The following is a 57,671-nucleotide window of genomic DNA, read 5'->3' as shown; positions in this document are numbered from 1 at the left end:
TCAAGAACTATGCGTCTGTGACCTGTGTGAACACCTGGGAACCACTCAGTCTAAACTGTCTTTTCACCTTAAAACCCTGAAAGAAGCGGGTTTAGTTCGCGCTCGTCAAGAAGGGCGTTGGATTTACTACAGCCTCAATCTACCGCAGTTTGCTGTCTTAGAGCAGTATTTAGCAGAATTCCGCCGCTTTAGCCCAATATTACCTATTCGTCCTCCCTGCGAGACTTAAAAACATATCAATTTTTTTTGTAATATTTCGTTTAATTTTAGTTTTATAGGCATTAACAAATCAATTTTTTTTGAAATGATGGAGATATACTCTTGATATAACTCACGAATTTTAGATTTTCAATTTTGGATGTTGGATTGAATAATCTGAAATTCCTGCTCGAAGCTCCTGCATTCATGTATGGGGTTAATTGTAATGAACAAAAAGACTTCAAAACGCCTCTCCTTTATTGACCGCTTCCTAACCTTATGGATTTTTTTAGCAATGGCAATCGGTGTTGGTCTAGGCTATTTCTTTCCTGGAGTAGAAGCCTTTATCAACCAGTTCCAGGTGGGAGCAACCAATATACCGATCGCCATCGGGTTAATTCTGATGATGTATCCGCCCTTAGCCAAGGTGCGTTATGAAGAATTAGGGGATGTATTTCGCAACGGAAAAATTCTTGGTGTTTCACTAATTCAGAATTGGATCATTGGGCCAATTTTGATGTTTGCTCTGGCAGCTATCTTCTTACATAATTACCCAGAATACATGACGGGATTGATTTTGATTGGATTAGCCCGGTGTATTGCAATGGTAGTTGTGTGGAGTGACTTGGCACGAGGTAACACAGAGTATACGGCTGGCTTGGTTGCCTTTAACAGCATCTTTCAAGTGATCTTTTATAGTCCTTATGCCTGGTTTTTCATTACTGTACTGCCGCCACTGTTTGGCTTACAAGGCAGTGTTGTTAATGTCAGCATTGCCGAGATTGCTGAAAGTGTGTTTATCTATCTTGGTATTCCCTTTCTAGCTGGATTTTTCACTCGTTACTTTTTAGTAAAAGTGAAAAGTAAGCAGTGGTATCACGAGGAATTTGTACCTAAAATCAGCCCGATCACACTGATTGCTCTGTTATTTACAATCGTCGTTATGTTCAGCTTGAAAGGGAATTTGATTGTTCAGATCCCCTTAGATGTGGTGAAGATTGCAATTCCGTTGCTCGTCTACTTCATCATCATGTTTTTGGTCAGCTTTTACATGGCTTGGCGCGTTAAAACAGACTATTCTAGAGCCGCAAGTGTCGCGTTTACATCGGCAGGAAATAATTTTGAACTAGCGATCGCAGTTGCGATCGCAGTGTTTGGCATTAATTCGGGTGTTGCTTTTGCTGCCGTCGTCGGGCCTCTGGTGGAAGTGCCTGTATTGATTGGTCTGGTTAATGTGGCTTTCTGGTTTGAAAAACGTTATTTTTCGCCATCTGAATCGAGAACCTTTTAAATTTAGTCAAATTATTCGGAGGATTTGAACCATGAAACGTGTGATGTTTGTCTGCAAAAAGAATTCTGCCCGTTCCCAAATGGCGGAAGGTTTTGCTAAAACTCTCGGTAAAGGAAAGATTGCAGTGATTAGCTCTGGTTTAGAAGCAAGTCAAGTTAGACCAGAAGCGATCGCAACCATGAAAGAAATTGGTATCGACATTACCGATCAACACTCCAAACCCCTGAGTGATTTCCAAGCGAAAGACTTTGATATAGTGATTTCTTTGTGTGGCTGTGGGGTGAATTTACCGCCAGAGTGGGTTGTGCGAGAAGTATTTGAAGACTGGCAGTTAGACGATCCAGCAGAACAACCAGAAATTTTTCCGAGAGTCCGCGATGAGATTAAAGAACGGGTGACTCAATTGATTGAGTCTGTGAATCAAGAAATTACACCTGCTTGATAAGCATTACAAGGATGCTTTATTTCTTGGAAATCCCTAACCAATTATCATGACGACATTTGACCATCCCCCCAGAATTTTATTTTTGTATGGCTCCCTGCGCGAGCGTTCCTATAGCCGCCTTTTGGCAGAAGAAGCCGCACGCATCATTGAAGAATTTGGGGCAGAGGTAAAGTTTTTCGATCCCCGCGAACTGCCGATTTACGGCAGCGTACTTGACACCCACCCAAAGGTGCAGGAGTTGCGCCAATTAAGCCTGTGGTCAGAAGGCCAAGTCTGGTCTAGCCCAGAGTTGCACGGTCAGATTTCTGGAATTATGAAAAACCAAATTGATTGGATTCCGCTTAGTATTGGAGCCGTTCGCCCAACTCAAGGGAGAACCTTGGCTGTGATGCAAGTGAGTGGCGGATCTCAGTCTTTTAACGCCGTCAACACATTAAGAATTCTTGGACGCTGGATGCGGATGTTCGCGATCCCCAATCAATCGTCAGTCGCTAAAGCATATCAAGAGTTTAACGAAGACGGTACTATGAAGGATTCGCTATATCGCGATCGCGTTGTCGATGTGATGGAAGAACTTTACAAATTTACTTTGCTATTGCGTGACAAAGTTGATTATCTCACAGACCGCTATAGTGAACGTAAGGAAAAAGCTGCCAAAGAGACAATCATGATAGCCTCTCAATCTCTTGAAATTAACTCTAATAAAACAAATTGACTATTGAGCATCCAAAAAAAGATAACCTCCTGGCAGATTGAACCAGGAGATTTAAAAAAATTGATTCATTTTTACAAGCGTTGTAGCAGACTCAAACCGTGGCTATCAGTACCACAGGTATTGAAAAGAAAGTATTCATCAGCCAACTTTTGCACTTGTTCTGATTCCAATACGCTGGGTTGCCAGGGGTTAGGGTTATTGTAAGCGTAGAAAGTTTCCACGCCATCAATGCCCTTTTCGGATGCAGCTGGAATTAAGTCAAAAAGCGATCGCTTATAACGAGCTGGATGAGCTAGAACTGCCAATCCCCCAGCTTCATGAATAGCGGCAATCACGTTACTTGCCTGATATTCTTGCCCTGTAGTCGGCCTTCTTTGCAGATAGGGTTTCATACTAGGATGTTCTGTTGCAAAAGCGTAAGCCAAAATGTGAACTTCTATATTCAAAAGGTTGGCATTGATTTCCACGCCACTCCACAGGTGAGGAGTAGTTGCATGAGGATTATTCCACTTCCAATCTTCTAACCAAGCAAGGGCCGCTTGATAGCCGATAATACCATGATGATCGGTGATGGCTAATCCTTTTAGTCCAATTGCGATCGCCTGCTCCATCAATGCACTCGGCTGCAACTTGCCATCCGAGAAGACAGTGTGCATATGAAAGTTGAATAACTTTGGACAACTATGCGCATCAATGTTACGGAATACTTGCTTTAAAAGTTCTGCCGAAGTTGTAGTACGGGCCAAATTTACAACCATAACCCCCTCTGAAGAAAATATATATTCTTAACACACCAAAACGCTACATCTCTGGATGAGAAAGAACCAACACTAAAAATTAGTATCGGCTGCTACTTTCTCAGCTTTCTCAGCAAATTTTTCAATATGTTAAGACTACGTTAGCAAATCTTAATCTCAGTGGTCATGGGTGATTAGCACTACTTTATTTTTAAGTAGTAGTAAATATTACATCCAAAATTTTATAAATGTGCTTATAGCATCTGTGTTAAATGACTTAGATAATAAACGTTTAGTAGAGTAATTATCTCTAATAAGCCTGAAATTTAAATTGGTTTTGTGTGTAAAAAATATTATTTGCCTCAGTAATTACAGCTTTTTTATAAGCAATATGACTTTAGCGTAGGCGTAGCCCGCACTTCTCAACGTTCGCGCAGCGTGTCGCAGACAGACGCAGCGCGTAGCTTGCTTCCACGTTCGCGGAGCGTGCCGTAGGCAAGTGGAAGATATGGTTCGACTCCGGCTCCATCGAGCGACTTGTACTGAGCGTAGTCGAAGTAAGCCGAGATGCTCACCAGCCGCTCTGTTACCACCGCAGGCATCGAATAAGTGAGTCTACAATAACTTCAAGAAAACTAGCGATGTCTACAACGGGCTATGCCTACGCTTTGTTTGGATTATACCCCTCGCGCAATTCCAAAAGAATCTCCCTTCAAGGTGACTCCAAGGGGTTCTATCACTACCTCGCGGGAAACAGACGCTTCAACTCTTCCAGCAATCACAGCCGAAAGTTGATGTTCTCTTGCAAGTAGGACAATTCTCTCTGCATCCTGCTCCGACTCTGTATAGAATGCGAATCCTGCACCGTAATTGAACACCGAAAGCATCGTCTCGGCCCCGCCCTCAAGATGACTCTCAACAAATGTAAATATCTCTGGTACTGGGAGCATTGTTTCGATGACATATCTAAGCGGCTTCACCGATCGCATCAGCTTTTGCCAGCCATGACCAGTAATATTCTCCATCGCCGTGGGACGAATTCCTTCGCCAAGCACTGCCTGTACCAGTGGCGTGTAGAGATACGACGCAGCATTCATCGCTTCCCAGAATTCCTGCCCACTCGGAAGTTTTGTTCTATAGCCGTCAGGGAGCGACTCAGTAAGCTTTCTTAGTGGGGTAAAGCCGTTCTCATGGGGACCTGAACTTTCGACCAGAACAATAGTATTTCCGGCATCCAGACGCGAGCTATCAATGGGAGCGACACCAGCCGGCATAACCCCAAAAACCGAGCCGGCAATGTCGAGCCGCCCTGGAATCATCTTAGTTTTTAGTTGAGGAGTTTCCCCTGAGAGATACACACATCCCACTCGTTTGCAGCCCTCAACTACTCCATCCAGAAATCCATCAAGGAAAGCGGGGGTAAAGATTGTTTCAGGAGTACTCGACGGCAGATAAAGACCGAGAAGTATAGTCTGCATACCTGAAGTTGCGGCATCGTTCGTCAGACACGAGATGATTTTGATCCCAATATTCCACCAGAATCGTCGAAGTTCTTCTTCGGAAAGATCGTCAGGGCGGGTATCGTCTGCGGTGCCCAGTCCTTCCGGCACAAGTGTCATCGAAAGTTCTCTAGCCCCTGCTTCCAGAAACGGAGCGAGGTTGAACCTGAAAGCGTTAGCACTTGCTCCCAGACCCGATGCGGGGACGATGCCATAACCGCTTGCAAAGCCAAGTGTGCGTTTGGCGGCATCGATGAAGCGTCGTTTTGCAGCATCGAGAGTATCGTAATCGACTTGATCGAGAGCTTGAGCCATCAGGTTGTGTTTTAAGTTAGGAGTAGAGACGCGATTAATCGCGTCTGTGCAAGAGTTAGGAGTTAGGAAAACTCAGAACTCCTCACTTTAAAATACCTCAAAATACCTCATCTTCAATACCGCGCCACCATTCCCCTAAATTCATCAAGTCTTGGTAAATATCTTCTAATTCTTTGGTATAAACATCGTTTGTCAGGGTGGCTCGACGCTCTTGCAATTTTTTCAGGCGCAGTTGTACTAATACCCAAGGTTTAGAGATGCTATTCGTTGCTTCAATGTATTGCGCTAGTTCTTTGCTATCCATATATTTTGATTTATCCACCATCCCCCTCAACGCCTAACCAAAAACAGCCACGATACTAGTACAATGTCTAAGCTAGTTTTCCGGGTTTGTAGTAAGGACTTTAGTGCTTAGAAAATAAGGACTAAAGTCCTTACTACGAACTCGCTTACCCATCAATTTAAACTTGACTGACTACTGTCGTGACTGTTAGGGGCTTGAAACCCTCTTGGCAGAGGAAAAATAAATTCTTTCCTCCTGCCCTCTGCCTTTCTTTGGCCAAGTAATTAAGCTTTAGCCAAGTTTTCAGCAGCAAAGTCCCAGTTGACCAAGTTTTCTAGGAAATTCTTGATGAAGGCTGGACGAGCATTTTTATAGTCAATGTAGTAGGCGTGTTCCCAAACATCCAAGGTTAGGAGTGCCTTCTTACCATGAGCTAGGGGATTTTCTGCATTTGGTGTTTTGATCACCTTTAGCGTACCACCATCATCGATCAGCCAAGACCATCCACTGCCGAATTGAGTTGCAGCCGCGTTAGAGAACTCTTCCTTGAACTTGTCGAAGCTACCAAAATCTTTATCGATTTTGGCTGCGAGTTCACCTGTGGGTGTGCTACCACCTTGTGGTTTCAAAGAATTCCAGAAGAAAGTGTGGTTCCAAACTTGGGCAGCGTTGTTGAAGATTCCCACCTTAGAGGAGTCTTGGAAGGAAATTTTGATCACCTCTTCCAAAGACTTATCAGCAAGTTCTGTACCTTCAGTGAGCTTGTTGAGGTTGTCTACATAAGCTTTGTGATGCTTGCCATAGTGATACTCGAAAGTTTCAGCCTTCATGCCAAAAGGCTCTAGAGCATCCTTTTCAAAGGGTAGTGGGGGCTGTACAAATGCCATTGTGTCATCCTCTCTTTATCGGTTTCCAGTTTTAAGCTATTGCAAAAGTTGGGGAAATTAATAGCTTTTATTTGTAGGGGTTTTATGTCTTTGATTAGTGAAACATAAAACTTAACATCGTCATTTTACTACCAAAGTGTAGATCAAGTGAAGACGGAAACAAAGTACTTTGGTGATAAGTCAAATCAATAGTAATTCCTAACTATAAATAAAAATGACTAATATCTTATAGCGAAAGGCCAATAACTAACTAGCATTTAGCAATTAAAGCTTTAATACTTCTATCTTTAGTAAGATTAATTACGATTTGCAAAATCAGTCGAAAGCCAGATGATTTAATAATATTTAAATAAATGTAAAATCTATTTACACTTAATAAGTGTTAATTTTCAAATAGTTAATTTTCAAATAATATAGCCAATAGTAAAATTATCTATTTTCTTTTTAAATACAGTTTTAAGGATGGTAAGTAAATAATCATTCACCCACCACCCTTTGAAACTAGAAAACTAACAGCAAATAGCACTAATTAATACTGAGATAAACGCTGTTGGTAATAGTTAACAATCTGTGCCGTGACTTCAGACACGTCCAAACCATCAGTTTGAAGTTCGATCGCATCCACTGCTTTCTGCAAAGGAGAAACCTTGCGTGTACTATCTTTCCAGTCACGTTCGGCGATGTCGTGTTCCAACTGCTCTAAACTCACTTCCGGTTGACCTTGGGTGTTAAAGTCTTGCTGACGGCGACGGGCGCGTTCACCGACAGAAGCGGTTAAAAAGATTTTAACTTCGGCATCGGGAAATACGTGAGTACCAATATCCCGACCTTCAGCAACTAAACCACCTCTTTTACCCCAGCTTTGCTGTTGTTTAACCAGTGCTTGACGGACAGCGCTTTGTGCCGCGATCGCAGATACAAGAGATGTTACCTCAATGGTGCGAATTACCTGGGTAACATTAGTACTGTCAATCCAAACCTGCACGGACGATTGTAAATCCTCGGTGGGAGTAAGATCAATTTTACACTGATTAGCTAATTCGGCGATCGCACACTCATCGTCAATAGCAATTCCCTTTTGCAGTACTAACCAAGTGACAGCACGGTACATCGCTCCTGTATCTAAATACACTAAACTCAGATTTGCTGCCACTTGCCGCGCCACTGTGGATTTTCCAGCGCCGGCTGGGCCATCAATGGCGATAATGGGTTGACGATCGCGCAATATGATATTGTCAATCAAACGTGTAGCACCAAGACGAGCTGCGATCGCCAACATTCCTTCCTCCTCAACTTTTTCTAAAGACATTAACGTAGTCGGTTCAACCAATTCAATATATTCCACTGAGACCGTGCTGACCATTGCCACTTCTTGCTGTACCACTGCTATCAACTTGTTGCTATTGCGATCGCCTGCAATGAATGCAGCTTGGGCTCGTCGCAAACCCCGATATAACACCGCTACTTGCTCTTTTGTCGTTGCAGTCAAATATTGATTGCGAGAACTGAAGGCCAGACCCGACGCTTCCCGTACTGTTGGACAAGCAACAATTTCTACTGGCAAATTTAAGTCAGCCACTAAGCGTTTAATAATTGCTAGTTGCTGACCATCCTTTTGACCAAAGTAAGCACGGTCAGGCTGTACCAAATTGAAAAGTTTGGTAACAATCGTAGCGACACCCTGAAAGTGACCCAGCCGATAACGACCACACAAGCCTGTCATCATAGCAGATGGGGGGATAACTTGTGTAACCTTTGATTCTTGTATACTCTTCTGGGGAACTGCCATCTCTTCAGGACTCGGTGCAAAAATGGCATCTACCCCAGCTTGTTCGCAAAGTTGTTGGTCTTGCTCTAAAGTGCGGGGATAGCGTTGATAATCCTCATTAGGAGCAAATTGCAGGGGATTGACGAAAATACTCACAATCACCGTCGAATTTTCGTGCCGCGCCCGTTGGATTAAGCTTAAATGACCTTGATGCAAATTTCCCATCGTTGGCACCAGACCGACTGCCGTCTGATACCAGCCAGTCATCTCATCTAGTCTCAGATCCTCAGTAACCGCAATTAGCTTGTTTTCTGAGCAGCGTTTAGTTAAATAGCAGCGTAAAGCTGCGACTGTTGTCAGCAGGCGCACAAAAATACCCCTAGTTCTTATCGATCCCTCCCCCGTTAGTTTATATCTGAAATAGAGGGAAGAGTTGATTGAACTAGGGGAATTAAGTGATACGGAACTGGGATTGGGCTTAGGGGAAAGGTTATAGGTGACAGGTGATAGGGAATAATCTTTTCCCTGTAACCTGTAACCTGTAACCTACTCGATTATTTCCCCAAGACTTCAATATGCACTGGTGCAACACCACTGCCCATCATTCCCAAAATTCGAGCCGCGCCGGCAGACACGTCAATGATTCGACCTCGAATGTATGGGCCTCGGTCATTAATCCGCAACACTACAGAACGACCGTTGCGGGTGTTGGTTACACGCACTTGCGTACCAAAGGGTAAGCTACGATGGGCCGCAGTCATTTCTTCTGGATTGAATCTCTGACCGCTAGCAGTACGATTACCAGAACCGTCATAGCCGTAATAAGAAGCCATGCCTCTTAGGGTGGCTCGCACTACTCCGACTGCAATCTGTTGGGGTAGCTTTGGTATTGATATTTGTTGACGCACTGGTAAATTTGCAATCTCTTTTAGGGGAGATGCATTACCTAGTAGCCTCCGCAAGCGATTGGTTGCTTGCAATGCATCTTGCGCTAGATCGTTGGTACTACCTGCTAATCGCGTACCTTCGCTGATTTCGACCAACTCTTCGCCATTAATTTTAATTACATAGCGATCGCCATTTTGTTGGACAGGAACACTTTTGTTTTCCGCTTGATTGGCAGTAGATTTTTCCCCTGCTTTCCAACTAACGGTAATCTTACTCCCGTCCACGTTTTCCCGATTCAACTGGTTGATCTTAGCTGCTATTACACCAGCTATCTGAACCGGGTCATCGTCAGTGGAGCTAATCTGGTTACTCGCATCTGTGACGTTCCCAGTATTTAATGCATTTGATGAATTGCTAGCAATAAGGGCGTACGATTGTACGCCCCCAGTATTGCCAATTGCACCAACTTTTTTAGTCTCAAAATTTGTATTTGATACAGAACTCAAAAAGGTGAGAACAGGTATATTTTTGATAAAAAGGGTTGCCGCCTTACGTCCTTTAATGTTGTGAGGATGAATTTCTGTAATCACAGCATCCAAGGTTTGTTTCCCTGCTCTGGATTGGTACTCTCCCACCTTAACCACGTCAGGGGCAGGTGATTTTTGGGATGCTAGTGCATTTCCCTTAGTGGTTTGAGTGCAACCGACTGATGGTATTCCCAAAACAGTCAGAAACAGGGCAACAATAGTCCACAAATGTCTTTGATTCATGCGTCCGTTTTTGAAAGCGACTGTAGAACTTAAAGTTTTATAACTTGTGGGATTGATCGCTAATGAAAGTGATTTCCCTTTTGAAAAACTCGAACTCGTTCCGTTTTCACTTTGTTCTTTATAACTGCAACAGACTAACACGAACCTTTTGGCTTGGGGATCAGGGTTTTAGCGTAACTATCGGCCACTTTCTCAAATTCCCATTCCAATTTGAAGGGCGAAACCTTTCTCAAAAGCGGACTTTGGCTATGTAACGCTTTTTTCCGTAAGTCAAAAATTTATTAAAAAAACTTTACGCTTATTTCACATTAAAGTGGCGACACCCTATTTACATCAGTTCTAAAGGCTCGCAACTATTCGTGTATTCTAGATCACATCTAATTTGGCTATTCCCTATAAGAATTTAATATAACTTTAATTAAATAGCATCGGCATAAATGCTTAAAATCATTTATTTAATGAAATATTTAGATTTAACTATGAATAAGTGGTGATATGAGTTACATCTGAAATAATTATGCAAATTAGTTTGAGTTTAATATCTTTTTTCAAAGTTTTTTCTACTTGCATCAATCATTACTTTTATTCTCCACAACTAGACTATTATTGGTAATAAATATAACTTAGCCATTCAGTAATACTGAGTATAAAAAAAAGGATAATACTCAAATTAATATTTTTCAGGATTAATGACTTAAAAATTAAGAAAACTTTGCGATCGCCCGGATAACAGATGTTGCGTGTACTAAAAATAACAGCTTATCTTGTTTATCCTCAGTAATTGCTCAAGTATGATTTTTTATATCAAGCTATTTTTGACAAAATCTTTGTAACTGTAGGGATGTACAGCTGCACCTCTTCTATATATAGTAGTTATTTTGGGAAATGCCATCAGCCTAATGATAAACCAAGTGCATCAAGGAGATTTAGAAATAGAACCATCGCCATTATTAGCTTTTCTCAAAGAGTTACATTCCCAGTACAAGTCTCTGCGGGAGGGTGCTGTAGCGAAATACATTCCCGAACTGGCAAAGGCAAACCCAGATTTGTTCAGCATTTGCATTGTGACAGTAGATGGTCAGGTTTACAAAGTTGGGGACTACGAGCAACTCTTTACCATTCAGTCAATTTCTAAAGTATTTGCTTATGGACTTGCCTTAGAAGATCATGGGCTGGATTACGTTTTGACAAGAGTTGGCGTTGAACCGACGGGAGATGCATTCAACGCGATTGTTTTGGATGAGCAATCGAAGCGACCTTATAATCCAATGGTAAACGCTGGTGCGATCGCTACCACTAGCTTAATCAAAGGTTCCGGCCCAACCGAACGCCTCAACCGAATGCTAGATATGTTTCGCCGATATATTGGCCGTGACGTATTCGTTGACATTTCAGTTTTTACCTCAGAACGGAGTACCGGACATCGCAACCGCGCAATGGCGCATTTGATGCTCAACTTTGGCATGATTGACCGAAACATTGAAGAGGCGCTGGATCTTTATTTCCAGCAGTGTGCTGTGATGGTTAATTGCCAAGATTTAGCAGTGATGGCGGCTACCTTGGCTAACAAAGGTATGAACCCCATCACCAAAGAACAGGCGGTAGATAAGCGTTACATCAAAGATATTCTGAGTGTGATGTACACCTGTGGAATGTACAACTTTGCAGGTGAGTGGGCTTATAAAATTGGGATTCCGGCGAAAAGCGGTATTTGTGGTGGGATTATTGCCGTTGTACCCAATAAAATGGGTATTGGCGTTTTTTCCCCGTTGCTGGATGTGCGTGGTAATAGCGTGCGGGGGGTGAAGGTGTGTGAAGAACTTTCCCAACGGTTAGGTTTACATCTATTTGATTGTTCAGATTAAGGGCGAAATTTCATTGAAAGGTAGAGGAGACTGATTCTTGCTCTTCTTGGCTGGTCTACAATAGTGTACACAAGTCCAAAAAAGCTCGATTTACCTATTAGCTTAGGCGTAGCCCTTTATAAACAACTTTTTGGCTTACTATTTTAAGATAATATCTCAATCAAGCATCATCTAAACAAGATTAAATCAAGAGAGTCACAGATGGTTTCTTCCAACAGCAAGATAGGTATTATCGGCGCAGGGACATCAGGGGCTTATCTTGCAAGTTTACTTATTCAAGAAGGGTTTCAAGTTGACTTGTTTGAAAAAGCTCCCGTAGTGCGTACCGATGGATGTGGCATTCTTATTGTCCAATCAGGTATGAAAGCACTTGATCAAGGAAACCCTCAAATCAGCCAAAAAATTATTAACTCAGGCGATCGTGTCAAATTATTCGAGTTTCGCAACCTTAAAGGTGGATTTATCAATTCAGAAACCGTCACCTATGCTGAAGATGAACTACCAGGAATGCTCGTACACCGGAAAGCGATTTTAGAAGCAATCCTCGATACTTTACCCCCTAATAATATTCATTTTAACGCTCAATTAGCTTCGATAACGCAGACTGAGAATAGCGCGATCGCACACTTTAAAGATGGAAGTCACTGGGAAGGGGATTTGATAGTGGGTGCTGATGGCATTCTTTCTAAGGTTCGGCAGTTTGTGGTTCCGAATGTAGAACTATGCTATTTAGGCGATCTAGTTTGGCGAGGGATTGTGACAGATAATAGCTTTTGTCCAGAAGGAAACTTTTTTGTTTATGTACGCGGTCGAGGAATTTATGCAAATTTCTTTCATATTGGTGGAAATCTGACTCATTGGGGTTTCTTTATAGAAAAAGAGCAGACGGATTCTGAAATAGGCGCACTACAACCGACTGATATATCTATTCCTCCCCAAGAATTAGCAAAACTCCCAGAGGATGCACGAAACGTAATTCAGTCAACCCCTGTGGAAAATATTATCTGTCGTTATTCCTATGACATCGATCCCCTGCCTCAACTTTATGATGGTCGTGTTCTTTTAATTGGTGACGCGGCTCACGCAAAAAGTCCGACTCGCGCTAGAGGCATGACTTCAGGTTGGGAAGATGGTTTGTCTTTAACGCAACATCTCACGTCTAGTGGTAGTATTGCCGAAGCTCTGGAAAATTATCAGACGGAAAGATTACCCATTGTCCACGAATATCAACGCACGAGTCGGGAAATGAGCCAGAAAATTGGTCGTCGTTAGTCAAGTGAAACTCCAAGTAAAATTAGTTTTTATCTAAAATTAATGAGTAACGATCCTGTAATTAGCGAAGATATCATCACCCCTGCGACATCTCCCGATCTGGAGAAAGTTCCAGAAATTTTTACACGTCATATTGGCACTTGGAAAGGTGAGTTTATCAAAACTGATAAACGCGGACATTTTTCTGGCAGCTTTTTCGCTACTATTACCATCTTGATTGAGGGGAGTCAGTACCGACAAGTTAACAATTATGAATACTCAGATGGCTCTCATCTCCAGCTTAATTTTGAAGGATACTTTGAAGATAGGATTCTGAAATTGTTTTCTAGCAATTATTCTAATTTTTCTGGGATCGCTTTGGATGCAGGCCAACACACAATTCACTTTCGGATGACGAAAGCTCAAGATAACGCGCTAATTACATTTGTAGAAACAGTAACTTTACTCGATGAAAATCACCGAGTTCGTAGTGCACAAGCTTTGAAAGATGGTATTTTTGATAGTATCTCTTTTATTGAAGAAATTCGTTTTTCCTAAATAGATTAGATAGTACTAGATTTGAGCAACGAAGGTTCCAATTGAGCAAAGTTGGGTAATTTGACCTTTATTTTTAAGAAGGATTAAACTGGCTCAGAAAGTTCCTTATCCAGACGACGAAACAAAAACAGCCAAAGCGGTAGAGAACTATTAATCGCAATTAGTCGCACCAAATGGCCAGTTGTGACAATTTCAACATTATGATTCAATGTTAGGGAAACTAGGATCATTTCTGCCGATCCTCCTGGTGCTGTGACTAAAAGACAGGTTAACCAGTCCCAAGAGGTTAATTGCATCGCAAGTATAGCAGCGATCGCTCCGGCGATGAGGGTCATACCCACAGACATCAAGGCATAGGCGACAGTCCGCTTTCTAAAGTTGGGTTTGTCTCCCCAATATTCACCAATCGTAATTCCCAGGAGCATTTGGCCCAATAAGTTAATTAAAGGCGGCGGACTAAAGCTAATATCACCCACAAAAGTCAGCCAATGCAGCAAAGGATTAAATCCGATACCAATCAACAATGCCCCAAAGAAATCGCCGGCGGGAATTTTAAATAATATAGCTGGATAAACTACTAATCCAGTGATTAAAAGTACTAACAAGAGTAATTCTAGTTGAGATGGATCGAGATTGAGCCAAGCAGCTTTGATTGGGAGTGTTTGCGGATAGTAATTACCAGCTGATGTTCTAGCGATGAAGGGAATTAGAACAACTACACAGGTAACGCGAATCGCCTGTACTAGGGCAACCAAGCTAACATTTTTATTGTAATCGGCTGCGATCGCGGCCATAATTCCTACACCACCAGGAACTGTAGCCAGCATTGCTGTAAATAGGTTGGTTTTGCTGGCGCGAGAGTAAATGTAACCGATACAGCCTCCACTTAGCAGCAGAAATAAGGTAAGAAAAATAAATATAGGAATACCGGAAGCAATACTAGCTAGATTAGCGTGGGAATTGGAAGCGCCGACAGTTAAGCCGACAAGTGCCATTCCCACTTTTCTAGCAGTGCGGTTAGGTTGGGGGGAATATTGATAAAAAATTCGGCACCCTTGGAGAACCATTGTACCAGCCGCAATCCCGCCAAATATCCAGGCAATCCTGCCAATTTGGAACTTTGCGAGGAGTAATCCCAGAGGTAATGCCAAAAGCATTTCCAAGGTAAGGACAATTAGTTGCTTCCTAAATAGCTGTTGTTTCGTAGCAACAGGATTTTCATGAGTGTGTTCTTCCAGGCTGGGAGTAGCACTTAGACTTTGATTCATCGATACTAAGCTTTTTTTTAAGTCTAAGTTATAGGTGCAAAAGTGGATCTCCGGCGATGCGATCGCACATTACCATCAACAAGCAAAATGATACAGGTGAAGGGTCTTACTTCTAGTGGTGGGTTTATTTTAGATTTAGATTTAAGTCAGTTTTGGTAACTCACCTATTGCACCAAACAATTAAAATAGTGCCATATATATTCTATATCCACGGACAACATAAAATATATGAACACAACTCCCTCTAAAAGAGAAACAGATGAAATGTTCAAGTGGTTAAATCGTAACCGCCAGATGTTATTAGATTTATATAAAAATCAATACATCGCTTACAATGCAAATGGAATAATTGCCCACAGCGAAAATTTGCGCGAAGTTTTAGCATTAGGTAATGCTTCAAAACAGCCTTTTTTAATTTACCTAGTTCCCCGTCGCACTGCTTCTATAGAAATGAATTTTACCAATTCGCTTCCGCAGCATTGCTCGACATGATTGGCAACCAAATTATAGGGTTATTTTAAAACACGGAGATATAGAATCTAATACAACAATGTTAGTAGATTTTGGTGCTGAATTAAGTTTAATTTCATTAAAAGTTGGTCAAGATTTAGGCTATGCTTTGGCTGATTCCGAATCAACTTTGTTGGCAGAAACTATAGGTGGCAGAGTTGAGTAAGTTTTACGCAATGTCGAAATGACAATTGATGAACACAATTTTATTACTCCCGTAGCATGGTTACAAACCAATACAGGCGGAGAACAATTGCTTTTAGGGCGAGAAGTTGTATTTGATAAATTTAATATTGAATTTAGGCAAGCTGAGGAGCAAATTATTTTTACATGGCGTGAAGATTTGAAATCATAAAAAAGCGGAATAACGTTTACTTTGCCTGTAATTTTGCTCAAATTTCAGTGTTCAATCAACCCACGTTTGACAGCTTCGCTTAACGCAGTGGCTTTTCTTAAAAGTCCTTCTTGATAAACCTGCATCAAGGTTTGTAACTCTGAGCGATCGAGCAGTTCGCTTAACCGAGCATCCTGTTCCGATTGCATTTCCAGTTCAGTCAGCACTAGGACTTGTTCATCAGAAAGCACAGAGACAGGCTCAAGATTGCTAATGTCCCCATAGATGTAAGGTATAAGAGTATAATCTATTACTAACCAAACAGTGCATAGTAAAAGCAAAAATTATTGTTATGGATAATAATTACCCTTTTGATGAAGAACAAATTTGGTTTAATGATTATGCTGACGAAGAGGATGATTTTCAAATTGATGAATATGATTTAACCTCTACACCAAATGATTTTAATGTAATAACGATTTACAATTTTATGGAATCTGGTGCTGTTAAAATACCAGGATTTCAAAGAAATTATGTTTGGGATATAAACAGAGCATCTAAGCTGATTGAATCAATAATTTTAGGTTTACCAATTCCACAAATTTTTCTATATGAAGAAGCAAGAAATAAGTTTTTAATTATTGACGGACAGCAACGATTAATGTCTATATACTATTTCATTAAAGGTAGATTTCCTCTTAAGGAGAAACGTGTTGAACTAAGAAGAATATTTGAAAAAGATGGTTCTATTCCTGATAACATCTTGAGCAACGAAAATTATTTTAGTAAGTTTGATCTAAGTCTTACACAAAAGCTTCCCGAACAGCCTAATAAATTTAAAGGACTTAATTACCACACTTTAGGTGACTACAAAACACAGTTTGAGCTTAGACCTATTCGGAACGTAATAGTTAAACAAAACTTCCCTAAAGATGATAGTTCTTCAATATATGAAATATTTAATCGTTTAAATTCGGGTGGTGTTAATTTGTATCCGCAAGAGATTAGAGCCAGCTTATATCATTCTCCTTTTTACGAAATGCTTAATCGTCTAAATATGGAAGAAGGATGGCGAAAATTATTACAAATGAATGAGCCAGATATTCACATGAAAGATGTTGAGCTTTTACTTCGAGGTTTTGCTATGCTGATTGATGGAGAAGACTATGCTCCGTCACTACCAAAGTTTTTAAATAATTTTTCAAGAAGGAGTAGAAAAAACACTCAAGAGCAAAATGATTATCTTGAGAACTTGTTTAAATCATTTCTAAAGCAGTTTGAATCTTTACCTGAAGATCCATTTATTGGAAAACGTAACAAACGCTTTCATATAGCGCTTTTTGAAGCTGTATTTGCCAGTGTATGTAAACCAATATTTTTACAGCATGAGTTTTTAGATTCTCTTGTAGACATTAGTAAAATTAAGCAAATAGAAATCGATGGACAGTTTATAAAGGCTTCCTCAGAAGGCACAACCAAAAAGACAAATGTTGAAATTCGTTTAAAACGGGCTAAAGATATTTTAGGTATTCAAGGGTAAAAAAGTGCTAAAAGAAACAGGTGTTGATAGGCTCTATAAAGAGTTTAAAACTTTAATAGAATATATTGAACAAGGAAATGAAATATCACTCCGAAATACAGTAGATGAAAATTTTAGAAAAGCTTTACTTTTATCCGCAGCAAGTTATTTTGAACACCGTATAACTAATGACATTCTTGAATACATGGGTGAAATATCTAACAAAAACGAGCTTTTAGTTTCCTTTGTGAATAATAAGGCTATAAGCAGACAATATCATACGTATTTCAGTTGGAAAGATACAAATGCAAATAGTTTTTTTGGTTTATTTGGTGATATATTTTCAAATTTTATCAAACAAGAAGTTAGAAATAGCGAACAGCTGAGTTCATCTATTAAGGCATTTCTTGAAATAGGACGTGAAAGAAATAGATTAGTTCATCAAGATTTTGGTACATTCTCTCTAGAAAAAACATCTGATGAAATCTATCTACTTTACAAAGATGCTCTAGTATTTGTGAATGCTTTACCTGATAAACTTCGCCAATGTTTACAAAAAACTGAAGCCGAAAAAATAGGGACTGAGAAATAAATCTCAGTCCCGATAAAAAAGCGGGCTAACCGCTATTTATATGGTTAACCCGTGCAGCTTTGGGAACGCGCAGAGAAATTGTTATTGCAATACCAACTTCACATTGGCGTTTTGCAAACCGCGCTGTTTTACTTCAGCCAAAGTTTTGTTAACGGCATACTTTTGGTTGATTGAGTTGATCAACTCGGTTTGGTTGTGCTTCTTAGCAACGCCCCACAGGTCAGCGATTAGGTCAAAAGAACCATCGCTGTTGCGAGACCAGCCGAGGTCATATTCGCCATCCAACATAGCTACGATGTCAGAACGGACACGCTGACCGTTATAACCACGGACATCAGCTTCAGTCTTTACGCTGATACCGAGGTCGCGCAAGGAAGCCTTGAGGATTTCGGCATCGGTGATTTTGGTACGCAGGGTGCTAAAGTGAGACATTTGGGTTTCCTCCAATGAGAAGATTGAGAAAAACGACAACGGTTTGTTTTGGGCGAAGCCGCGCTTAACAGGATGCGGCTTTTGTTATAACTGCTAGCATTTTCAGCTAGCCTTTCCCCCTGGGATGGCAGAGGAAAGCTTTTAAAACTCCATTCGCTGATATTCAGCTACGGAGGATGCTGCGGGGCGTGCGCGCTGTCTGGCCCAATCTCTCAGAGCCGTTACTTGTTCTTGCATCGTTCGAGACAGCGGCAATGTTGCCTTCAGTGCAGCAATAATATCTAGTTGGGTGAACTCCCGATCTTGGGCAAAAGCTTCATACATTGCCGCAACGATCGCTTGCTCAACTTCTGCCCCAGAAAAGCCATCAGACATCTTGGCTAGTTGCTCAAGATCGAATCGAGAGATGTCTTCACGGCGTTTCGTCAGGTGAATATTGAAAATGTGTTGCCGTTCTTCCGGTGTTGGCAGATCGACAAAGAAAATTTCATCAAAGCGTCCTTTCCTTAAGAACTCGCCAGGTAAGCGTTCTACTCGGTTGGCAGTTGCCATCACGAACACTGGTGATTTCTTATCTTGCATCCATGTAAGGAAGGAGCCGAAGATTCTACTTGAAGTACCCCCATCAGAATCAGAGGAACCTCCACTACCAGCAAAGGATTTATCTAATTCATCGATAAACAAAATCGCTGGGGAAATAGATTCTGCTGTTTTCAGGGCGTTTCGCAGATTTGCCTCACTTCGTCCCACCATTGAGCCGTCGTAGACTCGCCCCATATCTAACCGCAACAGTGGTAAACCCCACAGCCGGGAAGTAGTTTTGGCTATTAGCGACTTACCACAACCTGGAACTCCTAAAATTAACATCCCCTTTGGTTGAGGCAAACCATACTCTCTCGCTCTTTCTGTAAAAGCGTTAGAGCGTTGCTTGAGCCATCTTTTTAACTCTTCTAAGCCACCTACAGCATCAATGGTTTCATCTTCTTCAATGTATTCTAAGATTCCATTGCGCCGAATTAGTTGCTTTTTCTCAGATAAAACGATATCTACTTCATCTTCCGTCAAACGTCCTGTAGTTACCTGTGCCTTACGGTAGACTTTTTCAGCTTCGTCTTTAGTTAGACCTAAAGCGGCTCTGAGAAGTTTTTCTCTGGCTTCTGTTGTCAGTCGGCGACCGCGATTTTGCTCTATATGGTGAGTTAAGACTTTATTTAACTCAGCCATATCTGGCAATGTAAAGTCGAGAACGACAACTTCTTTTTCCAGTTCTATAGGTACTTGTTGCATTGGAGACATCAAAATGATGTTCTTCTGCATACCTTTGAAACTAGCGATCGCATCACGTAACGATCTGTTAGTCGCAGGCGCATCTATAAAGGGGTGTAAATCTTTAAGAATAAATATACTTGGTTCTTTCTGCCGAATTATCCACTCAATCGCCGCCTCTGGAGACACGGTATTATGTTGGGTGACATTCCGGGGTTGACCATACTCGACAATCCCGTGTGTTACTGTCCAAATAAATACTCGGCGCTGGGGCTTTAACAACTGGGCGATTGTGGAAACTGCTAGCTCGGCCCGCTCTTCCTCGGAGGTCACAAGGTAGATTAAAGGGTATTGAGCTTGAATTAGGATATTGAGCTCTTCTTTCATACTTCGACCTACTTGAGACCTTATAGAGACAGTAGAGACATTGCTTCTGGTAAAGACCACCAAATCATGAATATCTATCTAGCAAGGAACTAACTCTTCCTCGCCCTTGGGATTGGTTTCATCTTCATCCATCTCATCAATAGAAAGATGCTCTTGACCAACTACTCCTGGTTGATTGCCTAAAGTAACCAGTTCCCCATCACGTAATACTAGTGAGCTATCACAAGTCGGACATGAATAAACTCTATGAGTCCGCCCATAACTAGAATCTTCTAACTCGTCAACTAATTCTTGATTAGACAGGTAAAAACCAAGGGCACGCTCGGCAAGTTCTGACATTGGCTCGGAATCGATTGCTGAACGAATCTTCAGTTTTCTGTGCAACTCTGACGATAAATACAAAGTGACCTTTTGCTTAGTTTGCGTTTGCATATAACTCTTTAACGGTCTTACCCGGGTATGTATATCAAGTTATCGGTTCTTTTCTTGCTTGTCAAGACAGTAAAACGTTTTAACGTCATTTTCGTTACATTTATTTATATTTGCGCTGCTTGCACCATAATATTTGATGGTTTATGGTTCATCACTAGTGGCTCTAGCCCTTGAAATTGAGCGATAAATCGCCCACTACGAATCTCTTAAAATTGATGTGGCAACTAGTTGGCTGATTGAGAATGGTGCAATATCGGAGTTTCTGGTATTTCTATAAAATCAGTAACTTTGGCAAAATGTGTAATGTAAATGGCTACTGCTAATAAAATCTGTAGTTTGGGGCGAAGAATTTATCGGTTTGCCGCCAGTGTTAGCGGAGTCATTGCCCTGCTAATAATCCTGTGGGGTTGTACTGCAAATGATTTTAACGCTGGAGCGATCGCTTGGAAAACTTATACTAACTCTCGTTATGGCTTTGAATTTCCATATCCGAGTAATTGGACTTCTTTAGTAGCCTCAGAAAATGGTGATGGAATTGCGTTCATTTCACCACAGGATAACTCAGTGGAAATTCGCGGGTGGGCAAGTCATCAGCTGCCATTCGATCCAGAGTCCATGAAAAAGATAAAATCCAACTTTCAGACCGCTCAAGGAGTAGCTGGGGTAATGCTTGTAGAAGTCGAACGAGGAGTAAGTTCGATGACACTGACGCTAACTCAGAGTCAAGTGAAATACCATTTACAGGGACGGAGTAAGAGCCAAGAATTTCAAAATTACTATCGTTTGTTTTATTACATTGCCCAGCAGTATCGGATTTCAAAGTTTTAATGGGGCATTGGGCGTTAGGAGTGCTGAGTGCTGTTAGCGGTAGCGGGGCGTTTAGCCCGTGCTGAGTTAGGAGTTAGGAGTTAAGAGTTAGGAGTTTTGTTTATCTCCTTCATCTCCCTCCAAAATCCACATCTCCTTCAGAATAATGATTAAGAGGGTACAGAAACCTGATAGATTTAGCTATCAGCGAGTAAAAACTGGTGAAGATGAAAGTCCTGGTTATTGGTGGTGATGGATATTGCGGTTGGGCAACTGCTCTTTACCTTTCCAATCGAGGTTATGAAGTTGGAATTCTAGATAGTTTGGTGCGGCGGCATTGGGATAATGAACTTGGTGTCGAAACTCTCACTCCGATCGCACTAATTCAACAACGTCTCCAGCGCTGGCAAGATTTGACAGGTAAATCGATCGACTTGTTCATCGGCGATATTACGAATTACGAATTTCTCCATAAAACATTACAGCAATTTCAGCCAAATGCTCTGGTGCATTTTGGCGAACAGCGTTCGGCCCCATTTTCCATGATTGACCGAGAACACGCAGTTCTCACCCAGGTCAATAATGTAGTTGGGACGTTGAACTTACTGTACGCCATGCGGGAAGATTTCCCCGACTGTCATTTGGTGAAGTTGGGAACGATGGGCGAATACGGTACACCCAACATTGATATCGAAGAAGGGTATATTACCATTGAACACAATGGACGCAAGGATACCCTACCTTATCCCAAGCAACCCGGTTCAATGTACCACTTAAGCAAAGTCCATGATAGTCATAACATCCACTTTGCTTGCCGGATTTGGGGATTGCGGGCAACTGATTTAAATCAAGGTGTAGTTTATGGCGTTTTAACCGAAGAAACGGGGATAGACGAACTATTGATTAATCGGCTGGATTACGATGGTGTGTTTGGTACTGCACTGAACCGCTTTTGTATTCAAGCAGCAATTGGACATCCGTTAACTGTCTACGGTAAAGGTGGACAAACTCGCGGATTTTTGGATATTCGCGATACAGTCAGATGTGTGGAATTAGCGATCGCTAACCCTGCCGAAGCTGGAGAATTCCGCGTATTTAACCAATTTACCGAACAATTCAGCGTCGGCGACTTGGCATTGATGGTAAAAAAAGCTAGTAATGCTATGGGATTGAAGGTAGAAATCAATCATTTAGATAATCCCAGAGTTGAGAAAGAAGAACATTACTTCAACGCTAAAAACACAAAATTGCTCGATTTAGGTTTACAGCCTCACTTACTCTCTGATTCTCTACTCGATTCTCTCTTAAACTTTGCCATCAAGTATCAGACACGAGTAGATCACAAACAAATTCTGCCTAAAGTCTCTTGGCACAGAAATTAAAATAAACCCCAGTAAATCGTGGGTCTAAAAATGGTCGTCATATTTTAGCACAATATGACGACCAACTATTTATTATTTATCAGGCGTATCTTCCAGCTACTACTAAATTTACTGTTTACTACAGTTATTTTGATTGTGCAGAATTGATTACAGGACGCGAGACAGTTTACTCTGTGTTTAATAGCAAAATGCACTCTTAAGTTGAGATTATCTGCCTAGACTGAATAGTTTTTTATGAGAATTGCCCTATTTACCGAAACCTTTTTACCCAAGGTTGACGGCATTGTAACGCGCCTGCGCCATACTGTCGATCATCTCCAGCGCAGTGGTAATCAGGTGTTGGTGATTGCCCCTGATGGAGGCATCACAGAACACAAAGGCGCTAAAGTTTACGGCGTTACTGGCTTTCCTCTGCCATTGTATCCAGAGTTGAAAATGGCATTACCCCGCCCAGCCATTGGTTATGTTTTAGAAAAATTTAAGCCAGATATTATTCATGTCGTGAATCCAGCAGTTTTGGGTTTATCTGGCATATTTTATAGCAAAATCCTCAAAATCCCTTTGGTGGCCTCTTATCATACCCATTTACCCCAATATCTCCAGCATTACGGCTTAGGGATGCTGGAAGGTTTTCTTTGGGAACTACTGAAAGGCGCTCATAATCAAGCAGCGTTGAATCTGTGTACTTCAACAGCAATGGTGGAGGAATTAACAGCACATGGTATTGAACGTGTAGATTTATGGCAGCGTGGGGTGGATACAGAATTATTTCACCCCGATTTAGCTAGTGTAGAGATGCGATCGCGCTTATCGCAAAATCATCCAGAAAGCTCATTGCTACTTTATGTTGGGCGACTTTCGGCTGAAAAAGAAATTGAGCGCATTAAACCAATTTTAGAAGCAATTCCCCAAGCACGGTTAGCATTGGTTGGCGATGGGCCGCACCGTCAAGCATTGCAAAAACACTTTGCTGGCACCAACACTTATTTTGTTGGCTATCTTATGGGGCAAGAGTTAGGTTCTGCCTTTGCGAGTGCTGATGCCTTCATCTTTCCTTCCCGCACAGAAACACTAGGCTTAGTGCTACTAGAAGCGATGGCTGCTGGCTGTCCTGTGGTAGCAGCCCGTTCGGGCGGGATTCCCGATATTGTGACAGATGGTGTAAACGGATATCTTTTTGAGCCAACAGCAGATATTCAAGGAGCATTAGCTGCTACTGTTCGACTCTTAGAACAAAAACAACAACGAGACATCATCCGTCAAAATGCCCGCCAGGAAGCAGAAAGTTGGGGTTGGGCAGCTGCCACCAGACAGCTACAAGATTACTATCAAAAGGTGATATTTTCTGAACAGTGGGCAAAATCGGGGAGTAGGGAGTAGAGAGTGGCATCTAGGGAGGAGAAGGGATGATGAGAAGGAAAACGAAAATAACCATGCCCAATGCCCAAGATTTAAAATTTAAAATCTAAAATCTAAAATCTAAAATTACCATGACACTCCCCAACTCTGGCAGCGTCTTGGCTACATTAACTGAACTGACTCAAGTTAATCGTGCTCACGCCCTACTGCGTCGCGTCAAAGACTTATCTGTTAATGAATTTGTTTGCTTACTCGACTTTATAACTGCTGAGTTCCAGCAATTTCTGAGAGCTATTGAACTAATCAATAATGAAGCTCTAGAAACTATGTTGGAGAAAGTACTAGAAGCTATCACACTCAAAATTGGTCAAATTCTCCAAGCAGAACATACAGCCATTTTTTTAGTTGACTATGACAAAGGTCAACTGTGGTCAAAAGTTCCTCAAGATAATACCCAAAAATTCTTAGAAATTCGTACTCCCATTACAGTGGGTATCCCCGGTCATGTTGCTACTACAGGTCAATATCTAAATATATCTGAAACTTATACTCACCCCCTATTTAGCCCAGAACTTGAAAAACAAATGGGCTATAAAATCCGTAATATTTTATGTATGCCCGTTATCAGTAGCAAAAACCAGACTGTAGCGGTAGTGCAACTAGCTAATAAAACCGGGAATGTTCCGTTTAATCATGATGATGAAGAACGTTTTCGAGACTTTGCGGCTTCAATTGGGATTATCCTGGAAAGCTGTCAATCTTTTTATGTAGCGGCTCGTAATCAAAGAGGTGCAACGGCTTTGTTGCGGGCAACTCAGACACTGGGGCAAAGTTTAGATTTAGAAGCAACTTTGCAGATAGTCATGGAACAAGCTCGAATTTTAATGCAAGCAGACCGCAGTACACTGTTTTTATATCGTAAAGAGCTAAACGAACTCTCGACGAAAGTTGCAGTGGCAGCAGATGGCACAAACTTGATAGAAATTCGCATTCCTGCTAATCGTGGGATTGCTGGATATGTAGCTTCCACTGGTGAAGCCTTAAATATTTCTGATGTTTATAAAGACCCCCGCTTTGACCCGACTATAGATAAAAAAACTGGTTATATAACTCGTAATATCTTATGTTTACCAGTATTTAATTCTGCAAATGAATTGATTGGTGTTACACAATTAATTAATAAGCAACAAAGTAGTTTTACTGCTTCTGATGAAGAGTTTATGCGGGCTTTTAATAATCAGGCAGGAATTGCCTTGGAAAATGCTCGGCTATTTGAAAATGTACTGTTAGAAAAACAGTATCAAAAAGATATTTTACAAAGTTTGTCAGATGCTGTGATATCTACAGATATGGCAGGACAGATTGTCACGATTAATGATGCAGCCCTAGAGTTGCTGGGTTGTCCGATAGGAGACGTTAATAGTAAAAACAACAAGCTTTTGTGGGAACAAAATTTGATTGGTCGCCTAGTTTGGGAAGTTGTGCCAATTGAAAATCTCCAAATGCGACTAGAAGACAGTCTCAAAACGGGAGCTAAACATTATGTGCCAGAGCAAAGTTTGATGCTGGGACTTTATCAAGCGCTAAGTGAAAATCAGGACGGGCTAAACCCTAGCTATCCGCTAACAGGACTTAGGAATCAGCACCCAATTTTAGCACAGCGCGATCGCACTAACGCCGATATTTTTATTCCCTGGAATCAACCTCTGACTCCCCAATCTGAGTTTCTCACTTCTCATGAGGTACAAACATTAGAACGCAATATCAATCTTACTGTTAATCCCCTGACTAACCCAGAAGGCGGCGTACGCGGTGGTTTGGTGGTCTTAGAAGACATTACTCAGGAAAAACGCATGAAAACTACCATGTCCCGCTACCTGACGCCCCATGTAGCTGAACAAGTTATGGCACTAGGGGAAGATGCTTTAATGGTAGGCGAACGGAAGGAAGTAACTATCTTGTTTTCTGATATCCGTGGCTACACAACACTTACAGAAAATCTCGGTGCAGCTGAGGTGGTATTGCTGCTCAATCAGTATTTTGAAACGATGGTAGAGGCGGTTTTTAACCACGAAGGCACTCTCGATAAGTTTATTGGTGATGCCTTAATGGCGGTATTTGGTGCGCCACTACCATTGACAGAAAATCATGCTTGGAGGGCTGTACAGTCAGCCTTAGATATGAGACGCCGCTTAGAGGAATTTAACCAACGGCGAATTATCCAGGCGCAGCCACAAATTCGTATTGGCATTGGGATTAGTTCTGGGGATGTGGTTTCGGGTAATATTGGTTCCCGCAAACGGATGGATTACACCGTCATTGGAGATGGTGTAAATTTAAGTTCGCGCTTGGAAGCGATAACTAAGGACTACGGTTGTGATATTATTTTAAGTGAATTTACTTACCAATTATGCAGCGATCGCATTTGGGTGCGCCAGTTAGATAAAATCCGAGTCAAAGGGAAACATCAGGCTCTTAATATTTACGAGTTAATTGGCGATCGCAATACTCCCCTAAATGCCAACACTCAAGAGTTTTTGTTTCATTATCATACTGGGCGCACTGCTTATTTATCGCGTAACTTCTCACAAGCGATCGCTTGTTTCGAGTCCGCCAAATCTATCCAACCCCAAGACCAAGCTGTTGATATCCACCTAGAGCGTGCGCGTAATTACCAACAAACGCCGCCTCCAGAGTCCTGGGATGGTATTTGGACAATGCTTACTAAGTAGTCATTGGTCACTTGTACTGAGCGTAGTCGTAAAGCCTGCGGCATAGCTACGCTTCGGGCGCAGCCTCTCGTAGAGAAGTATTGGTCATTTGTGATTTATCAGTTCCCAATGCCCCGTATCCCATTCCCCATTCAATCTTTAGTCTCTCCCTGGTCATCTTGAAACGGATCTTCGCCAATTCCTAGCTCTTTTTTTGAGCGTTTCAACTGTTTCCACAGATCCTTTATTTGTTCGTAAGCTGCACCTGGAGGCACTTTTCCGCCTGTTTCTAAGTTGCAAATGTAACTTACCCGTTGAGCAAATTCCTGGAGATTTGCATTAAAAACCAAGTTTTCTGGCTTAACTTGACCGTAGTAGCGACCGCGAGGGAAGAGAAAATCATCCTTGTTCACTATTTTTTTCTCCATTTATTCAATTTACCTTGTGTTTGGGTTTCTGAAGCTGAATTACTAGCTAACCTAATCTTTACTTTTGTCAGATTGGGGTAAATCAGATTGTCCGACTCCTTTTCCAATTCTTGATCGGGAATTGGTTAATTCAGATTTTGAGACTAGAAGATAAAGCTTGAAATATTTTGTGTGTTAAATGTCACAATCAATTTTTCGCTAAAGTAACTGGAGAGAATATTTGATTTTCCTCACGGTTGTCAATTTATCTCATCTTAATTTATGAAGTTCAAATTGTAATTAGCTTTAATCGAAACCTTTAGGTACAAGTTATTATGACATATCAGTATGTCTTGGTAACTTATTCTTTCAAAACTGATTAAAATCCTGATAGTAAAACTACTTAGGTGAGAATACTAGATACGAAAGCTAATTGTCCTCTGTTAAAAGTTAGAGATTTAGTCCTAAATATTTGGCAATTAGCTATTAAGCAGCGATCCAGAGGAGAAAATTGGGCTAGGTATTTGGTTATTAATTATTTTAACCTGCCCCTGCTTCCTCTTAAATAATCACCAATGGCTAATAGTTAATAACTAAAGATAAAATGGTGAAGCCTCAAAGGACAATTTTTGTCCATCGCCTAAAACACTACCTGCCACCATGTCTGTTAATTCCAAGTTATACGAAGGCAAAGCAAAAGTTCTTTATACAACGGACGATCCAGAAGTCTTGTTGGCTGATTTTAAGGACGATGCCACGGCGTTTAACGCCCAAAAGCGTGGCAACATCGAAGGGAAAGGAAAAATTAATTGTAGCATTTCCAGCCAGCTTTTTAAACAGTTGGAGGTTTATGGTATAAATACTCACTTTATCGATAGTCCTGCCCCGAATCAAATGCGGGTGAGGGCAGTAAAGATTTTACCCTTAGAAGTGGTGATCAGAAATATTGCTGCTGGCAGTTTGTGTCAGCAAACAGGTTTACCAGTGGGTACAATTCTGAAACAGCCTTTGGTTGAGTTCTATTATAAAAACGATCAATTAGGAGATCCTTTGTTGACACGCGATCGCCTGTACCTGCTAGAACTAGCGACTGCGGAACAAGTAGACGCAATTACACATCTAGCATTGCAAATCAATGAATTTCTCAATAACTTTTGGCAGCGGTGTGGCATTACCCTAGTAGACTTCAAACTAGAGTTTGGTTTGGACTCACAACAGCAGTTGCTCTTGGCAGATGAAATTAGCCCCGACACCTGCCGTTTGTGGGATACCGCAGAAAAGGACTCAAACCGCCGGGTAATGGACAAAGATCGCTTTCGCCGAGACTTAGGAAATGTAGAGAATGCCTACCAGGAGGTCTTACAAAGAGTGCTAAAAGCAGTAGAAACTACAAGTTAACCAGGTAAAAACCAAAAGGTCAGAAGGAATTATATTTAACTTTTGCCTTTTGCCTTTTGCCTTGTAAAGTAAAAAAGCAAAAGAAAAAAATTATGTTTTGAGTTTTACCTTTGAGATAAGGGCATTATTGCCTTGTGATGGTGTGTGTGTGGTCGTGAAGAGGAATATTAAGTAAAATGCGTTTATCTCCCGTATTGCTGGCAGCAGTAGCAATTGCAGCCCCTTTGGGTGGCTCATTGAGTGCAAATGCAGAAACCGCCAACAGTTCAAAACAGACAACAGAAGTTTTGACACTAGAAACAAATCAGCAGCCAGAAAAGGACACAGGTCAGGTTAACTCTAGTAAAAGTCTAGAATCTCGACCTAAATCCACAGGAGTTATAGAGGCGGAGCGTCCACAATCCCGCGTCGTCGCAATTTACCCTGCCAACCCAGCAGCGAGCGCGAATCCAGAGGTAATTGTGCCAACCTCCACAACGCCAAAAACTGCACAAACCCCTGAAATCAATCCCAGCCCTACTCAACAGCCGTCTCCGGCTCCAGAAATTCCAGCGCCAGAAATTCAACAACCAACGCCTTCCCCAACTCCTGAGACCACTCCAGTCCCAGAAAATGTCAATCCACCGACAACGGAACCTTTATTACCCACAACTCCAGATCCATCAGCTACTCCAGATATCCCTCCCCCAGCAAATCAACAAAGAACACCTGCGCCATTCCCAGGCACTACTCCCAGTCCGCAGAATGTTAATCCACCGACAACTCCTGGCAATACTACATTCCCAGGCGCTACTCCCAGTCTGCAGAATGTTAATCCACCGACAACTCCCGGCAATACTCAACCCAACACAGCCCCAGAAGCCAACGATCCCCGCGTACTGGTATCGGAAGTAGTAGTTAGATCCCAGGCTGGGCAACTATCACCAGAACTGGAAAGCCAAGTTTACAGAGTAATTCGTACCCAACCAGGACAAACAACAACCCGCAGCCAACTGCAAGAAGATATTAACGCCATCTTTGGTACTGGCTTCTTCTCCAACGTCCAAGCAGCGCCAGAAGATACCCCCTTGGGAGTGCGAGTTAGCTTTGTTGTGCAGCCTAACCCCGTTCTCAGTAAAGTAGAAGTGCAAGCCAATCCTGGAACTGGTGTCGCTTCTGTACTACCAGCTAACACTGTAGATGAAGTATTTCGAGAGCAATATGGCAAAATCCTCAACTTGCGTGACTTACAAGAAGGTATCAAGCAGTTAAACAAGCGGTATCAAGACAAAGGTTACGTACTAGCCAACGTGATTGGAGCGCCACAAGTTTCTGAAAGCGGAGTTGTTACCTTACAAGTAGCAGAAGGGGTAGTAGAAAACATTAGAGTCCGGTTCCGCAACAAAGATGGTCAGGAAACAGACGAGAAAGGACAACCAATTCGGGGACGGACACAGGAGTACATCATTACGCGAGAAGTGGAGTTGAAGCCAGGACAAGTATTCAATCGCAACACAGTGCAAAAAGACCTACAGCGCGTGTATGGATTAGGACTGTTTGAAGATGTGAATGTGTCCCTTGACCCTGGTACCGACCCCAGCAAGGTGGATGTAGTAGTGAATGTAGCTGAACGCAGTAGCGGTTCTATTGCGGCTGGGGCAGGGATTAGCTCTGCTAGCGGACTTTTTGGAACAGTTAGCTATCAACAGCAAAACCTGAACGGTAGGAACCAAAAACTGGGGACAGAAATACAGGTGGGAGAACGAGAACTGCTGTTTGACGTGCGGTTTACCGACCCCTGGATCGCCGGAGATCCTTACCGGACTTCCTACACAACCAATATTTTCCGTCGCAGTTCTATTTCGTTGATTTTCGATGGTAAAGATGAAGATATTAGGACGTTTGATCCGGGTAATCCCACTGATGTAGATTCTCAGGATCGTCCGCGCATTCTACGTGTAGGTGGCGGTGTCACCTTTACCCGTCCCTTGTCTGCCAATCCTTATAAAACTTCTGTCTGGACTGCCTCAGCGGGTTTACAGTATCAACGAGTTTCCGCCCGTGATGCTGATGGCAATCTGAGAAAAACAGGAGCGGTATTTGATGATAATACTGGAAACCGCCTGAGTGATGAAATTCCACTGACCCTCTCTAGCAGCGGTCAAGACGATTTACTACTGTTGCAAGTGGGGGCACAGCGCGATCTTCGTAATAATCCCCTGCAACCCACTAGTGGTTCTTATCTCCGCTTTGGAGTCGATCAGTCAGTCCCTGTGGGGCTAGGCAACATCTTCCTGACCAGATTGCGGGGTAGCTACAGCCAATATTTACCCATTAAGCTGATTAGCTTCAGCAAAGGGGCACAAACCTTAGCATTTAACCTACAAGCAGGAACCATCTTCGGTGACTTGCCTCCCTACGAAGCTTTTACCCTTGGGGGTAGCAACTCCGTTCGGGGTTATGAAGAAGGAGCATTAGGTAGTGGACGCTCTTATGTGCAAGCATCAGTTGAGTATCGGTTTCCAGTTTTTTCAGTAGTTAGTGGGGCACTATTTTTTGATCTCGGTAGTGACCTGGGAACTAGTACTAGGGCTGCTGAAGTGTTGAACAAAAATGGCAGTGGCTTCGGCTATGGTCTTGGCGTTCGCGTCCAATCTCCACTGGGGCCGATTCGGATTGACTACGGTATCAACGATGATGGTGACAGTCGGATTAATTTCGGTATTGGCGAAAGATTTTAATTTGTCATTAGTCATTGGTCATTGGTCATTAGTGAATCACGAAGGGCAACTGACAAAGGACAAAGGACAAATGAGAATTAACTTTTCTGCATTAGCTTGCTAATTGTTACATTTACCTCAATACTGTTCCGATAAAGGGATTAATGACATTTTTCAGGGAATATCAGGGATTTTACCAAAACAGACGATGAACAATACTAAAGGAAATATATTAACTTTTCGGCTATGCGACAGCACACTCTAGCTGCCCAAATCACCCAAATAGGGGTGGGACTGCATAGCGGTGTGAATACCCAGGTGCGGATACTACCAGCCGAGGCGGGAAGTGGACGCTACTTTGTGCGGGTGGATTTACCAGATTTGCCGATCGTTCCAGCCCAAGTTGCAGCAGTTAATCACACTGTTCTCTCGACTCAGTTGGGTAAGGGTGAGGTATATGTTCGCACGGTAGAGCATTTGTTGGCAGCACTTTCGGGTATGGGTGTGGATAATGCTCGGATTGAAATTGATGGCCCAGAAGTCCCACTTTTAGATGGTTCAGCAAGTGTGTGGACAGCCAATATTGCCCAAGTTGGCTTAGTCTCACAACCCATTAACAACCAAGTTCCCTTGGCTATTACAGAACCAATATGGGTCTATGAAGGGGATGCCTTTGTATGTGCCCTCCCAGCAGCAGAAACCCGCTTTAGTTACGGTATTGATTTTGACCTGCCTGCTATTGGTAATCAATGGCATAGTTGGTTGCTAACCGCTGAACTAGAAAACGCTTCTGCTAGCTTTGCTACGGAAATTGCTCCTGCGCGTACTTTTGGGTTACTGCATCAAATTGAACACTTACAAAAAACAGGGTTAATTAAAGGTGGCAGTTTGGATAATGCACTCGTTTGTGGACCAGAAGGCTGGCTAAATCCACCGTTGAGATTTGCAAATGAGCCAGTCCGTCATAAAATCTTGGATTTAGTAGGAGATTTGAGTTTACTAGGAACTTTTCCTCGTGCTCATTTTTTAGCGTATAAAGCCAGTCATAATTTACACATTCAACTGGCTCAAAAAATTTTAGATTTGATCTAAGGTTTACATTCAGGATTATTAAGGCTTTGGATATACGCCTGCCTACTCAACTTTTAGATAAAAAATCAACTACACCGCCAATGTCAATCCTCACTGAAGTGAATACCATCAATACGGCTACACCTACATCTACCGAACCACAGGGTATAAATGAGATTACAATCAGTTCTGAGATAAAAACAACTTTCACATCTGAAGAAATTCAGAAATTGCTACCCCATCGCTACCCATTTTTACTTGTAGACAAAATAATTGACTACGTACCAGGTAAGAAAGCTGTTGGGGTTAAAAATGTCACTATCAACGAACCCCATTTTCAAGGACATTTCCCTGAACGTCCACTGATGCCAGGGGTGCTAATTGTCGAATCAATGGCACAAGTTGGAGGCATGGTCTTAACTCAGATGTCTTCGGTAGAAGGCGGGCTGTTCGTCTTCGCTGGTATCGATAAAGTTCGCTTTCGTCGCAAGGTTGTGCCGGGAGATCAACTAGTAATGACGGTGGAACTGTTATGGGTAAAACAGCGTCGTTTCGGTAAGATGCAAGGTCGTGCCGAAGTTGATGGTCAACTTGCTTGTGAAGGGGAATTAATGTTTTCTTTAGTTAGCTAAAAGTTTGCTTTCGTGGTATGGGTATAGCCGTGAAATGCCCCTACTGAATCCTGAAAAAGGATAACAGTTAAAAAATCCACAACAGCATCTGAATAATTTCTTGATTTTCGCCGCCCTCTCTACGAGACGCACTCACAAACACACTTAACTTGCTTTGCCCGACACTTTCGTTCACTGAAATATTTCACACTCAACAACGCCAGTCGCCTCAATGGGGCGGTAGTCGGTATAACTCTCTTAACCAGAGTAACGCGCTGCCTCAGAAACCCCGCCTGGCGCTGGATTATTAAGACAGTTCTGGAGATTCACCCTTGAAAACGCTAATTCATCCAACTGCTGTAATTCATCCGAAATCGGAACTCCACCATACAGTGCAAGTCGGTGCCTATGCTGTGATTGGAGCGCATGTCAAAGTGGGCCCTGAAACAATAATCGGCGCTCATGCAGTGCTAGAGGGACCTTGTGAAATTGGGGCGCAAAATCAGATTTTTACAGGTGCAGCCATCGGCATGGAACCCCAGGATCTAAAGTTTGTAGGAGAACCAACCTGGGTCAAAATTGGTGATAACAACTTGATTCGTGAGTACGTTACCATTAACCGCGCTACCGGTGCTGGTGAAGCGACGGTAATTGGTGATGGTAATCTGTTGATGGCTTATGTTCATGTGGCTCATAACTGCGTCATTGAAGACCAAGTAGTGATTGCTAACTCTGTGGCGTTGGCTGGTCATGTCCATATAGAGTCACGCGCTAGGCTCAGTGGAGTTTTAGGTGTCCATCAATTTGTGCATATTGGTAGACAAGCAATGGTGGGAGGTATGGCACGTATTGATCGGGATGTGGCCCCATATATGCTGGTGGAGGGAAATCCAGCGCGGGTACGAACCCTCAATCTTGTCGGACTCAAACGGTCTGGTATGGACTCAGCAGATTTACAAATGCTGAAAAAAGCCTTCCGCATTCTCTACCGTTCTAATTTGTCTTTTAAGGATGCTTTGGAACAGTTGGAATTGTTAGGGGATAGCGAAGAATTGCAGCATCTGCGACGCTTCCTGCTACTTTCTCAGATGCCTGGAAGACGTGGCTTGATTCCCAGTAAAGGGAAAAAAGGCGCAAGTGATGAATCGTGAGTTAGGAGTTAGGAGTTAGGAGTTATGAGTTATGAGTTGATAAATTACATTTTTTAACTCTTCACTCCTCATTCCTAACTCTTCACTTTTAACTCCTCACTTTTAATTCCTAACTCCTAACTTTAATTATCAAATGCGGATATTTATCAGCACTGGCGAAGTATCTGGCGATTTACAAGGGTCGCTGCTAATTTCAGCGCTGAAGCGTCAAGCTGTGGCGATTGGGTTGGAATTAGAGATTGTGGCGTTGGGTGGCGAAAAAATGGTAGAGGCTGGGGCAACTCTGTTGGGAAATACCAGTAGTATTGGCTCAATGGGTATTCTAGAAGGGCTACCTTATGTTTTACCGACTCTTCAGGTGCAACGTCAGGCGATCGCTTCCTTAAAGCAAAATCCACCTGACTTGGTAGTGCTGATCGATTATATGACTCCCAATCTGGAAATTGGGACTTATATGAAACGGCATCTGCCAGATGTACCTGTGGTGTATTACATTGCTCCCCAAGAGTGGGTTTGGTCAATAAGTTTGCGGAGAACTAACCGGATTGTTGGTTTTACAGATAAACTGTTGGCAATCTTTCCACAAGAAGCCCGTTACTTTCGCGAGAAAGGCGCAAAAGTAAGTTGGGTGGGACATCCTTTGGTTGACCGAATGCAAGATGCTCCTAGTAGGGAAGCAGCTCGTGCAACACTGGGAATTGCACCAGAAGAAATTGCGATCGCACTCCTCCCCGCCTCTCGCCGCCAAGAACTAAAATATCTTTTACCAGTAATTTTTCAAACTGCCCAAACTATTCAAGCTAAATTACCTGAAGTTCGTTTCTGGATTCCCTTATCGCTAGAAGTCTATAGACAGCCAATCAAGGAGGCTATTGAGCGTTACGGTTTACGCGCGACAGTTATATCAGGTCAACCAATAGAAGTTTTTGCCGCTGCTGATTTAGCCATTAGCAAATCTGGTACTGTCAATCTAGAACTTGCTCTGTTAAATGTGCCGCAAGTTGTAATTTACCGCCTTAGTCATCTGACTGCGTGGATAGCTCGTAAAATCCTCAAAGGTTCAATAACCTTCGCATCGCCACCTAATTTAGTTGTGATGAAGCCGATTGTGCCAGAATTTTTACAAGAGCAAGCCACAGTAGAAAATATTACCCAAGCAGCGATGGAACTGCTACTCAATCCCAGTCGCAGAGAGCAAACTTTGCTAGATTATGAAGAAATGCGGCAAAGTTTGGGAAAAGTTGGGGTTTGCGATCGCGCTGCTCAAGAAATTTTGCAAATGCGACCAGATATATTGAGGTGTCATGGCTTATGAGATGAAAAAACAAAGAGCGATCGCAGTTGACTTATTCGCTGGCGCGGGCGGTATGACTCTTGGCTTTGAGCAAGCTGGTTTTGATGTGCTAGCCTCTGTGGAAATCGACCCGATCCACTGTGCAACACATGAGTTTAACTTCCCTTATTGCTCAGTGTTATGTAAAAGTGTTGTGGATACAACCGGGGAAGAAATTAGGAATCGGTCTGAGATTGGCGATCGCGATATTGATGTCGTAATTTGTGGCTCACCATGTCAAGGATTTTCCCTAATTGGTAAACGGGCTGTTGACGATCCCCGCAATTCTTTGGTGTTTCACTTTCATCGACTAGTTTTTGAACTAAAACCGAAATTCTTTGTGATGGAAAATGTCCGGGGAATTACAGTTGGTGAACATAAACAAATCCTCCAAACATTAATTAGCGATTTTCTAATTCACGGCTATAAAGTAGAAGAAAATTATAAAATTCTCAATGCTGCAAATTACGGAGTACCACAGTCCCGTGAGAGATTATTTCTCATAGGTGCAAGGGAGGATGTAGAATTACCGAAATATCCTCAGCCGATTACTAAACAAGCTTTACTAAATAATTTAAATTCTAAAAAAATATCTGACATTCCATCAAGTCCTACAGTATGGGATGCAATTGGAGATTTACCTGAAATAGAAAAATATCCAGAGTTATTAACAAGAGATTGGGTTGTTGCAGACTATGAAAAGCCTAGTAAATATGCTCTTGTACTTCGCGGTATCAAATGCCTAAATGATGATTATTCTTACAAACGAGAATATGATTTGCGAATACTTTCTTCAAGTTTAAGAACAAAACATTCTGCGGAAACTGTTAAACGTTTTCAGGAGACTCAACAAGGCGAGAGAGAAAAAATTAGTCGTTTTCATAAGCTACATCCTGCTGGTGTCTGTAATACTTTAAGAGCCGGAACGGATAAGTATAGGGGTTCTTTCACATCTCCTAGACCTATTCATCCATCTACGCCGCGCTGTATCACTGTCAGAGAAGCGGCGAGATTGCATTCTTACCCCGACTGGTTTAGATTTCATGTAACCAAATGGCACGGATTTCGACAAGTTGGTAACTCTGTACCACCCTTACTAGCAAAGGCTGTAGCGGGAGAAATTATTCGTAGTTTGAATATTTCGCCTTTTAAGCCGAGTTTAGGATACAAGTTGCCAGAGGAAAAGCTATTACAATTTAATATGTCGCAAGCGGCACAATATTATCAGCAGGACTGGTAAGAATACACTTTGTAATATGTGCAAGGTTAGGCTAAGTCCAAGCACGGAAGAATGTACTATCTTCCCAGACATTAGCAGCCCGTTGAGCGATCGCTGTCAATTCTGGCTCCTTCAGGGGTACAAAAGCCCGCGCTATCTTGACATTATTCTCTAATTGTGGGACTGTCTGTGCTGCAATCACGCAACAATGAACCCCAGGCTGAGACAGTGTGTAACCTAAAGCTTCCTCCATACCTGTCAACGCACCTGATTTAAACAGCCGACCATAAGCCAAGACTTTCATCGCAATCACACCAACATTTTTTTCTTGAGCAACTGGTAGAACCACTGGGATAAATGGACGTGGGTGGTGTTTGTCGGCGGCATTCACAGGAATCAGTGTAGTGTGGAAAGGGTAGCGACGTAACCCTTCGGCAATTACTTGAGGGTCGTGATGTCCGGTGATCCCAGCAAAACGCACCAATTTTTGTTCTATGGCTTCTTCTAAAGCTTTAATTGCACCAGATGGACTAAAGATGGTGTCGAGTTCTTCCGAAAAAGAGACGCGATGCAACTGCCACAAATCGAGATAATCTGTATTGAGACGTTTAAGCGATCGCTCCAATTCTCGCCATGCTCCATCCCGATCTCTTTGATCGGTCTTGCTTGCTAGAAACAGCTTTGAGCGATGGGGTGGTAGCACTTTACCTAAATAATCTTCACTCGGCCCATAACTAGCGGCTGTATCAAAGTAGCGAATGCCGAGTTCCAGCGCTCTTTGAACAATCGCTATCGCATCACCCTCTTTTCCTTCGCCACCGGATAGTGGCATTTGTCCTGCTCCAAACCCGAAGATAGGCAGATTTACTTTCGTGCGTCCCAGTACCCGTTCTGGGATAGTTGCTAGCGGTGTGGCGGTGTTGGTAGTATTTTGCTCAAAAGCATTAGTTGCCACAATACCTCCAGTTACAGCAATGCTAGTAATTAGGAAATTACGCCGCGTTTTTCCTTCTGTCATGATTGGCTTCGGGGGCGAAATAACTTTTATTATAAAATTTTAGCTAGGGAGAATTAACCGGATATCCCTCTAAAGGATAAATCCATCACATTTCATCAGGATCGGTAAAAATAAGAGCGATCGCATTACTTGCCACCGATCGCATTTTTATCAGCGTAGTTAAGATTTTTTTGATATTCTATGATTTTTTGTTGGGCTACTACATAATTTGGGCTAGAAGATGGCACAGTTTTCATAAGTGCGATCGCAGCTTGCCACTGACTCACAACTGTCTTCCACTCATCTGGAGATTTTGCTAGCTGGGTTAGTTTGGCAGCACTTGTTGCTTTATTAACAGCCTCTCGGAATGTATCAGTTTGAGACGTGAATACTGTTAGAAATGGACTTGGCGAAGTAACTGGAAAAGCTATATAAGTTGGTACTTTTTCTTTTGTTGTGGGAATTCTTGCTGATAAATATATTCCAATATAAACCAAAGGAATGAGCATAATTATCAACAGTTTTTTCTTGATATTTTTAGGCTTTTGAGAATTATCTTGAGATAACGAGAGTATAAGTAAATGCGGCTTTTTCCCTTTTTTGATTTGGGTTAGCCCCATATCATCACGCAATCTGTCAATTTTTAAATTTGTGCGATCAATACTGTAGCTTTTACGTTTAGTTTGTAAATTTTGGACTAGAAGTGTCAGGTGTGGAATTAAGCGGTTTACTACTAAGTGTTCTAATTGGTATAGATATGCGGCAGTGAACATCCAAATCATGAACCAACGTTGACTTAAAAAATCATTATTTTCAATGCTGTAAAAAATTCCGTTTGTTGCGCGTCCTGTTAAATGCCCTGTACAACCATTAAAATATTCTGGTATTTTATTGTACAAGTTGCAATTAAAAAAAGCTAATTCTGAGAAAATAGTTAGGATTAGCATAAAAGATAATCCCATAACCACTGTGCCATAGAAACCTGCCCATAAACTATTCAAGGTAGGTATCCATTTAGGTAATTTATTAGATAATTTAGGCTTTTGCCAAATAAACCAAAAAATATGGTAAACAAAGGCTAAGAAAATGGTTGGTATTAATAAGCCGAATAAAACAGAAAATATTAATAATATAGGGCTGTTGCCGAGAAGTGATATAAATACTCCGGCTAATCCAAAAACTATTAAACGTGCGCCAGGAAATGCTATGGGAACTAGAATAATCGCCCTAAACCAAGAACTAGGATAAGGAAACCAAACTGGCCATATTTGAGAGAGTGTTTCGTATTTTCCCTGTTTAGCTAGTTCTAAAATACTAGAATGTTTTTTAATCTCCTCATTCTCAGGAGTCAACTTTAAATCATCTATCCAAGCTACTGAGGTTTGTCCTTTGCCTTTTCCGTAGATTTTTACGGACTTAATAGGTGTAGCTTCTAACTTTGTTATTAGTTTACGAATAAAAGTGACCGATGATTCTTGCTCCGGTACTTGAAAAGATTCCAGCATTACCTGTAAGCAACCATCTTTCAAGACTACTTTGGCAGTAATATCCTTTGGTTGCAGGAGATAATTAATTACTGATGCGATCGCTTGTGCATCTCCCTGTTTAGCAAGTTCTAAAAGATTTGGCTGTATCATAACCAATAAATCCGAAAACCTAAGAAAATATCTTCTATCTCAGGGTTCCCCATTTACAGGTAAAAACAACATTTTAAAAGTCTTTAAATCCCTATAGTGAGAATATACCTGAATTTATCATAATTGCAACAAAAACATCAATTTTATACTATTTTTCTGCGCCTCTGGGTGAGTATTAAACATTAACGTTCCTTTGTAATTACAGAGCTACCATTACTAATACTTACTTTTTGAATAAAAACGTTAGTACAAGATGATAAAATATCAGTACTTATTTGATTAGCAATAAATTCAAAATCTTTATTTGTTAATCCCCGTGCAGTATCGCCGCTTAGGTTAATAGAAATAGTTAGGGTTTGAGGATTACTAGAAGACTGTTCATTATCTACTGCTTCTATTTCTGCTATCCTCAAATCGAACTCTTTACTCCAAGCTGGAAACTCCTTACCCGTTTGTTGCGCGTAAACTTTAACTTTTTCAACAGATGCAGCCCCTAAAGCTGTTAACCCTTTGCGGATAAATGCAACTAAAATTGGCTGATTTAGTACTTGGGCAGATTCTAATATTACCTCCAAATAAGCATCTTGGAAGGCAACTTTTGCAGTGATTCCTTTGGGGTGTAGGTGGCGGTTCATCAGAGATGCGATCGCTTCTGCATCTCCCTGTTTTGCAAGTTTTAGAATATTTGGCTGTGTCATAACCAGTAAAAGAGAAAATCTAGAAAAATAAACTTATATTCTCAGGATTCCCTCTTGACAGCCTTAAGTAACATTATGATGCAAGATATCAGCTAACCTGGGCTAAAATATTTAGTATAAAGATAGTCATTCACAGATTTTTACAAAAATCTATTTTCCCTGTATCAACATCAAAAAGTTTTGTTTTTGTGCTTGCTAAATTAACAAGATTAATATTAATCAGTTAAATTCCAATTTTCAATATGAAATTTTACCGAGATCATGCTTGGCCTTCAACGCTAGAAGAAGCCATAGTTATCCAAGAAACGCTGCAAAATCAAGTAATTACTGAGGATCGACTGCAAGAACCTATCCAGTATGTTGCTGGGGTGGATATGGGTTTTGAAGCTGATGGGACAATTAGCCGTGCAGCGGTTGCAGTCCTGAGTTTTCCTGATTTGCAAGTAATCGAGACAAGCCTAGCACATCGTCCTACAACCTTTCCTTATGTTCCTGGGTTTCTCTCATTTCGCGAAATTCCAGCTGTCCTCGATGCCCTGGAAAAGATTAAAACAACACCAAATATTATCCTGTGTGATGGTCAAGGAATTGCCCATCCCCGCAGATTAGGTATAGCTAGCCATTTAGGGTTACTTATAGATATGCCGACAATTGGTGTAGCTAAGTCGAGATTGATAGGTAAGCATGAAGAATTGGCAGAAATCAAAGGCAGCACGCAACCACTAATATATAACGGTGAAACCATAGGGGCAGTTTTGCGATCGCGCACAGGAGTAAAACCTCTGTATATCTCCAGTGGTCATCGAATTAGTTTACCGACAGCCATTGACTATGTATTACGCTGCACGCCCAAATATCGGCTGCCAGAAACAACACGCATTGCTGATAAATTAGCGTCGGATAGATAAAGCTTGTTGAAGTTTTTTGTAAATACTTGCTTCCACCTACTCAATCATGTTAGGAATCGCACAGAAAGAAGTTGAAGTAGCTAAATACGATTTACGAAGTTAGAACCATGAACGCACTAACTTTACAGTGGCACGATGCAGGTCAAGATAAAACTCAAAATATTTACGAACAACAGCCAAGTCAAAATCATGGTACTGTCCGCATCGGTCGCGATCCCCTCCGGTGCGACATTGTTCTGAGTCATCCTACTGTGTCTGGACTGCACGTTGAAATATTTTTTCATCACCAGCAACAACGCTTTTATATCAGGAATTTGCGATCGCAAAATCCCCCCGTTGTCGATGGACGGCAATTAGTCCAAGGTGAAATGCCTTTAACTGAGGGCACTAGTATCTCTTTGGGACAAATAAAACTCAATGTTACAAGCGTTTCCACGGGTAGCATTCCAGCAACAATTTTGCTACCACCCAATCCAGCAGTAAATCTCGGACATCACCATCACCCACAAACACCCCCTGCACCACCGCCAGGAGTTTATGGCTTAGAATGCCCCAAATGTCATAAAGTTTCCCCAGGAGAGAATCTACAAATTGGCTGTCATTGGTGTGGGACATCTTTAGCTGCGGCTGTGAGTGTGTTGGTAGCACGGGGTAGTTGAGCAGGGGAGCAGGGGAGCAGGGGAGCAGGGGAGCAGGGGAGCAGAGTAAGAATTCCTAACTCTTGACTTAATGACCAATGACAAATGACAAATGACCAATGACAAATGACTTACAAATCCAATTGAGTTGGGACGAACCAGCGACGGGTGAACGGCGAGAACCACTGTTAAATATGCCGATCGCTTTTGGTCGAGAATTCGCTCGTTTACCTGCTGAACATAGGGGAATGCGAGTTTCTCGGATGCTACTTAACAGTAACGAAGTTTCTCGCTACCATGCCCTAATTGACTGGGAACAAGACCATTTGGTAGTGATTGACCAAGGTAGCGTTAACGGTGTCTATGTCAACGGTCAACCACAAACGCGCAGTGTTCTGGTTAATGGCAATACGTTGCAAATTGGCCCATATCTGATTGCAGTGACATTTGGTGTTAACGCCTCTGCACCAGATACCAGCCCCCCTTCAACAATTCACTTCAACGCAAATACCAATCACCCAGACCCCAGCTTGCCTGTAGTTCAGCCGCTAGCGCCTTTGGCAAGTAATTTCCCGCCATTGGCATTTCAAGCACAAAAGGTTTCTGTGCAAGCACTTCATGCTACGGGATTACCAGTAGATGAATCTGATTATCTAGCGATCGGGGCGGGGCTGGGTAGCTTTTTTTGGGCTGATTTGCTGCGAACTAGCGGCGTGCGTGCTGACAAAATTGTTGCTTTGGGATTAGAGGCAGAACCTTATGCTCGTTACAAGCGCCTCTGTCTGAATTCGCAAATTCCCTTATATGAAAGACTGCGTTCTAATTCTGACTCTTGTCCTGATAATATTTGGGGTTGGCCTAGTTATGCCTTGCGTGAAGCTTGGAGAGACTTAGCCAAGGGAGAGATAAAGTCAGCATTCAAGTATTTGTGGCAAGTATTTGCTGAACCAACATTTGCAGAAACTTATACTCCTCGTGCGGGTAATGTCTTTGATTCCATAGACCGAGAAGCGAAGCGCATTGGCTGGAATCAAATTTATCGGTATGGGCGAGTTAGGGTAATTCGCAAAACTGATGACGGTAGATATTGCGTAGCCTATTCTCGCGGTCCAGGAAATTATGCTTTTTTAGTTACTCGTTATTTACATTTAGCTACTGGGTATCCAGCAATTCAGTTTCTCCCAGATTTGCAAGCTTATAGAGAAAAATATCAAGACTTTAAATCTGTCGTGAATGCTTATGAAGCTCACGATCATGTTTATGAGCAACTAGAGCAACATGGTGGTACGGTATTGATTCGGGGGCGGGGAATTGTGGCTTCGCGGATTGTGCAGCGCATTTATGAAGCCAGAAAGCGAAATCGGAATATTGCAGTTTTGCATTTAATGCGATCGCCTAAACCCCAAGGTAACAAATTTCAAAATACCCAGCGCCTAGTCAAAAATCATTATGAATTTCAACCCTTTAACTGGCCGAAAGCCTGTTGGGGCGGCGAACTCCGGGCAATGTTAGAAAAAGCCACCCCCGATGAACGCAAACGTTTACTAGCAGACTGGGGTGGAACTACCACCGCCGACCGCCACGACTGGCAGCAAATTACTGCTCAAGGGTTAAGCGAAGGCTGGTATCAAATTACCTTCGGTGAGGTTCTGGATGTGGAACGAGATGCTCAAAACCGGACTATTACCCGTATCCGAGAGCAAAGCTTTGGGGAAATGAAATTGCTAGCTGACTTTATTGTTGATGCTACTGGACTAGATGCGAAGGTAGATGCCAATCCTCTGCTAGCAGATTTGGTGAAACATTACAATCTTCCAGTGAATCACCTGGGGCGATTGACAGTAGCGAACAATTTTGAATTGGTAGAAATGCGTAGCGATAGAGGTCAAATGTATGCTGCTGGGGCGATTACTTTAGGTGGCCCTTATGCAGCAGTTGATAGTTTCTTGGGCTTGCAATACGCCGTATTAGTCGCCGTTGATGGACTCGCCGCCGCGCGTGCGCCTGGAGTTCAAAAGTTGAATACTATAAGTTCCTTTAGGCAGTGGTTGAAGTGGGTGTTAAATCAATCACCTTAGTATTAGGAGGCAGGGGACAGAAGGGCTAGAGTATTTATCTGGCTGTTTTGAGTAGTAAATCCCAACTTCGAGGCTCAAAGGCTCAACTTCGAGGATAAAAGGCGCAACTTCGAGGATAAAAGGCTCAACGTTGAGGATAAAAAGCGCAACGTTGAAGATAAAAGGTGCAACGTTGAGGATAAAAAGCGCAACGTTGAGGATAAAAGGTGCAACTTCGAGGATAAAAGGCGCAACGTTGAGGATAAAAGGTTCAACTTCGAGGTTCAAAGGCTCAACGTTGAGGTTAAAAGGTTCAACCTTGAGGTTCAGAGGTTCAAGTGGCGATGTCTACGACGGGCTACGCCTACGCAGAATTCTTGTTTTCTGATATTGTGAGTTAAATCGGCGGTTAGAAACCGCGTCTACACAGGCAAAACCGACGCAGGTGGGTTTTAAAGCTTCAATTTTCCCTTAGTCCGCGCAGGCGGACTTCGTTTGTGTAGCCGCAAATTCCATTCGCCTTGGCTCTAAATTGACTACTTCTTTTTTTCCTTTGTTGGGCTTACCATTACAGGTACTAAAGTTTTAACTAAACCCGTAATCGCCACAATCACAGAGGCAATTCCCCCAATCGACAATGAAGTTAAAATTGCCGCCGCGAGAATGATTTCAGTAGGGCTATATCCATCTCGCATCCAGGTAGATGGATTCTCTACTGATGTTGGCGAGGCGGGGATTAATTGCGAAGTTTGGGTGGTTTGATTGGAGTTGATAGGAGTTGTTAAGGCAGTTTTCATGGCTAAACCTCTTCTAAATGTTTCTATGCAAATGGTATTTTTGCCAGAAGAAGAGGAGATTCCCTAGAAATGGAGACAAAGTAGAGAGAAGGTAGAAATTAAGTAGAATCGAGAAGAAATCTCACAAGCTGTCTATGCAATGGGCTGATTTTTTAGCCAATGAAGCTGCCATCAATACCTTAACCTCAGAGCAAACGGAAGCTTTTGTAGAGTCTTTGAAGACTGAAAATTCAGGCAAGAATAAGACACAACTTGCCAACAAACTAAACATTACTAAGTCTGCTTTGGCAAAGCGGATGACTGAGGTTTATGACAACTTCGCCAAGAGTTGTCCTGAATTAGCCACGTCTAATAGTCGCGGTAAGCTGGAAAAGTTACGGGCTTGCCTCACAGCGAAATATAATGGCGGGCAAGATGCCCAACCAACAATTAAAGAAATTCATCAAAATATTCCCCCTGCTGTCCCATTTGAAAAATTTGTGGGACGTGAGGCGGAACTACAAAATCTGCACCAGCTATTACAAACATATCGGCAAGTTACGATTGTAGCTGTGACGGGTATGGGTGGAGTAGGCAAAACTGAACTCGCTATCCAATACGCAAAACAGGATTTGCAGAATTATCAAGGTGGGGTTTGCTGGTTATCTGCACAGGGTATCGATGTCGGAATTCAGATTCTCAGATTTGCGGAATTAAAATTTAAACTCATTGCGCCGGACGATTGGGAATTAGCAGATAGGCTTCGATACTGCTGGCAGAATTGGGAAAAAGGTGAAGTGCTGCTGGTGTTTGATGATGTCACCGACTACAAAAAACAGGTTCAGCCTTATCTACCTCCAGAATCACCCCGGTTTAAAATATTGCTGACAACGCGCCTGGGGTTTGATAGAACTTTGCCGCAATTACCTTTGGGTGTTCTTAAACCATTGGCGGCAATGAAATTATTAAAATTGCTGGTTGACAGAGAACGGCTTAAAAGCGAACCTTGGGTTGCTAGAGAAATTTGTAAATTCTTGGGATATTTGCCTTTGGCGTTAGAGTTGGTGGGGCGATATCTGGATACAATGCCAGATTTGTCTCTGGAAATACTGCTGAAGCGGCTAGAAAAAAAGCGACTGGAACACGAAGCAATAGCCAAGGCTAACCCATTGATGCGTTATGAATACGGTGTAGCAGAAGCTTTTGCATTGAGTTGGGAACAGTTGGATGAAAAAGCACAAAGCTTTGGCTGTTGGCTGAGTTTGTATGCTTTAGATGATATTCCTTTTTCTGTTGAGGCAATAGAAGATGACGAAGAACAAGAATTCAAGGAAAAAGCTATAGCTGAGTTGCGGAAACTACATTTAATACAATGGCAAAGTAAAGGAATTTATCGTCTACATCCACTGATTCGGCAATTTTTCCAAATGAAGTTGGATGAGTCAAGTAATGCAGATGAGGTGAAAACTGCTTTTGTAGCGCAGATGGTAGAGGTGGCAAAGCGAATTCCTCAACAGCTTAACCGTGAAGATATTTTCAATTTCACTTCACATATTCCCCATCTTGCAGAAGTTGCAACCCACTTATCCGAGTATCTAAGCGATGGGGATTTAATCAGACCGTTCACAGGCTTAGGCTGGTTTTATCAAGGACAAGGACTTTATCAGCAAGCAGAACCTTGGTTGCGGCAGTGTGTAAAAATTGCTGAAAATCGCCTGGGTTCGGAACATCCCGATATTGCTACTAGCCTGAACAATCTAGCAGCACTTCATAAATCTACAGGACGCTACAGCGAAGCCGAACCCCTGTATAAGCAGGCTTTAGAACTGACAAAATGCCTGCTGGGAAACAACCATCCTATTGTCGCCACTAGCTTGAACAATCTAGCAGAACTCTACCGTTATACAGGACGTTACAGCGAAGCCGAACCCCTGTATCTGCAAGCTTTAGAGATGAGACAACGCCTGCTGGGAGAAAAACATCCCGATGTAGCCAATAGCTTGAACAATTTAGCATTACTCTACGGTTCTACAAAACGTTACAGCGAAGCCGAACTGTTGTTTCAGCAAGCTTTAGAACTAAAAAAACACTTACTAGGAGACAACCATCTCGATATTGCCATTAACCTGAACAATCTAGCAGCATTTTATAAATCTACAGGACGCTACAGCGAAGCCGAACCGTTGTTTCAGCAAGCTTTAGAACTGAGACAACGCTTGCTGGGAGATAACCATCCCGATATCGCTAATAGCTTGAACAATTTAGCATCACTTTACTGTTCTACAGGACGCTTCAATGAAGGCGAACCTCTATATCAGCAAGCTTTAGAACTCCACAAACGCCTACTGGGAGACAATCATCCCGATGTTGCCACTAGCCTGAACAATCTAGCAGGACTTTACTGTTCTACAGGACGCTTCAATGAAGGCGAACCCCTATTTCAGCAAGCTTTAGCAATTTGTGAGCAGACTTTAGGTGTAGGTCATCCCCATACAATTACGGTTCGGGGAAATTATGCCAGGTTTTTAAGAGAAGCATAACCCTAACGATCGCACCCTTTCTCCCAAAATCACACCATAACCCTTCACTTGTAAAAATCTCTACCCAACTGCAACCAATAATTGATGCGACACAACAGTTGTAGTTCAAATTTTAGCAGCGATCGCCCATCAATTGTAACTTCAAATAGCGATCGCCCTCTCTTAATCTCTTTCTTTGCGTCCTCTGCGCCTCTGCGGTTCGATTTTTATCCTAATTGACAAAGTGCAGTTGCCCCCTTATATCCAAAGTAATGAATAGAGCGTAGGCGTAGCCCGTCGTAGACATCGCCTAACTGTTTAGAGTTCTAAACACCAAAATTGAGGCTCAAAGGCTCAACTTCGAGGTTCAGAGGCTCAACTTTGAGGCTAAAAGGCTCAAGTGCGATGTCTACGACGGGCTACGCCTACGCATAATTTTTGCTCTTTGATGTTGCCTAACTACTAATTAGTGCAATTTGACCAAGCTTCATACCAAAAACCTGGGTTTCTAAGACTTTAAGCATACTACTCTACCTAATACAGAGTCAGTATTCGCCTTCATGCGTAAGTATAGCCCGCACTTCTCTACGAGACGCTGCGCGTAGCTTGCTTCCACGTTCGCGTAGCGTCCCGTAGGGAAGTGGTATAACAAGCTCAGTGACCACCGCAGGCATCGCCCTCGATTACGATTGACATTCTCATATACAATTTTAATATTCCTGGTACATTTAATAATGGTGTTTAATGTTTCGCTCAACGATGTATTAGCGAGAATCGATTCGGGTAGTACCTATGGTGCAAGCCTATGTTTAGCTACCTTGCTAACTGGGCAATCTAGAATCGTATTTGGGCGCTTATGGCGCTAGTAGCAGCGGCATTTCTAATCGTCGCGCTCTGATTATCAGGCAACACAATCTTAATCTCTTTCTAGAAAGAGAAATATATCTTTATAAATGGTTTAGATTAGCGATTATGAGCCTTAAAGACATATCCTCAAAATTCTCCCGTCGTCAAGTTCTCAAAACTGCTCTCACTTTTGCGACTGGCTTAACCACGACATCACTGTTCTCTTTTTTGATAACCAAATCCACAAAGCCAGCACAAGCAATTGTTGTGCAACGACCAAATGAATTTGAACTTGAGGGTAAAGATACTCATATCAAGTATTCAATTCTCAATGGAGTTCCACAGCTTGATTACAGAACTCAAAACATTTCTGAACATTTTAGTGGCGATCAAATTCAGACATTAGCTACTGATATCGGTACGCTAGTGACGATAATTATTAGCAGACCACTAAACCCTGATTTTGGAGGAAATATAGTTAGACTGAGCTTACTTTTACCAATTATCAACCTAGCGATCGGGAATAGAGAAACAACTCCTGTCCAAACCGAAGCCATTTTAACTACTCAAAAAACATCAGGATTTATTCGTACTCCCCTATTTGGACAATTACAGTCATATCAGACTATAGTACTCACCGGAACCGCTAGATACCGTTAGATACGGTCTAATTTCAGAAATTAATTCTTTGGGAGAACAAATTATCAAAAATCAAATATGAGTCCTATAGTTACTCGGTACTCAAGAATACCTGAAGACTCAGTTGGGTAAAAAGTTAGTAACAACGCTAACTACGAGGAATATTCCCATCGCCAAACGATACCAAACAAATACCCAAGTGCTGTATTTTTCTAAATAATGAAGTAAACTATAAATCGCGCCAAAAGCAGAAATACTAGCTGTAGTTAAACCAATAACTAAAGTTATCCAACCGTTGAAATCAAGTCCAGCTTTAAAAAGCGTATGCAGTTCTAATGCTCCTGCTAGAATAACAGCTGGCAACCCCAGTAAAAAAGAGAATCTAGCAGCAGTTTCTCGTTCCATTCCTAAGAATAATCCTGCGGTTAAGGTAGAACCAGAACGAGAAACTCCTGGAATTAGAGCTAATGCTTGAGAAATTCCTACCCAAATCCCGTCACTTAGTGATAGTTGGCTAAAAATGCGATCGCGTTTGCCAAATCTTTCTGCAATTCCTAGCAACAAAGACATAACAATTGATGATATTCCTACGACTATCAGAGCGCGGAAAGGAGAATTACAAGCGTTAAGACTTTTTTTTAGTAAAAGACCTGCAACAGCAATAGGAATTGTACCAATTAATAATCCAATTGCTAAACGAAAATATTGATTGCTGTAATCTTGTTCAGAAATCGCCCTCACCGTTGCACCTGTTAACTTCTTCAAATCTTGCCAAAAATAACTAATTACAGCTGCGATACTTGCTAACTGCATTGCTGCACTAAAAGCACTTCCTGGATCTTGCCATCCTAGTAATCCAGGAAGAATTCGTAAATGTGCTGTGCTACTAATAGGTAATAATTCAGTAATCCCTTGTACAATTCCTAAAAAAACTATTTTTAACCAACTCAATTCTAAAAAACCTAAATCAACATCACTAGGGCAAGAAGCAGTTGATAAAAATAAATAAAACATCATCGCTCAATCAATGTATATTGTATTTTTGAAGATAGTAAGTAGTGAATATGTGATTATTGACATCTAAAAAACCGTTAATAATTGTTGTTTAAATCAATATTCAGCTACAATACATCTTTTTGAAATTAAACACGTTACATTGACGTTACGATGACAAAGCTATGACAAAAATATGACTAATCTTAAAAATTAGCGAAAATTTGACAACTAGGCGATTCCCAATTGCAAATCTCAAATCTCACGCTAGCGATCGCACCTTTTTCACAAAATCACACCATAACCCTTCACCTATATAAATCTCTACCAAACCGCAAGCAATAATTGGTGCTACACAACAGTTGTAGTTTAAAGTTTAGGAGCGATCTTCCCCTCATAACCAAAGTACAGTAAAGAATAGAGCGTGGGCGTAGCACGTCGTAGACATTGCTTTGCGGTTTCAAATTCCAAATGCCAAATTTGAGGATAAACTGAGGATAAAATTATGCGAACAATACCAATCCAATTACCAGAAACAGTATTTTCAGCACTTCGTAAAAATCCTGATGAATTTATCCAAGAAATGCGAATTGCCGCCGCAGTTAAATGGTATGAGTTAGGTGACATTTCACAAGCCAAAGCAGCAGAGATTGCTGGGCTAACTCGTGCTGAATTTATTAATGCCTTATCACGCTACCAAGTAGATTTTATCCAATATACTGCCGAAGAGTTAGCCGAGGAACTGGCAAATGTCGATTAATTGTGTAGTTATTAACTCTTCACCTTTGATTGTTCTTTTGAAAAGTCAACAAGCAGAATTACTTCCACAATTATTTACAGAAGTTTTAGTTCCCTTAGGTGTTTTTGAAGAAGTCACAACAAAAGATGATGTCGCATCAACACAATTACCCAGTATTTATTGGATACAAACAGTAGAAGTTAATGCTATTGTTCCTGAAATCGCAGCTTGGGATTTATGAAAGGGAGAATCACAAGTATTTAGTTTGGCACTAAAAAATTCAGACTGTGCCGCTATTGTTGACGATAGGGCAGCACGGCGTTGCAGTCAAGCATTAGGTATTAATACTATCGGAACAGGAGGCTTGCTGATATTAGCAAAAAGACGTGGAATAATCCCAAGCATATCTCCTGGAATTCAAGCTTTGCGTGATGCTGGTTTGTGGTTATCCGATAATTTGGTCAATATGCTCAAACAACAAGCACGAGAATAGCGATCGCCCATCAATTCTACCTTCAAATAGCTTTTGCTCCCTCTTCTCTCTTCCTCCGTGCCCTCTGCGTCTCTGCGGTTAGATTCTCATGCTAAGTGACAAAGTGCATAGACGTAGCCCGTTGTAGACATCGCATAGCCATTTTGAGTACAAAACTCGAAACTTGAACTTCAGAGGCTCAAGTGGCGATACCCAAAGGCAAGCCACTGCTTTAAAATATTTTTATCCAAATGGTATTTTTACCCCAAAGAGAGAATATTTACCAATAGAGACAAAGCTAGAATAAAAATAAACATCACAAGCTGTTTATGCAATGGGCTAATTTTCTAGCCAAAGAAGCTGCTACGAATCGCTTATCTCTAGAGCAAACGGCAGCTTTTACAAAATATTTTCAGACAGAAAACTTAGGTAAAACTAAAGTTAAACTTGCCAGCGAATTCAACGTTGATATTGCTGCTTTCACAAAGCGGGTGGGTGAGGTATATGACAAGTTTGCCCAGAATTCTCCTGAGTTAGCGACTTTCAACAATCGAGACAAACTAGAAAAGTTACAAGCTTACCTAAGCGCCAAATATAATAGCGAATTAGATGTCCTCAAACCATTGGCGGCGATGAAATTATTCAAATCGCTAGTGGTTCGAGAACGACTGCAACAAGAAGCTTGGGTTGCCAGAAGAATTTGTAAATTTTTGGGATATTTGCCTTTAGCGTTAGAGTTAGTGGGACGATATCTGGATAAAATGCCAGATTTGTCTCTGGAAACACTGCTGAAGCGGCTAGAGAAGAAACGAGTGGAACATGAACTAGTAGTCAATGCTAACTCATTGATGCCTGATGAATACGGTATAATTGAAGCTTTTGAATTGAGTTGGGAACAGTTGGATGAAAATGCTCAAAGCTTTAGTTGTTTGCTAAGTTTGTGTGCTTTAGCTGACATTCCCCTATCTGTTGAGACAATAGAAGATAACAAAAAACAACAACTCAACGAGCAAGCCATAGCCGATTTACTGGAATTGCATTTGCTACAACAGAAAAGTAAAGGAATTTATCGTCTAAATCCACTGATTCGACAACTTTTCCGAATGAAGTTGGATAAGTCAAGTGAGGTGGATGAAGCAAAAACTAAATTTGCGACCATGATGTTAGAGGTAGCAAAGCTAATTCCGCAACAGCTTAACTCTGAAGATATTCTCAACCTCACTCCACATATCCCGCACATTACAGAAGTTGCAACCTACCTATGCGAATATCTAGGCGATAAAAATCTAATCACTCTATTTACCAAATTAGCCTGGTTTTACCAAAGTCAAGGACTTTATCAGCAAGCAGAACCTTGGTTGCAACGGTGTGTAGAACTAACTCAAAATCGTCTTGGTTTAGAACATATTGATGTCGCCACTAGTCTGAACAATTTAGCAGTACTCTACGAAACTACAGGACGCTACAGAGAAGCCGAACCCTTGCTTGAACAAGCTTTAGCACTGAGAAAACGCCTGCTAGGAGAAGAAAATACCGATGTCGCCACTAGTCTGAGCTATTTAGCATTAATCTACGAATATACAGGGCGCTATAACGAAGCCGAACCTTTGTATCAGCAAGCTTTAGAACTGTGGAAACGCCTAGTGGGAGAAGAACATCCCCATGTTGCCACGAGTCTGAATAATTTGGCGGCATTGTACTGTTATACAAAACGCTACAGCGAAGCCGAACCCTTGCTCAAGCAAGCATTAAAACTGAGAAAACACCTGCTGGGAGATAACCATGCCGATGTTGCCACCAGCCTGAACAATTTAGCACAACTTTACGAATCTACAGGACGCTACAATCAAGCCGAACCCTTGTATCAGCAAGCTTTAGAACTGAGTAAACGCCTACTGGGAAATAACCATCCCGATGTCGCCATTAGCCTAAACAATTTAGCAGCACTTTACCGTTATACAAGACGCTACAGGAAAGCCAAACCCTTATTTGAGAAAGCTTTGAAAATTTGTGAACGGACTTTAGGTATAAGTCACCCGACAACTATGACGGTTCGGGCAAATTATGCCAGCTTTTTAAGAGAAGCATATCACTAGCGATCGCTCTCTGTGTACTCGAACGGTTTAAAATAATATCCCCTCTTCTTCGCTGATGAAGAGGGGGTGAGAGTCTACTTACATCCTAAAGATTTGCGAGTTTCCACACCAGTTTTAGAATTTACACCACTTGCCTTAACACAAAGCTTTTTCACTTGTATCCCATCTAATATTGCATTCGTAAAATCGGTACCGGTGACATCCACGCCATCAAAAGTAGAACGTAGCATCATCGCATCAGTCAACACAGCATCACTTAAATCAGCATCCTTAAACCTTGTTAGATAGGCTATGCCTTCACTAAAATCAGCACCATGCAGATTTACTCCCTCCAATACGCTACCGTTAAATACCCCACCACGTAAGTCAGCATTGCTAAAATTAGCATTCTCTAATTTGAGATTGGTAAACTCAGTACCAATTAAACTTTGACCAGAGTAATCCTTGCCCTTGAGTTGATCATTACCCACAGAACGGGTAATACTAGAAGAACTTGCTGCTTGCGCCGATAGGGGAAACAAAAAAAGAACCATAGCTAAAACAAAGCTAGCTAACAGTTGCCAATATTTCATAATCTCTTCTTAATAAATCTCAACACTTTTACTATTAACTATTAAACCTTACAGAAGGGGACAAGGGAGTGAAGAAGGGAATAGGGTACAGGTTACAGGGTAGAGATTGTTCCCTATCACCTGTTCCCTGTCACCTCTTCCCTAATCTCTCGTAGGATGATAGATGTTGAGGTGCGATGCCTAACGGCAAGTTGCTCCGCATCTACGCAATAATTACCTGTGGCTAATCAAGAAGACAACGCCCAATCTCTGGCGCGAACCCCTTTATATCAACTGGGTGTAGAACTCAAAGCACGCCTTACCAGCTTTGGCGGCTGGGAAATGCCTGTGCAATTTAGTGGAATTAGCCGCGAACACGAGGCTGTAAGAAATACAGCCGGAATGTTCGATATTTCCCACATGGGCAAATTTACCCTCCAAGGTAAAAACCTGATTTCCCAACTCCAGCCACTAGTGCCTTCCGACTTGAGTCGTTTGCAAGCTGGTCAAGCACAATACACCGTATTGTTAAATCCCCAAGCGGGAATTATTGACGACATCATTGTTTATTATCAAGGTGAAGACACCAGTGGTACACAAAAGGCATTCATCATAGTCAATGCGGCAACCTCTGGTAAAGATAAAGCATGGCTATTACAACACCTTGACCTAAATAAGTTGCAATTCCAAGACCTTTCACCAAATAAAGTCTTAATTGCCGTCCAAGGGCCAAAAGCAACTAAATATCTCCAGCCATTAGTGCAAGAAGACTTACAACCAATCAAAGCCTTTGGACATTTAGAAGCAACTCTACTAGGTAAATCTGCCTTTTTGGCCCGCACAGGTTACACCGGAGAAGATGGCTTTGAGGTGATGGTAGACCCGGATGTGGGAGTAGAATTGTGGCGAAGTCTCCATAAAAGTGGTGTTATCCCCTGTGGACTCGGTGCGAGAGACACTCTGCGCCTAGAAGCAGCGATGGCACTTTACGGACAAGATATCGATGACACCACCACACCTTTAGAAGCAGGTTTAGGGTGGCTAGTTCACTTAGAGACCAAAGGCGATTTTATTGGTCGGGAAGTTTTAGCAGAGCAAAAATCCAAGGGAGTGAAGCGTCGATTGGTAGGTTTGCAAACCCAAGGACGCAACATTGCCCGTCATGGCTATCAAGTGTTATCCACAGGTAAAGTTGTGGGAGAAGTTACTAGTGGCACCCTGTCACCTACACTTGGTTATCCTGTTGCATTAGGCTACGTTCCCACCCAGCTAGCAACTGTTGGTCAGCAGCTAGAAGTCGAAATTCGCGGCAAAGCTTATCCAGCAGTTGTAGTTAAACGTCCCTTTTATCGGTCAAAAAATCGTGTTGTCAACTGATAAGCGCTGAGGTTTTTGAGGAATAATGTGTTGTGAGTTATTCAATCTACAGTCAGGTTCATTACCGGATATGGCTTGCATGACTATTGGGGCAATAATTTTTTTAATAAGGGAGAGGAAGTGATATGTCTTTTGAATATCCTCAAGATTTCAGATACCTGGATTCTCATGAATACGTGCGAATAGATGGTGAAATTGCCACCATTGGCATTACTGAGTTTGCCGTACAGGAATTGGGTGATATCGTCTTTTTGGAACTACCAGAAATTGGCGATGCTCTTACCAGGGGAGAAAACTTTGGCACAATTGAATCAGTGAAAGCCGTTGAGGAACTGAATTCACCAGTGACAGGCACCGTTATAGAACGGAATGAAGCCCTAATTAGTTCTCCCGAAGAAGTGTCAGAAGACCCTTACGGAGAAGGGTGGTTTTTGAAAGTGCGCGTCAATGACCCTGGCGAAGTTGAAGATGCCTTGACAGCAGATGAGTATCGCGCCCAAGTAGAAGGGGAGTAGGAGTGCTGAGTGCTGTTAGCGGATAGCTAGCTAGGGTTTAGCCCGTGCTGAGTGGAAGAGTAAAAGAGTAGGTGAGTGGAGGAGGTAATTAACAATTACTCTTATTCACCTATCCAATATCTTCTGAATCCCCAGCCCCCAGTTTAAGAGTATTTATTGCAAAATATGAAATAGTACCATCTGGAGAGTAATTTGTGGTATTGAACGCCCCTATTCTCAAGTCTAATGAGCAGCAAGTGCTGGACGAAAAAAGTCAAAAGTTAAGTAGTTTTGTGCCAAGACACATTGGCCCTAACTCCGATGACATCTACCAAATGCTTAAAGTTTTGGGTTTTCCTAGCCTGGATGCCCTAATTGACCAAACAGTTCCCCAGACAATTCGGCTGAAGCAACCCTTAAAGTTACCAGCAGCAGAAAGTGAGTATGCAGCACTGGCATCATTAAAAAAAGTTGCCGCCAAAAATCAGGTTTTCCGTTCATACATTGGTATGGGCTATTACGACACTATTACCCCACCTGTGATTGGGCGTAATATCTTAGAAAACCCTGGTTGGTATACTGCCTACACTCCCTATCAGCCAGAAATTGCCCAAGGGCGACTAGAAGCGCTGCTGAATTTTCAAACCTTGATTATTGACCTTACAGGTTTGGAAATTGCCAATGCTTCGTTACTTGATGAAGCCACAGCAGCAGCAGAAGCGATGAGCCTAAGCTACGGTGTCTCCAAAAATCAGGCAAATGCCTATTTTGTCTCTCGTGATTGCCATCCCCAAACCATTGATGTGTTGCAAACACGCGCTAAACCATTGGGGATTAAGATTATTGTTGGCGATCATCAAACATTTGATTTTGATCATCCAATTTTTGGGGCTGTTCTGCAATACCCTGCAAGTGATGGCACCATTTACGACTACCGCGCTTTTATAGAAAAAGCCCATGCTAAGGGTGCATTGGTAACGGTAGCAGCAGACCCTCTAAGTTTAACTTTACTTACCCCTCCTGGGGAATTTGGCGCTGATATTGCTGTCGGAAGCACTCAGCGGTTCGGTATTCCTTTGGGGTTTGGTGGACCCCATGCAGCATACTTTGCTACGAAGGAAGAGTATAAACGGCTGGTTCCAGGGCGAATTGTAGGTGTATCAAAAGATGCCCAAGGTAAGCCTGCATTACGTCTCGCCTTACAAACCCGCGAACAGCACATCCGCCGCGAAAAAGCAACTAGTAATATTTGTACTGCACAGGTGCTGCTGGCGGTGATGGCGAGTATGTACGCTGTCTATCATGGCCCTACTGGACTTAAGCAAATTGCCGAAAATATCCACTCTTTGACAGTGTTGCTGGCAGAAGGACTGAAGCGTTTGAGTTACAGCATCAGTTCCAAAGATTTCTTTGATACGCTGCGAGTAGAACTGGGAAGACGCAATTTAAAAGATATTCTGGCAGTTAGTGAACAACTTCAAATTAATCTACGGGTTTTTGATGCAACTACTGTTGGTATTTCGCTGGATGAAACAACTACGCCAGAAGATTTAATCGACCTTTGGCAGATTTTCGCTGGTACAGATGATTTACCCTTCACTTTTGAAGAATTAACTTCTTCCTCATCCTTCCATCTCCCTCTCTCTCGTACAAGCACATATCTCACTCACCCAGTATTTAACCGCTATCACTCAGAAACTGAGTTGTTGCGCTATCTGCACAAGCTAGAAAGCAAGGACTTGTCGCTAACTACATCGATGATTCCTTTGGGCTCTTGCACAATGAAGTTGAATGCAACTGCTGAGATGATTCCGGTAAGTTGGGAGGAATTTGGCAAGATTCATCCATTTGCCCCGGCGTCGCAAACGCAAGGTTATCAAATCCTATTCCAGCAACTTGAGACATGGTTGGCTGAAATTACTGGTTTTGCGGGAATTTCTCTGCAACCAAATGCTGGTTCTCAAGGTGAGTATGCCGGACTTTTAGTAATTCGTCAGTATCACGAAAATCGGGGCGAAGCACACCGCAACGTTTGTTTAATTCCCACTTCGGCACACGGGACAAACCCAGCAAGTGCAGTGATGTGCGGAATGAAGGTGGTGGCTGTTGCCTGTGACTCACAAGGTAATATTGACGTTGCTGACCTGAAGGCTAAAGCAGAAAAACACAGCAATGAATTAGCCGCCTTAATGGTGACATATCCCTCAACTCACGGTGTCTTTGAGGAGCCAATTCAGGAAATCTGCGCTGTTGTCCACAGTCACGGCGGACAAGTTTACATGGATGGGGCAAATATGAATGCCCAAGTGGGAATTTGCCGTCCTGGGGATATTGGCGCGGATGTCTGTCATTTAAACTTGCACAAAACCTTCTGTATTCCGCATGGTGGTGGCGGCCCTGGTATGGGGCCCATTGGCGTTGCCTCTCATTTAGTGCCCTTCCTCCCCGGACATCCTGTTGTCACTATCGATAAGTCAACTCAGCACTCAAATATTGGTGCTGTTGCGGCTGCGCCTTGGGGTAGTGCGAGTATCTTGGTGATTTCTTGGATGTACATCGCCATGATGGGTACAGATGGTTTAACCCAAGCTACTAAGGTGGCGATTCTCAACGCTAACTACATTGCCAAGAAACTGGAATCGTACTATCCGGTTTTGTATCAGGGGAAAAATGGTCTAGTTGCCCATGAGTGTATTTTAGATTTGCGATCGCTCAAAAAATCAGCTGCGATCGAAATCGATGATGTTGCCAAGCGTCTGATGGATTACGGTTTCCATGCGCCGACTGTCTCCTGGCCTGTAGGGGGTACAATCATGGTGGAACCTACAGAAAGTGAATCTAAGCAAGAGTTGGATCGTTTCTGTGATGCGTTAATT

General features: G+C 42.2%; 54 protein-coding genes (2 of these 54 cut by a window edge). 35 read left to right on the top strand and 19 right to left on the bottom strand.

Going from position 1 to position 57,671, the window contains the following annotated elements; all coding sequences use genetic code 11:
* The 4 genes from V7K44_RS17950 to arsH form a co-directional block, all read left to right on the top strand.
* Positions 1–229: the 3' portion of an ArsR/SmtB family transcription factor gene (locus V7K44_RS17950; RefSeq protein ID WP_334933281.1), read on the top strand. Its footprint begins 98 nt before the window's first position; the window shows 229 of its 327 coding nt (coding positions 99–327); its start codon lies off the left edge, out of view; it ends in the stop codon at positions 227–229.
* A 195-nt stretch (positions 230–424) separates the two neighbouring features.
* Positions 425–1,489, top strand: coding sequence for an ACR3 family arsenite efflux transporter (gene arsB / locus V7K44_RS17945; RefSeq protein ID WP_334933280.1), 1,065 nt, complete (start codon positions 425–427; stop codon positions 1,487–1,489).
* A gap of 31 nt (positions 1,490–1,520) precedes the next feature.
* The gene (gene arsC, locus V7K44_RS17940; protein WP_334933279.1) at positions 1,521–1,931 is read left to right on the top strand and encodes an arsenate reductase, glutathione/glutaredoxin type; all 411 of its coding nucleotides are present in this window, start codon (positions 1,521–1,523) and stop codon (positions 1,929–1,931) included.
* A gap of 49 nt (positions 1,932–1,980) precedes the next feature.
* Positions 1,981–2,649 (top strand): arsenical resistance protein ArsH, encoded by a 669-nt coding sequence (arsH, locus tag V7K44_RS17935; RefSeq protein ID WP_334933278.1) that lies wholly within the window; start codon positions 1,981–1,983, stop codon positions 2,647–2,649.
* Between the two features lie 71 nt (positions 2,650–2,720).
* Here the strand turns inward: arsH and V7K44_RS17930 are convergent, their stop codons facing one another.
* From V7K44_RS17930 to V7K44_RS17905, 6 genes are all read right to left on the bottom strand, one after another.
* Positions 2,721–3,407: a PHP domain-containing protein gene (locus tag V7K44_RS17930; RefSeq protein WP_334933277.1), complete on the bottom strand. Its 687-nt coding sequence runs from the start codon at positions 3,405–3,407 to the stop codon at positions 2,721–2,723.
* 656 nt (positions 3,408–4,063) lie between these two features.
* Positions 4,064–5,200: an AIR synthase related protein gene (locus tag V7K44_RS17925; protein WP_334933276.1), complete on the bottom strand. Its 1,137-nt coding sequence runs from the start codon at positions 5,198–5,200 to the stop codon at positions 4,064–4,066.
* 97 nt (positions 5,201–5,297) lie between these two features.
* The gene (locus V7K44_RS17920; RefSeq protein ID WP_069070599.1) at positions 5,298–5,504 is read right to left on the bottom strand and encodes a hypothetical protein; all 207 of its coding nucleotides are present in this window, start codon (positions 5,502–5,504) and stop codon (positions 5,298–5,300) included.
* A gap of 263 nt (positions 5,505–5,767) precedes the next feature.
* Positions 5,768–6,370: a superoxide dismutase gene (locus V7K44_RS17915; protein ID WP_334933275.1), complete on the bottom strand. Its 603-nt coding sequence runs from the start codon at positions 6,368–6,370 to the stop codon at positions 5,768–5,770.
* Positions 6,371–6,899: 529 nt separating this feature from the next.
* Positions 6,900–8,507, bottom strand: a complete 1,608-nt coding sequence (locus V7K44_RS17910; protein ID WP_334933274.1) for a bifunctional pantoate--beta-alanine ligase/(d)CMP kinase — start codon at positions 8,505–8,507, stop codon at positions 6,900–6,902.
* Between the two features lie 185 nt (positions 8,508–8,692).
* Positions 8,693–9,796, bottom strand: a complete 1,104-nt coding sequence (locus V7K44_RS17905) for a septal ring lytic transglycosylase RlpA family protein (protein WP_334933273.1) — start codon at positions 9,794–9,796, stop codon at positions 8,693–8,695.
* Between the two features lie 899 nt (positions 9,797–10,695).
* On the opposite strand from V7K44_RS17905, the gene glsA reads away from it, so the two are divergent.
* From glsA to V7K44_RS17890, 3 genes are all read left to right on the top strand, one after another.
* On the top strand, positions 10,696–11,661 hold the full coding sequence (gene glsA / locus V7K44_RS17900) for a glutaminase A (RefSeq protein ID WP_334933272.1): 966 nt from the start codon (positions 10,696–10,698) through the stop codon (positions 11,659–11,661).
* Between the two features lie 201 nt (positions 11,662–11,862).
* A complete protein-coding gene (locus V7K44_RS17895) occupies positions 11,863–12,933 on the top strand; it encodes an FAD-dependent monooxygenase (protein ID WP_334933271.1) in 1,071 nt (356 codons plus the stop codon).
* Between the two features lie 42 nt (positions 12,934–12,975).
* Positions 12,976–13,470 (top strand): DUF3598 family protein, encoded by a 495-nt coding sequence (locus V7K44_RS17890; protein WP_334933270.1) that lies wholly within the window; start codon positions 12,976–12,978, stop codon positions 13,468–13,470.
* A gap of 83 nt (positions 13,471–13,553) precedes the next feature.
* On the opposite strand, the gene V7K44_RS17885 is transcribed toward V7K44_RS17890, so the two are convergent.
* Positions 13,554–14,738: an AbrB family transcriptional regulator gene (locus V7K44_RS17885; protein ID WP_334933269.1), complete on the bottom strand. Its 1,185-nt coding sequence runs from the start codon at positions 14,736–14,738 to the stop codon at positions 13,554–13,556.
* A gap of 228 nt (positions 14,739–14,966) precedes the next feature.
* Here V7K44_RS17885 and V7K44_RS17880 point away from each other — a divergent pair, with 228 nt between their 5' ends.
* The 3 genes from V7K44_RS17880 to V7K44_RS17870 are packed head-to-tail and all read left to right on the top strand — an operon-like array spanning position 14,967 to position 15,603.
* Positions 14,967–15,230 (top strand): DUF5678 domain-containing protein, encoded by a 264-nt coding sequence (locus tag V7K44_RS17880; protein ID WP_334933268.1) that lies wholly within the window; start codon positions 14,967–14,969, stop codon positions 15,228–15,230.
* Between the two features lie 58 nt (positions 15,231–15,288).
* Positions 15,289–15,414 (top strand): hypothetical protein, encoded by a 126-nt coding sequence (locus V7K44_RS17875; protein ID WP_334933267.1) that lies wholly within the window; start codon positions 15,289–15,291, stop codon positions 15,412–15,414.
* Positions 15,415–15,432: 18 nt separating this feature from the next.
* Positions 15,433–15,603 (top strand): hypothetical protein, encoded by a 171-nt coding sequence (locus V7K44_RS17870; protein WP_334933266.1) that lies wholly within the window; start codon positions 15,433–15,435, stop codon positions 15,601–15,603.
* Positions 15,604–15,647: 44 nt separating this feature from the next.
* On the opposite strand, the gene V7K44_RS17865 is transcribed toward V7K44_RS17870, so the two are convergent.
* The gene (locus tag V7K44_RS17865) at positions 15,648–15,923 is read right to left on the bottom strand and encodes a hypothetical protein (protein WP_334933265.1); all 276 of its coding nucleotides are present in this window, start codon (positions 15,921–15,923) and stop codon (positions 15,648–15,650) included.
* 11 nt (positions 15,924–15,934) lie between these two features.
* On the opposite strand from V7K44_RS17865, the gene V7K44_RS17860 reads away from it, so the two are divergent.
* Together V7K44_RS17860 and V7K44_RS17855 are read left to right on the top strand one after the other, a co-directional pair.
* Entirely contained in the window at positions 15,935–17,122 is a 1,188-nt protein-coding gene (locus V7K44_RS17860; protein ID WP_334933264.1) for a DUF262 domain-containing protein, read from the top strand.
* A 4-nt stretch (positions 17,123–17,126) separates the two neighbouring features.
* Entirely contained in the window at positions 17,127–17,693 is a 567-nt protein-coding gene (locus V7K44_RS17855) for a HEPN domain-containing protein (protein ID WP_334933263.1), read from the top strand.
* A gap of 81 nt (positions 17,694–17,774) precedes the next feature.
* On the opposite strand, the gene V7K44_RS17850 is transcribed toward V7K44_RS17855, so the two are convergent.
* The 3 genes from V7K44_RS17850 to V7K44_RS17840 form a co-directional block, all read right to left on the bottom strand.
* Positions 17,775–18,125 carry a DUF1257 domain-containing protein gene (locus V7K44_RS17850; RefSeq protein ID WP_012407317.1) on the bottom strand — a complete coding sequence of 117 codons (351 nt, stop codon included), beginning with the start codon at positions 18,123–18,125 and terminating at the stop codon, positions 17,775–17,777.
* A 141-nt stretch (positions 18,126–18,266) separates the two neighbouring features.
* A complete protein-coding gene (gene ycf46 / locus V7K44_RS17845; protein WP_334730886.1) occupies positions 18,267–19,778 on the bottom strand; it encodes a stress-responsive protein Ycf46 in 1,512 nt (503 codons plus the stop codon).
* A 78-nt stretch (positions 19,779–19,856) separates the two neighbouring features.
* Positions 19,857–20,210, bottom strand: coding sequence for a hypothetical protein (locus tag V7K44_RS17840; RefSeq protein ID WP_094350627.1), 354 nt, complete (start codon positions 20,208–20,210; stop codon positions 19,857–19,859).
* A gap of 309 nt (positions 20,211–20,519) precedes the next feature.
* Between V7K44_RS17840 and V7K44_RS17835 the strand changes: the two genes are divergently transcribed.
* The 4 genes from V7K44_RS17835 to V7K44_RS17820 all read left to right on the top strand — a co-directional run bounded on the left by V7K44_RS17835 (position 20,520) and on the right by V7K44_RS17820 (position 26,490).
* Positions 20,520–21,038, top strand: coding sequence for a hypothetical protein (locus V7K44_RS17835; protein WP_334933262.1), 519 nt, complete (start codon positions 20,520–20,522; stop codon positions 21,036–21,038).
* 206 nt (positions 21,039–21,244) lie between these two features.
* Positions 21,245–22,399, top strand: a complete 1,155-nt coding sequence (locus V7K44_RS17830; protein ID WP_334933261.1) for an NAD-dependent epimerase/dehydratase family protein — start codon at positions 21,245–21,247, stop codon at positions 22,397–22,399.
* A 234-nt stretch (positions 22,400–22,633) separates the two neighbouring features.
* Positions 22,634–23,779 (top strand): glycosyltransferase family 4 protein, encoded by a 1,146-nt coding sequence (locus tag V7K44_RS17825; RefSeq protein WP_334933260.1) that lies wholly within the window; start codon positions 22,634–22,636, stop codon positions 23,777–23,779.
* A 110-nt stretch (positions 23,780–23,889) separates the two neighbouring features.
* On the top strand, positions 23,890–26,490 hold the full coding sequence (locus V7K44_RS17820) for a GAF domain-containing protein (protein ID WP_334933259.1): 2,601 nt from the start codon (positions 23,890–23,892) through the stop codon (positions 26,488–26,490).
* 131 nt (positions 26,491–26,621) lie between these two features.
* On the opposite strand, the gene V7K44_RS17815 is transcribed toward V7K44_RS17820, so the two are convergent.
* The gene (locus tag V7K44_RS17815) at positions 26,622–26,897 is read right to left on the bottom strand and encodes a DUF7219 family protein (RefSeq protein WP_292731577.1); all 276 of its coding nucleotides are present in this window, start codon (positions 26,895–26,897) and stop codon (positions 26,622–26,624) included.
* 639 nt (positions 26,898–27,536) lie between these two features.
* On the opposite strand from V7K44_RS17815, the gene purC reads away from it, so the two are divergent.
* The 7 genes from purC (at position 27,537) to V7K44_RS17780 (ending at position 36,379) form a co-directional block, all read left to right on the top strand.
* Positions 27,537–28,274 (top strand): phosphoribosylaminoimidazolesuccinocarboxamide synthase, encoded by a 738-nt coding sequence (purC, locus tag V7K44_RS17810; RefSeq protein ID WP_334933258.1) that lies wholly within the window; start codon positions 27,537–27,539, stop codon positions 28,272–28,274.
* 176 nt (positions 28,275–28,450) lie between these two features.
* Positions 28,451–30,994: a BamA/TamA family outer membrane protein gene (locus V7K44_RS17805; protein ID WP_334933257.1), complete on the top strand. Its 2,544-nt coding sequence runs from the start codon at positions 28,451–28,453 to the stop codon at positions 30,992–30,994.
* A 225-nt stretch (positions 30,995–31,219) separates the two neighbouring features.
* Positions 31,220–32,065 carry a UDP-3-O-acyl-N-acetylglucosamine deacetylase gene (gene lpxC, locus V7K44_RS17800; protein ID WP_334933256.1) on the top strand — a complete coding sequence of 282 codons (846 nt, stop codon included), beginning with the start codon at positions 31,220–31,222 and terminating at the stop codon, positions 32,063–32,065.
* 80 nt (positions 32,066–32,145) lie between these two features.
* A complete protein-coding gene (fabZ, locus tag V7K44_RS17795) occupies positions 32,146–32,676 on the top strand; it encodes a 3-hydroxyacyl-ACP dehydratase FabZ (protein WP_334933294.1) in 531 nt (176 codons plus the stop codon).
* A gap of 311 nt (positions 32,677–32,987) precedes the next feature.
* Positions 32,988–33,806: an acyl-ACP--UDP-N-acetylglucosamine O-acyltransferase gene (lpxA, locus tag V7K44_RS17790; protein ID WP_334933255.1), complete on the top strand. Its 819-nt coding sequence runs from the start codon at positions 32,988–32,990 to the stop codon at positions 33,804–33,806.
* Between the two features lie 133 nt (positions 33,807–33,939).
* Positions 33,940–35,121, top strand: a complete 1,182-nt coding sequence (gene lpxB / locus V7K44_RS17785; protein ID WP_334933254.1) for a lipid-A-disaccharide synthase — start codon at positions 33,940–33,942, stop codon at positions 35,119–35,121.
* On the top strand, positions 35,111–36,379 hold the full coding sequence (locus V7K44_RS17780; RefSeq protein ID WP_334933253.1) for a DNA cytosine methyltransferase: 1,269 nt from the start codon (positions 35,111–35,113) through the stop codon (positions 36,377–36,379). The genes lpxB and V7K44_RS17780 overlap by 11 nt, the downstream gene beginning before the upstream one ends.
* Before the next feature lie 31 nt (positions 36,380–36,410).
* Here V7K44_RS17780 and V7K44_RS17775 read toward each other — a convergent pair whose 3' ends face one another.
* From V7K44_RS17775 to V7K44_RS17765, 3 genes are all read right to left on the bottom strand, one after another.
* Positions 36,411–37,376 (bottom strand): aldo/keto reductase, encoded by a 966-nt coding sequence (locus V7K44_RS17775; protein WP_334933252.1) that lies wholly within the window; start codon positions 37,374–37,376, stop codon positions 36,411–36,413.
* Positions 37,377–37,501: 125 nt separating this feature from the next.
* Positions 37,502–38,992: a hypothetical protein gene (locus tag V7K44_RS17770; protein WP_334933251.1), complete on the bottom strand. Its 1,491-nt coding sequence runs from the start codon at positions 38,990–38,992 to the stop codon at positions 37,502–37,504.
* A 182-nt stretch (positions 38,993–39,174) separates the two neighbouring features.
* Complete coding sequence (locus tag V7K44_RS17765; protein ID WP_334933250.1) at positions 39,175–39,690, bottom strand: hypothetical protein; 516 nt, start codon at positions 39,688–39,690, stop codon at positions 39,175–39,177.
* Between the two features lie 242 nt (positions 39,691–39,932).
* Here V7K44_RS17765 and nfi point away from each other — a divergent pair, with 242 nt between their 5' ends.
* From nfi to V7K44_RS17750, 3 genes are all read left to right on the top strand, one after another.
* Positions 39,933–40,598 (top strand): deoxyribonuclease V, encoded by a 666-nt coding sequence (gene nfi, locus V7K44_RS17760; RefSeq protein ID WP_334933249.1) that lies wholly within the window; start codon positions 39,933–39,935, stop codon positions 40,596–40,598.
* 107 nt (positions 40,599–40,705) lie between these two features.
* Positions 40,706–41,257, top strand: a complete 552-nt coding sequence (locus tag V7K44_RS17755) for an FHA domain-containing protein (protein ID WP_334933248.1) — start codon at positions 40,706–40,708, stop codon at positions 41,255–41,257.
* Between the two features lie 98 nt (positions 41,258–41,355).
* Positions 41,356–43,314, top strand: coding sequence for an FHA domain-containing protein (locus tag V7K44_RS17750; protein ID WP_334933247.1), 1,959 nt, complete (start codon positions 41,356–41,358; stop codon positions 43,312–43,314).
* Here the strand turns inward: V7K44_RS17750 and V7K44_RS17745 are convergent.
* Positions 43,306–43,581, bottom strand: a complete 276-nt coding sequence (locus tag V7K44_RS17745) for a hypothetical protein (RefSeq protein ID WP_334933246.1) — start codon at positions 43,579–43,581, stop codon at positions 43,306–43,308. The genes V7K44_RS17750 and V7K44_RS17745 overlap by 9 nt on opposite strands.
* Positions 43,582–43,829: 248 nt before the next feature.
* The gene (locus V7K44_RS17740) at positions 43,830–44,090 is read right to left on the bottom strand and encodes a hypothetical protein (RefSeq protein WP_334933245.1); all 261 of its coding nucleotides are present in this window, start codon (positions 44,088–44,090) and stop codon (positions 43,830–43,832) included.
* Between the two features lie 134 nt (positions 44,091–44,224).
* Between V7K44_RS17740 and V7K44_RS17735 the strand changes: the two genes are divergently transcribed.
* Positions 44,225–46,609: a tetratricopeptide repeat protein gene (locus V7K44_RS17735; RefSeq protein ID WP_334933244.1), complete on the top strand. Its 2,385-nt coding sequence runs from the start codon at positions 44,225–44,227 to the stop codon at positions 46,607–46,609.
* Between the two features lie 951 nt (positions 46,610–47,560).
* Positions 47,561–48,094 (top strand): hypothetical protein, encoded by a 534-nt coding sequence (locus tag V7K44_RS17730; protein WP_334933243.1) that lies wholly within the window; start codon positions 47,561–47,563, stop codon positions 48,092–48,094.
* 99 nt (positions 48,095–48,193) lie between these two features.
* Here V7K44_RS17730 and V7K44_RS17725 read toward each other — a convergent pair whose 3' ends face one another.
* A complete protein-coding gene (locus tag V7K44_RS17725; protein WP_334933242.1) occupies positions 48,194–49,090 on the bottom strand; it encodes an undecaprenyl-diphosphate phosphatase in 897 nt (298 codons plus the stop codon).
* Between the two features lie 481 nt (positions 49,091–49,571).
* Between V7K44_RS17725 and V7K44_RS17720 the strand changes: the two genes are divergently transcribed.
* From V7K44_RS17720 to V7K44_RS17705, 4 genes are all read left to right on the top strand, one after another.
* Positions 49,572–49,826 carry a UPF0175 family protein gene (locus tag V7K44_RS17720; protein WP_334933241.1) on the top strand — a complete coding sequence of 85 codons (255 nt, stop codon included), beginning with the start codon at positions 49,572–49,574 and terminating at the stop codon, positions 49,824–49,826.
* Positions 49,816–50,046 (top strand): hypothetical protein, encoded by a 231-nt coding sequence (locus tag V7K44_RS17715; RefSeq protein ID WP_334933240.1) that lies wholly within the window; start codon positions 49,816–49,818, stop codon positions 50,044–50,046. Before V7K44_RS17720 ends, V7K44_RS17715 begins: the two co-directional genes overlap by 11 nt.
* A 24-nt stretch (positions 50,047–50,070) precedes the next feature.
* Positions 50,071–50,298, top strand: coding sequence for a DUF3368 domain-containing protein (locus V7K44_RS17710; protein WP_334933239.1), 228 nt, complete (start codon positions 50,071–50,073; stop codon positions 50,296–50,298).
* Between the two features lie 308 nt (positions 50,299–50,606).
* Positions 50,607–52,373: a tetratricopeptide repeat protein gene (locus V7K44_RS17705; protein ID WP_334933238.1), complete on the top strand. Its 1,767-nt coding sequence runs from the start codon at positions 50,607–50,609 to the stop codon at positions 52,371–52,373.
* A gap of 74 nt (positions 52,374–52,447) precedes the next feature.
* Here V7K44_RS17705 and V7K44_RS17700 read toward each other — a convergent pair whose 3' ends face one another.
* On the bottom strand, positions 52,448–52,945 hold the full coding sequence (locus V7K44_RS17700; RefSeq protein ID WP_334933237.1) for a pentapeptide repeat-containing protein: 498 nt from the start codon (positions 52,943–52,945) through the stop codon (positions 52,448–52,450).
* A 219-nt stretch (positions 52,946–53,164) separates the two neighbouring features.
* Between V7K44_RS17700 and gcvT the strand changes: the two genes are divergently transcribed.
* The 3 genes from gcvT to gcvP form a co-directional block, all read left to right on the top strand.
* Complete coding sequence (gcvT, locus tag V7K44_RS17695; protein ID WP_334933236.1) at positions 53,165–54,301, top strand: glycine cleavage system aminomethyltransferase GcvT; 1,137 nt, start codon at positions 53,165–53,167, stop codon at positions 54,299–54,301.
* Between the two features lie 125 nt (positions 54,302–54,426).
* Positions 54,427–54,816 (top strand): glycine cleavage system protein GcvH, encoded by a 390-nt coding sequence (gene gcvH / locus V7K44_RS17690; RefSeq protein ID WP_099103853.1) that lies wholly within the window; start codon positions 54,427–54,429, stop codon positions 54,814–54,816.
* Between the two features lie 194 nt (positions 54,817–55,010).
* Positions 55,011–57,671, top strand: partial view of an aminomethyl-transferring glycine dehydrogenase gene (gene gcvP / locus V7K44_RS17685; RefSeq protein WP_334933235.1) — the 5' portion only. 252 nt of this gene lie beyond the right edge of the window; only the first 2,661 of its 2,913 coding nucleotides appear in the window; its start codon is at positions 55,011–55,013; its stop codon lies beyond the right edge, outside the window.

Origin of the sequence: Nostoc sp., from assembly GCF_036917235.1 — a bacterium.
In the GTDB taxonomy this organism is placed as follows: Bacteria; Cyanobacteriota; Cyanobacteriia; order Cyanobacteriales; family Nostocaceae; genus Nostoc.
Note: the sequence above shows the minus strand (reverse complement) of the source record. Positions and strands in the feature narration are given on the sequence as shown.

Coding starts and splice junctions, on each gene's coding strand:
- arsC (WP_334933279.1), top strand. CDS start 1,521: ATGAAACGTGTGATGTTTGTCTGCAAAAAGAATTCTGCCCGTTCCCAA.
- V7K44_RS17820 (WP_334933259.1), top strand. CDS start 23,890: ATGACACTCCCCAACTCTGGCAGCGTCTTGGCTACATTAACTGAACTG.
- V7K44_RS17895 (WP_334933271.1), top strand. CDS start 11,863: ATGGTTTCTTCCAACAGCAAGATAGGTATTATCGGCGCAGGGACATCA.
- lpxB (WP_334933254.1), top strand. CDS start 33,940: ATGCGGATATTTATCAGCACTGGCGAAGTATCTGGCGATTTACAAGGG.
- gcvH (WP_099103853.1), top strand. CDS start 54,427: ATGTCTTTTGAATATCCTCAAGATTTCAGATACCTGGATTCTCATGAA.
- V7K44_RS17755 (WP_334933248.1), top strand. CDS start 40,706: ATGAACGCACTAACTTTACAGTGGCACGATGCAGGTCAAGATAAAACT.
- V7K44_RS17920 (WP_069070599.1), bottom strand. CDS start 5,504: ATGGATAGCAAAGAACTAGCGCAATACATTGAAGCAACGAATAGCATC.
- V7K44_RS17830 (WP_334933261.1), top strand. CDS start 21,245: ATGAAAGTCCTGGTTATTGGTGGTGATGGATATTGCGGTTGGGCAACT.
- V7K44_RS17735 (WP_334933244.1), top strand. CDS start 44,225: ATGCAATGGGCTGATTTTTTAGCCAATGAAGCTGCCATCAATACCTTA.
- arsH (WP_334933278.1), top strand. CDS start 1,981: ATGACGACATTTGACCATCCCCCCAGAATTTTATTTTTGTATGGCTCC.
- V7K44_RS17925 (WP_334933276.1), bottom strand. CDS start 5,200: ATGGCTCAAGCTCTCGATCAAGTCGATTACGATACTCTCGATGCTGCA.
- arsB (WP_334933280.1), top strand. CDS start 425: ATGAACAAAAAGACTTCAAAACGCCTCTCCTTTATTGACCGCTTCCTA.
- V7K44_RS17890 (WP_334933270.1), top strand. CDS start 12,976: ATGAGTAACGATCCTGTAATTAGCGAAGATATCATCACCCCTGCGACA.
- V7K44_RS17885 (WP_334933269.1), bottom strand. CDS start 14,738: ATGAATCAAAGTCTAAGTGCTACTCCCAGCCTGGAAGAACACACTCAT.
- V7K44_RS17815 (WP_292731577.1), bottom strand. CDS start 26,897: ATGGAGAAAAAAATAGTGAACAAGGATGATTTTCTCTTCCCTCGCGGT.
- V7K44_RS17750 (WP_334933247.1), top strand. CDS start 41,356: ATGACAAATGACTTACAAATCCAATTGAGTTGGGACGAACCAGCGACG.
- V7K44_RS17740 (WP_334933245.1), bottom strand. CDS start 44,090: ATGAAAACTGCCTTAACAACTCCTATCAACTCCAATCAAACCACCCAA.
- V7K44_RS17705 (WP_334933238.1), top strand. CDS start 50,607: ATGCAATGGGCTAATTTTCTAGCCAAAGAAGCTGCTACGAATCGCTTA.
- V7K44_RS17700 (WP_334933237.1), bottom strand. CDS start 52,945: ATGAAATATTGGCAACTGTTAGCTAGCTTTGTTTTAGCTATGGTTCTT.
- glsA (WP_334933272.1), top strand. CDS start 10,696: ATGATAAACCAAGTGCATCAAGGAGATTTAGAAATAGAACCATCGCCA.
- V7K44_RS17805 (WP_334933257.1), top strand. CDS start 28,451: ATGCGTTTATCTCCCGTATTGCTGGCAGCAGTAGCAATTGCAGCCCCT.
- V7K44_RS17720 (WP_334933241.1), top strand. CDS start 49,572: ATGCGAACAATACCAATCCAATTACCAGAAACAGTATTTTCAGCACTT.
- V7K44_RS17875 (WP_334933267.1), top strand. CDS start 15,289: ATGTTAGTAGATTTTGGTGCTGAATTAAGTTTAATTTCATTAAAAGTT.
- V7K44_RS17835 (WP_334933262.1), top strand. CDS start 20,520: ATGGCTACTGCTAATAAAATCTGTAGTTTGGGGCGAAGAATTTATCGG.
- V7K44_RS17715 (WP_334933240.1), top strand. CDS start 49,816: ATGTCGATTAATTGTGTAGTTATTAACTCTTCACCTTTGATTGTTCTT.
- V7K44_RS17770 (WP_334933251.1), bottom strand. CDS start 38,992: ATGATACAGCCAAATCTTTTAGAACTTGCTAAACAGGGAGATGCACAA.
- V7K44_RS17870 (WP_334933266.1), top strand. CDS start 15,433: ATGACAATTGATGAACACAATTTTATTACTCCCGTAGCATGGTTACAA.
- V7K44_RS17725 (WP_334933242.1), bottom strand. CDS start 49,090: ATGATGTTTTATTTATTTTTATCAACTGCTTCTTGCCCTAGTGATGTT.
- V7K44_RS17850 (WP_012407317.1), bottom strand. CDS start 18,125: ATGTCTCACTTTAGCACCCTGCGTACCAAAATCACCGATGCCGAAATC.
- V7K44_RS17825 (WP_334933260.1), top strand. CDS start 22,634: ATGAGAATTGCCCTATTTACCGAAACCTTTTTACCCAAGGTTGACGGC.
- lpxC (WP_334933256.1), top strand. CDS start 31,220: ATGCGACAGCACACTCTAGCTGCCCAAATCACCCAAATAGGGGTGGGA.
- V7K44_RS17905 (WP_334933273.1), bottom strand. CDS start 9,796: ATGAATCAAAGACATTTGTGGACTATTGTTGCCCTGTTTCTGACTGTT.
- V7K44_RS17775 (WP_334933252.1), bottom strand. CDS start 37,376: ATGACAGAAGGAAAAACGCGGCGTAATTTCCTAATTACTAGCATTGCT.
- V7K44_RS17765 (WP_334933250.1), bottom strand. CDS start 39,690: ATGACACAGCCAAATATTCTAAAACTTGCAAAACAGGGAGATGCAGAA.
- purC (WP_334933258.1), top strand. CDS start 27,537: ATGTCTGTTAATTCCAAGTTATACGAAGGCAAAGCAAAAGTTCTTTAT.
- fabZ (WP_334933294.1), top strand. CDS start 32,146: ATGTCAATCCTCACTGAAGTGAATACCATCAATACGGCTACACCTACA.
- V7K44_RS17840 (WP_094350627.1), bottom strand. CDS start 20,210: ATGCAAACGCAAACTAAGCAAAAGGTCACTTTGTATTTATCGTCAGAG.
- V7K44_RS17730 (WP_334933243.1), top strand. CDS start 47,561: ATGAGCCTTAAAGACATATCCTCAAAATTCTCCCGTCGTCAAGTTCTC.
- V7K44_RS17780 (WP_334933253.1), top strand. CDS start 35,111: ATGGCTTATGAGATGAAAAAACAAAGAGCGATCGCAGTTGACTTATTC.
- V7K44_RS17880 (WP_334933268.1), top strand. CDS start 14,967: ATGAACACAACTCCCTCTAAAAGAGAAACAGATGAAATGTTCAAGTGG.
- V7K44_RS17930 (WP_334933277.1), bottom strand. CDS start 3,407: ATGGTTGTAAATTTGGCCCGTACTACAACTTCGGCAGAACTTTTAAAG.
- V7K44_RS17915 (WP_334933275.1), bottom strand. CDS start 6,370: ATGGCATTTGTACAGCCCCCACTACCCTTTGAAAAGGATGCTCTAGAG.
- ycf46 (WP_334730886.1), bottom strand. CDS start 19,778: ATGAAAGAAGAGCTCAATATCCTAATTCAAGCTCAATACCCTTTAATC.
- nfi (WP_334933249.1), top strand. CDS start 39,933: ATGAAATTTTACCGAGATCATGCTTGGCCTTCAACGCTAGAAGAAGCC.
- V7K44_RS17860 (WP_334933264.1), top strand. CDS start 15,935: ATGGATAATAATTACCCTTTTGATGAAGAACAAATTTGGTTTAATGAT.